Genomic DNA, 55,481 nt, shown 5'->3' on the forward strand with positions numbered 1-55,481 from the left:
GGCTAAGGTAATGATTGGTGATAATATAATTTATCGTAATTCAGACGGATGGTTTCCATTGGAGATGGGACCTAATGTAGGAGGATTTTTGCTTGGTAAAATTGATGAGTCTAATAGTCAACTTCTAGTGGTTGGTGCCGCTTCTACTAAGCTGGATGACTACCAGATAATTGCTTGTGCAAATTCAGAGTTCAAGTTCAATTTTTCAGGCGAGTTCGGTGCTGGTGGGTTATATAACGATACGAATGGAGCCCCCAGAAATATTGACTTGAAGTCGGATAATTCAGGAAACATGGTTGGACATAGTTCTTCGTATTTCAGTGGCGAAATTGGTTGGTCACTAACCTTTCGGAATGGAAAGAATCGTAGTGATGGCGATATGACGCCAGCAAAGTTTCCAATTGTTTTATTATAGGAGGAAAAACATGAACATTAAATTCACAAGCTTCAAAAATATTCGGGGGGGGGCACTCCCCAACTTTCACTAACTAATCAACTAGCACCTCAGAGATGGGGTGTGTAGCAATGACACTAATAGTGAATGGCGAAGAAGCGTATAAAGTTCTGATTGGTGGCGATACATTCATCGACCAAAAGGGAGTATGGCTACCGTGCACAGTTGGGCCGAGTTTTACTGGAATACCAATTTTAATGCACTATGATGCCAGTACAGGGGTCACATCGTTTACCGGTCAGATTTATACGACCTGGTATCAAGATAAAACGCCTTTCACGTCTAAAATAATTACTCTTCCAGAAGGATTCCATTTTACGGAGATTGATAAGAAAATCTTTTGGGGACAGGCCAGTGGTTTGAGTGAGTGGAACGGAAATACAAACTATCCATTAGTATTAAGCGATAGGACGATTTCTACGGCACCTATCAAATGGCCGTTTTCAGCGGCTATTAATTCTGTAATAATGGCTTTGAGTTTTAGTCTTGTAATTCCTGGAAGTGTAGAATCCTCACATAATTGGAGCACAACAACAGTTGCACCAGACTAGAAAGGATGACAAGAATGGATAAATTCACAATCAGAACGAATGTTCGGGGGGGTAAATCCCTTACTTCACTAACTTCTAAGGGGTTTTTACCTGTTGGAGGTGGTCTGCTATGACACTTCTGGTAGGTGGAAAAGAAGTGACCAAAATACTGATTGGTACTGATGAGTTTTCCCAACTGGATTATGAGGGCACATGGTTAGAATGTCCTGATGAGGGAGTTGAGGGGCAAGACTTTAAGGGTCAAACTCTTATGAAGTGGGACGCGGCAACTAATACCGCAACATTCAAAAGTAATGCTACCGTTAATCTGCCGTCGTACTACAACCCTAATTCGCCAGCAAGCAGATTAGCCATCACCTTACCCAAAGGATTCAAATTCTTGGATAACGGCACTACCGCAACATTTTATGGTCACTATTCAATGCTTGGTGTCGCAACACAATCCGCAAAAATATCAGTTCAGGATAATAAGCTGTATTGCCAAGTTACGAACAATTATCAAAATAGCAACCCAATTTTTCTTTATAAGATTACTAGCGACGGTCTCGTTACTTTCGACAGCGAGACAACTTTCAAAGTTGAGAAAATCTAAGGAGTGATTTTTATGGCAAAAACAGTGCCAGTATATGTCAGCGTCAATGCGGATAATAACACGATTACCGAGCAACCAGCCGTTGAAGCGGCGGACGGCCTAATCGAAATGTGGGTGACTCCTGTCATGCAGGAGTACATCATTCGCAATTGGAACAAGTACCTAGTGGTAGATGGAATTTTCAAGCGGACGGTAGATACACTGCCTGACTTAAGCACCGACTACTTGATCCATCAAAACGAGGTGTTACAAGGCCAACTTCAAGCGTCGGCCTCCGACCTAAAACAGGCCAAGCAGGATGCTGCTAATGCATTGGCTGAAAATAAGGAATTGAAGTCAGCTAACGAACTCACCCAGCAAGGGCTGATGGAAGCTGTCGATTACTTATCTTCACAACTAACACCGGCTAGCACCACGACTGGCACTGATTCAACTGCAACAAGTTCAGCGGCTCCAGCCAGTTCAGCAGCAAGTGAATCCTAGGAGGTGATGGCAATGGAATATTCTGCATTGGCGCAGATTTACGCGCAAGCAATTATTGATGGCACACGGACTATTGAAGCCGTACCAGTCCCGTTTCGGTCTGATACACAAGCCGTTTTGACGCAGTTACAATCAAACAAATAAGGAGATAATAAACTATGTTAAACTTTAAATTTTCAGCTTTAGCCGCTATCTATGCCGCCAACGTTTTGGACGGTGGTCGTACTATTGAAGAAGTCCCAGCTTACTTGCAGGACGATGTGAAAAATGTCCTTGGCTCCGCAAAAAACTCTACCAGCACCGATTCATCTTCTACGCCTGTGGCCTAGGATTGATGATTGGTGCTTTTTTGATGGGATTTTTTGTGGGAAAGAGATGATGTAGTATGCCACCAACCCCTTTTGGGTGGTCGCTCGTGATAGGCGCTGCTTCGCGTATGGTTGATAACCCGTTTATCGAAGCGTTCCTATGGGCGGTTATGGCCGACCTGTTGACGGGGATTGTTAAATCCTTTTCACCGCGCGCTAAACACAAGGCAGACAGCTCAATCGGGCTGTATGGCCTCGCTAAACATTTGTTAATCATGCTTTTAGTAATTACTATTTATCCAGTTTTGGACGTTCTCGGATTTGATACCATTTCAAATTCAGTCGTCCTTTTTTATATCGCAGAGTATGCCATTTCAATTCTAGAAAACCTTGAAGTCATGGGTTTCCCGATTCCTGACTTTTTGCGAATTCGATTTAAAAAGATGGCTGAAAATATTGGAAAGGAAAATGATAAAAAATGAATATCACCAAAATTATCCAATTGTTGAGCGATACCGGTATTTTAGGCATCGTTATCTTTTTGTTTGTAGCATGGTTCAATCGAATTAATCCAGCCGTAAAAACTAAGATTGCATCCAATAAATCCGCCAACCAGCGTGAAGTTCTTGGTCTACTGGACAATCTGGCAAGCAATGCGGTTCATCTGCTGTCGGCATCTTATGAAATGCCTGGCGATGAAAAGCGGGAAAAAGCTGTTGCAGATGTCACCAGTCAGCTTAACGGTTTAGGTCATAATGTTGATCCAGCTATTATCTCAGCTGCTATCGAAAAGGCCTATCAATTGATGACCACTCAAAACACTGTGGCACAAGAGAAACAAGTCAAATTTGATGAGGGTCAGGCGGCCACAGAGCAAGCGTTCGCAGATAAAGAGGTACAATTGGCCGAACAGAAAGCTAAGGCTGATGCTGTAGTCGCTCCCTTAAATGTCCCGGCTACTACTCAAGCCCCAACGGATGGAGATGCTAAGTAATGCCCCGATTAGATATGGTCGATACGTCAAATAATAACGGAATCATGACTAAAGCTAATTGGCTATCGATGAAAAAATATGGTGTCCGCGCGATGGTCGCAAAGCTATCGGAGGGCACTTTTTTTACGGACCAAACAGCTAAGACAAGTATCCGAAACGCAGTCAAAGCCCGTTTGCACGTCAACGGCTATCACTTTGCGCGGTTCACTACTGTGGCGGGAGCCAAGGCAGAAGCTCAGATGGCGGCTCGCTGTGCGTTCAACGCGGGACTCGGTAAAGATGCAGTGATTGTGTTGGACTTTGAAGCTACTAACTCCGGTTGGTCACGAAACGCTGCGATCATTAAAGCATGGGTTGCTGAGGTTAAGCGCATGGGTTATCCCAAGACCGATGTCTACACCATGGGGTCTTGGACCAACTCAATGCCACTCAACAATTCGAGTCGTGGTGGGTGGATTGCCAATTACCCGTCAAACCCTGCTGGGCTAAAGCTTTATGGTAGTTATAATGGTTGGCAGTGGACCAGTACCCATAAATTCCCCGGGTGCTATGGTGGCTTCGATGTGTCCCAAATGTACTCAAACTACTACTATGGCACTACCACTCATGTAGCTAAGCCGAAGAAGGCCATCTACTACCGGTATAATCCCAAGATGATCTACGCCAGGACAGCTATCAATCGGTACAAGGATGTTGCTTTCAAGTATAAAGTGGACAACTTCCCGGCCGGCACCGTATTTGCGATCGCCAAAGTAGTGACCTATGGCAAGATTACTCGCTTCCAATTGTCTAACGGTTATTACATCACGTCTAACCAGGACAACGTCAATCGCTTATACTATTCTGTTGATGGCGGCGTCAAACGAGTAAAGTCTGTACGCGGCACTCATCGGTACAAAGATAAGGCCCTCAAACATGTTGTGGACTGGCAGCCAGCCGGCACTGAATTTGATGTCGCTAAGATCGTCAAGTATGGAGATACAACTCGGATTCAGTTGGCTAATGGATTATTTATTAGTGGCAACAAAAAGATTAACAAATTTGTCAAATAAGCGTATAGTACAAGATATACCTGTACGTTACTGATTTAGAAAAGGCGCTCACTCCTAACGGGGGTGGGCGCTTTTTTTGTACAATATCAATATAAATCTTGATATTACGCTGTAACTAATGGCTATGTTGTATTTGAATTTGTGGGATAATGAGCAAAATACTTGCATCATTTTTTTCTAATGTTTAAGCTTACCTTGAGAAAGGGAATTATTAAATATCAGAAAGGAGTTTTTATATGTTTGGATGGCTATGGTCAATTATTGTTGGAGCTATTATTGGGGTTATCGCAGGAGCTATCACAAATAAAGGTGGATCAATGGGGTGGATTGCTAATATTTTAGCCGGTCTTATTGGTTCTTGGTTAGGTCAATCATTACTGGGAACTTGGGGACCATCTTTAGCAGGAATGGCTTTAGTTCCATCAATTTTAGGTGCTATTATCTTGGTTTTGATTGTTTCAACAATCTTTGGTATGCGTGGCAAGACCAAATAAGGTGGTGATTCAATGCGACGAGGGAATAAGGTGCTTTTAACTATTTTGGGCCTAATTCTACTAGCTTTGGCTGTCCTTCAAATCGGTTGGTGGTTACCGATCCCGGGTCTTTCGGCATGGAGTACAGATGTAAGTTATACTCAAATGTTCTGGTTAAAATATGCTTTGGCTGGAGCAGTAATCATTGTTGGAATCGTTGGTCTAGTATTTATGATGATGGGCATCTTCAAACCAATTCGTGAGAAGCAATGGCAATTTACTAATCAAATTGGAATGTTGGAAGTACCTCAAGCTGCGATAGAAAAGGCATTACGCCAACAATTGGCTGAACAAGTTGGCGTAATTGACCCACAAGTAACAATAAAATTATTACGTCACAAACGGGTTCGAATGAAAGCTGTGGCTCAGGTTAGTTCAGCAGATCAAATTGACTCGTTGGCAGAACAGGCTGAACAAGTGATTGAAAACTATTTACAGCGGCAGTTAGATTTGACGGTCACCAAACCAGTCGTTCAGCTATCACCAGTTGATAGAAAACAGCATGTATCAGTTGTGTAAGGTAAAGGAGGTAGTGCCATGAGCAACGGTGCATATGGAGCACTATGGGGCCTAGTTTTAGGACTCGTATGGGTCTTTCAAAGCTTTCCCGCGATGTTGTTAGTTGCAGCAGCTGGCCTAGTGGGTTGGGGGGTTGGAAGGTTTGTTCGCATCGATCTGTCAGCTCTAGGTAAACGGATTGAGCAACTCTTGTCAAGATAATTAAGGAGGGGTCTTATGACCACGGAAAACACAAAATTGACCACAAAATTGACATTTGAAGATGATGTAATTAAGAAGATTGCCGGATTAGCATCACGTAATATTGATGGTGTTTTGGCGTTAGAAGGCGGTATGATTAGTAATCTGACAAATCGCTTTCGTAGTGATTCTGATCCAACTCAAGGGGTCGAAGCACAAGTTGGTGAGAAACAAGTTGCATTGGATATGACAATTACCGTTGAATACGGTAAAGATATGCGCCAAATCTTTAATCAGCTTTGCCAGCGTGTACAACAAGATGTCGAGCGATTCACTGGATTAGAAGTAGTTGATATCAAAGTTCATATCAATGATGTGATGAGTAAACAGGAATGGCAGGAACAAGCATCTGGTAAACCAAATTCAACAGTTGACACTGATACTAAAATTAAATAGGTGAGGAGTCGATAGATATGGATAAACAGTCAGAAACAAAGAAAATAGTTACATTTGATGACACGGTATTGGAAAAAATTGCGGGTAAGACTGCCAGTGAAGTCGATGGCGTATTGAGCTTACAAGGAAATCTAATTGATAATTTATCAGATCGACTAACAGCAGGTGATCGGCCACAATCAGGAGTCGATATTGATTTGGACGATCAGCAAAAGACGGTGGCTATTGAATTAGACGCTATCTTAGAATACGGTAAACATGCCGAAGAAATTCTCACAAAAGTAACGAGCAAAATTAGTAGTGCGGTGACAACGATGACCGGTTATCAAGTTACTGAAGTCAAACTTCAAGTTAAAGATATGCTAACTAAGGATGAATGGCAGCAACGGCAGCAGTCATCGAGTGATAAGAAGAAAAAATAGCGATATGATATAAAGTAGGGTATATGGAGCTATTGTTGCGGTATTAGCGAAGAGATGTAAAAACGGTTAAGAGTTAGTGTGATAGACACTAACTCTTTTCGATTCTTCTGATAGAAGACTATTTTTCAATAAAAATTTTGAACGCTGGCTTTGTTCGCGTATTTTGTTGTCAACATTCCACTTTTATTATCTTTAAATCGTTGCCGAAACATTTTTGTGTAAACTTTTTACAAGGTATATTTATCATGAGAAGTCAATGTGCTATACTTTATCTTGGCTGTTTTTGTATTATTCATTTCACCCGTAGAAAACGCCGTTATATTCTTCATTTGACTCTAGTCACACATGACTAGAGTTTTTCAATTTAAATTTGAGCAATTGGATGCACCACCGTTTTTTATGATAAAAGGCGATCAGTTGTTATTCTTTGCTTATAGTTAATTGAGCTGAACTTATTAACCGCCATATTTTCTCCTATGCGCTTACTTTTGTAGATATGATCGCATACTTGCTAATTACGAATTGTTTTCTATCATTATAATGTCCATAGAGAGCGACATGCGAATTGAGTGTAGCCTGATAAAGAAAATTAAGCCCATGTTGATGAACTAAGCAATTGATTCGATGACCGGAATCGCCTTCAATTTTGACGAAAAGAAGTAGGGGAGACAGTTTTAGAACTTTGGGTTCAGATACGATACGGCCATTAATCGCAAATCGATTCATACATAATCACCTCAGCTCTCATTATACGAACGAACGTTCAGTCACACAAGAGAACAGAAAGTAAATAATTCTGAGCGGGGTTATTTGAGTGCTTTAATTCGATGTATTAATTTAAAAACTATGTATTAAAATTAAAAAATGCTACAGAATTCCTACTATACCTAGAGTGGAATGCCGGTTTATCAGCATTTTAAAAGAGTTTCCAGACCCCACCTCCGGTATAAGAAGATTCATCTCGGGAGTCATCGCAAAGGCGGTGGCTTTTTTGTTATACAAATGTTTAATTAAGCCAAAGATGACAGCGCCGTGCTTGCAGTATTGTCATTGTATTCTTTCGAGGCGGGAAACCGAACATAGTGCCTTAAACCTTTTCTTGTTGGGTTAGCGTGCATAATAAGGCCATTTTAAAGACTTTTGGAGAATAGTCTAGCCCCCAATGGGATAAAACACGAGTCATCAATGAGTGAATTTATGAAGATTTCTCTGTTCGAATGTTTTGGTACTCAAAAATGGTGCAGATAAAACAGATTCATCTGCACCTAAAGTGGTATCGTATTTTTAGTGATCGCTGCCACGGAACCAACCAGGTATCCCCATAGAAATACCTGAGTTCTCACTTATAAGGAAGTTTAAAGGAAGTTTAATCGTTTTCATCAATACAAGCGTGCTGGCAGGCGACAGTCTAGGGGCGCCCCATGTCGCCTCAAAAGGTCTAAGGCGTACGCTGAGGCTGTGGATCATTTGGCTTGATGATTGTCACATTGTGCTGCGACCAGCTGCTTACGTAGCGAGTCACATGGCCAATCCGGGTATAACGGTCAGCATCCTTTCCTTGGGCGCCGATAATTGTTTCAATGACGTTGTTCAAGTTGGATAAACGGACAATGGTTCGTCGTGGGTCACCACAAATGATCGAGTTAATCACTGGGGCCCGTGTTAAGTGATGGGCTTCATTGACCACGTTTTCCAAATTATAAGCTGCTAAAGCTTTTTCTCGGTCAATCTGTGTCTGTAGATCAAACGATTGAAACCGGGAGGTGTACCGTGATGGATCAATTACATAGATAAAATATAGGGTTTTATGGCTAGCTGTTGCCATTTTGGCCGCATAAGTAACCAATGAGGAGGTAATAGCCGAATGGTCGATAGGCACTAAAATAACATTACCAGTTGTAGTCATAAGGATAACCACCTTTCTTCACTAAGGCTATTAGCGCGAGCGATAATGAGGGGCGCACTTTAAAATTGAAAATACTGGCCCATGCTTATCAGCTTTGGTGTTGACGGGCGTACTAATGCCTCAATAAGTTTTTATCAATTCGATTATAGCATAAGATTAGCAGGTGAAATCATCTGCCTGATGAAAAACGCCCCTAACCATTTGGCTAGGGGCGTTTCGGGTATTCGTCAATGTCAGCAATAAATCTAAGGTACTAGTTGTTGTATGCGTTGTCTAAGGCAACTTTGTCTTGGTGGTCAATGGAGGCATAACGATCTGATGCATACATAACGCTGCTCTTACTTGGAGAATGACTTAAACCTAAGGCGTGACCAATTTCATGAGTTGCTACGTTTGTACGTTGACTCTTAGTATAGTTGTACTTGCTCAATAGGCTTCGGTTTAAAGTAGACTTGGCAGATACGATTTGATCACTGCCACTCTTTTTGTAGTAAGAATAGTTAGTGTAGCCAGCCAATTTACCATCTTGTGTGCTTAAGGATGCAGATGAGGTCAAGGTAATATCAGCCTTTTCACCAGTTGTAGCGGCTTTCAATTTAACGACACCAACTTTATTCCAACGCTTAACAGCATCTTGCCAAATGTTTTTGTAATAAGACGAAGCGTTTTCCGTCTTGTATGTAATTGTTGTATCATCCCAACTGCCCCAGCTAGGAGTCTTTGCAGCCGTAGCAGCGGCAAAAATAGTTGAGCCACAAGTTGAAATTGTTAATGCGATGGTGGCGATCATTAAAATAGTCCATTTAGTAATTTTTGCTAACATTGAGAATACCCACTTTCTTAAAATCCGAATAATCACTTTTTTAATTGCTTGCTATCTTATTGACTATGGTTAGTATAAGACGGTTAGCAGGGACGGTTGACGGCCATCCTAATGATTGTGGATAAAAGCTGGGGGACAGTTTTATTAAAGTGGATATAATGTATCCCAAATGGCGAATTGTGTGGTACTAAAGCGTTACAGGTTAGCACTTGTGGCTAACCTGATATCGGCAGTTTCTTTTGATATCTGAAACTGAAGCTAAAGAAAACACCTGGGGCTGTGATTCGAAATAATCACGGCCCCAGGTGTTAAAATAATAGTTGATCGAGTGTAACGAACATTTACAAAGATCGTGTCATCATTTTACAGTAAATTACAGATATTTGACAGCGGTTCCATATGCGGCGACGGATTGCATATCTGTTCCGATTGATCCGGAGTCAAACCGCATCATAACGACAGCGTCTGCTCCCATATCACGTGCATTTTTGCGTAACCGGTCTACGGAAATATTACGGGCTTCATCTAACATTTTCGTATAATCTTTGATTTCACCACCCACCACGTTCTTCAAGGCGGCCCCCATATTACGTAAGACGTTTTTCGATTGAGTCGTTAGGCCAAAGACTTCACCAATAACCTCATATTCTTTTCCCGGTATATGTTCCGTTGTTGTGACTAATAAATCATTATTCATTATTATTTCCTCCTCAACATGAATTAACTTCAATATACCGATATTACGGACGAAAGGCAAGTTGGGACCATTCACCGACATTAAGCCAATAATTATAGATTTAATATATTATTAATGATAATGGGTATTAATTTTATTCTTCGTGTGTTAAAGTATCCTTACGGTTGATTGAAATTAAGAATCACCGTTGAGAGGATGTTTTGTAATGGATAAAAATGATCTCAGTGGCGGTATGTCACCTGAATCGATTGGCCCGAAGGATAGAAAATTAATTGATCAATTTCTTGAATTGCGCCAATCTTATCAAGCAATTACGCAACAGATTGAACATGACCTGCAAACGCCATTGGATCATTATCAACAAAAGCGATTATTTTATCTAGACGTGGGGGACTTAACGCACTTTCGACTGAATTTTTTTGATACGGTTGGTTACTTTTTACGTGAGTCATTAGCGACGACCTATCATCTTGAAATATGGGATCGGCAGACGCATCAAAAACGCTATTATTCGCTAGATGAGCTACAGCACATATCTCGCTGGGAGGTAGAACAGGGGACCGCGATAGAGACTATAACTTATGGCAGGCTGGGTTATCGGATTCGGCGTACATTTGATATTTATAACCGCCGTTTATATGTTAGTAAGACAGAATTTTTTAACGCTAACGAACAGATTCCGCTAATTGATGGCCTGATGTTATTGCAACAAGAATTGAACGATCACACGTTGTGGATTCGGGGAAAGTTATTACGAATCAAAGATTTTACCTAAATAGAGAAACTAAAAGACGCTCAATCTTAATTAAATGATTGGGCGTCTTAATTGGTAACATGGATCAGATGTTTGGCTTGCAGTTGCGTTTGTGCCAGTCCGACTTGACCGCGAAGTAAGTCAGTGTGGTTAACGGCAATCACATTACGATGATCCAGTAGGTGATCCGTAGCCTGAAGAATTCGTTGGTCAATCAGGTAAAGAACGGACGGCTCTACATTGAGATTCCAATGATGGTCCGCTTTTACGGCGATTCGTGGTAAGTGAAGTGCGGTTGCTAAATTCTGACAAAAGTGGTCAATTAGGCTAGCGTCAACCACGCGGTTACCGGTAAGGGTGGGTTGATAGCTACCGCTAAGAATGTCACCAATCACTTTGATGGTGGTCATTAAGGTTCCTCCATTATGATTTGATGTCTCATTCTAGCACGGTTTATTTTAAGAACGATAGTCACAAGCTAGTGGCTTAGCCAAACCTTAAAAACTAACCATATTTTAAAGCAAAATGAATAGGCCGGTTATCAACTGTAAGAGTCCTGATGTAACTAAGCGGTAGCGTTCATTTAATCGGGGTTGTAACCACCAATGGACTGCCACGATGAGAATGACGACAAGAATCCGCCAGGAAAAAGCGACGCCGCTCATGATGATAATAAGAATGAGCGGTGAAATCAGCGTTAAGCGCCAATCACGTTCAGCGGGTAGATAATATGGTTCAAAAAAGACTAAATAACTGGCAACTAGGGGTAATAATAAAGTTAGAAATTGTAGTGCCAAGTAGTGATTTCGTAAAAAAAACAGTACGACTGGTATGCCGCAACCAGCCAAGCAACTAAAAACAACGAGCCCGTAGACAGACTGTAAGCCCAACTGTGGGAGACAAACGAGAACTAGAAACAGACAGATCAGTAGTGCAAAAAACTGGACCAAATGGGCATTGGGTGCTGCTAAGAAGCCCATCGTGGCGGCTGCCACGACTAAGACTGGTCCAATTCGTGATTGAAAGTGATGATTCAAGATCAAGAAGACACCAGCGGCTAATAGACCGCCATACATTAGTAGATAAAACTTAACGAGCGTAGTCAACGGACTGCCTGTATTAACGGTTGATCCGGCTAACCACCAGAGACTATTTTGACATGCAGTGAAGATAACAAGTTGCTGGACTGTTCGATTTTTTAAGAAGGCCATGAGCGTGGTCATGGAATCGCTCCATTCAATTGGTTATAGTGTTGCTTTTTATATTAGTGATTATTTGTGGTGCGGTCAACGGTTCTTTCAGATTTTTCCGGCACTTCCTTTTAAGTCAACTGATTTTGTGGTAAAATTCTTGAGTTATGAGTCAATTCCCGATAGGATTCACATGCTAGTGAAGCTGCCTTGTAACCGAATGGCGACGAGATTATCGGTCAACTTGCCGTCTACTATATCTAGGGGGAATATCCATTGCAAGAAAGACATTTATTTACGTCAGAATCCGTTTCTGAAGGCCATCCTGATAAGATCGCTGATCAAATTAGTGATGCCATTTTAGACGCATTATTGGCGCAAGATCCAGATTCTCGAGTGGCTTGTGAGACATCAGTCACGACAGGCTTGGTTTTAGTTTTCGGTGAAATTTCAACGAAGGCTTACGTTGATATTCAAAAAGTGGTTCGCCAGACGATTAAAGAGATTGGTTATACGGATGGTCAATATGGGTTTGACGGCGACAACTGTGCCGTTCTCGTGGCAATCGACGAACAATCACCCGATATTGCCCAAGGGGTCGATGATTCCTTAGAAACCCGGGAAGGTGATGCTGATCCGTTAGATCAGATTGGCGCTGGTGATCAAGGATTAATGTTTGGGTACGCGGTTAATGAGACACCTGAATTGATGCCGTTACCAATCGAATTGAGCCATGCTTTGATGCGACGGATTGCGATGCTTCGTAAGCAAGCCGTTTTAGATTACCTACGTCCAGACGCCAAGGCTGAAGTAACGGTTGAATATGATGATAATGATCAACCCTTACGCGTGGACACGGTTGTTCTTAGTACGCAGCATGATCCAGACGTTACGTTGGATCGTATTCGCCAAGATGTTATTGAACAAGTTATTAAGCCAACTATTCCGGCTGACTTGTTGGATGATCAAACGAAATACTTCATTAATCCAACTGGTCGATTCGTCATCGGTGGTCCACAAGGGGATGCTGGTTTGACTGGCCGTAAGATTATTGTTGATACGTATGGTGGTGCCGCTCGTCATGGTGGTGGGGCCTTTTCTGGTAAGGACGCAACGAAGGTTGACCGGTCTGCCAGCTACGCTGCTCGCTACATTGCCAAAAACATCGTGGCGGCTGAATTAGCCCAGAAGTGTGAAGTTCAAATTGCTTACGCCATTGGGGTGGCTGAACCCGTTTCCGTATACGTTAATACGTTTGGGACTGGCACAGTTGCTGAAGCGAAATTAGCAGCAGCTGTCCGTGATCTATTTGATTTACGGCCAGCTGGAATTATCCAAATGTTGGATTTAAAGCGACCAATCTATAAGCAAACGGCGGCTTATGGTCACTTTGGCCGAACCGACATTGATTTGCCTTGGGAACATACTGATAAGGTAGATGCTTTGAAGGCTGCTTGCAAGTAAATAAGTTAAAAATTAGACGGTTAGACGCTCGGTTGAGCGGCCTAGCCGTTTTTCGTCGTGCTGACTAAAAAAGATGAGCTTCCCTCTTGATATTTATGAAGCTAGCCGTGATAATTAGGACATTACTGTAAATCAGAAATTGGGAAGTAGCAGCAATTGGCTACTTAGATTCGTTGAGTGGTGGGGCCAACGTTAGGAGGAAATTATGGTTAAGAAACAAACTAACGTTGGTGTTGTAACGGGTGCTGTTTTTGTAGCGACATTTATGTCAGCAATTGAAGGAACAATCGTTTCAACGGCCATGCCCACTATTGTTGGTGATCTGCACGGGGTTGCCTTGATGAACTGGGTATTCTCTATTTTTCTGCTGACTAGTGCACTGGCAACGCCAATCTATGGCAAGTTAGCGGATACGGTTGGTCGAAAGCTCGTCTTTCTAGTCGGTCTATTTGTGTTTATTTTAGGCTCAACCTTGTCCGGAATGTCGCAATCAATGGAGACATTAATTGCTTGGCGTGCACTTCAAGGGATTGGTGCAGGTGCCATTATGCCAGTCTCTTTTACAATCTTAGCGGATATTTATCCCGTTGAACAACGGGCCCGCGTGATGGGTCTGAACGGGTCTGCTTGGGGCATTGCTGCCGTTGTGGCCCCACTATTAGGGGGCTTCATCGTTGATCAACTCAGCTGGCACTGGATCTTTTTCATTAATATTCCAATTGGGATTATCACGATGCTATTGATTTGGTTTTTCCTGAATGAATCAACGCAGCGAAAACCCTTTACGATGGACTGGGCAGGGTGCTTATGGCTATCGGTTGGGCTATTAGCGTTGATGTTAACCTTCCAATTATTGAGTGAGGGTAACTTAGGAATCATCTGGATTATAGTTGGTTTTCTGGTCACAATTGTGGCATTTTGGCTATTTTTACGACGAGAGCAACGCACCGATGACCCGTTGATTCCATTAGCCCTTTTTCGGAATCGAACGTTTGTCATTCAAAACTTAATTGCGGCCTTATTAAGTGGTTTTATCATGGGATTTGAAGTCTATTTACCGACGTGGACGCAAGGCCTATTAGGTCTATTGGCGTCACAGGCGGGGTTTGCTATTACGCCAAGTTCACTGATGTGGATTGTCGGGTCCTTTATCGCTGGTAAGCTTCTTATGCGGCGCTCGCCTAATCAAATTGTTAATATTGCTCTGACACTGGTTCTAATTGGTGCTGTAACAATGGCTTTATTGCCAGCAAATACGCCGTTTTGGTGTTTCTTTGTGATTGCTGCAATCTGTGGTACTGGTTTTGGGATTACCATTACGACCACTACGGTGACGGTACAGAGTCAGGTGCCTGTCGATGAGGTTGGTGTGGCAACGTCATTTAACACCTTATCGCGGACACTAGGGCAAACGGTGATGGTCTCACTATTCGGCATCATCATGAATGTCGAGATGGCCCGTGGGGTAGCGCAACACCCCAAAACAACGATGGCGATGATGAATCAACTGATTAATCCGCAGACGGCCAAAGACTTGCCTCAGGCTCTCTTGCCGACGCTTCACGGTATCTTATACCAAGGACTGCATGTCATCTTTATTGCGGGTGCTGGATTGATTGTGATATCGTTCATGGTAAATTGGCTTGATCGTAAGAATACTCAGCGGGTTACTGAGCATTAAGAGCTAAATTATTCCCGTTTTAAACTAAGTTACGGTATAATAGCTATAAATAACGGTAGATGGAGGCGATAAGATGTTTGAAAGTAATCATGCCCGCTATGCGAGTTACGGCACGGTGGCGGCCTTACCAGGTGAGATGATTGATGCTGTTTGGCAGATTATTGATGACGACCTCCAGGGACTTTTCCCGTTGGCAAATTTGCTAACATTTAAGTTGCATAATAACCAAGGACAAACGACTTTTGAATACGTCCAAACTGATGATGACCAAGAGGTGACATTGCGAGCCGGATTTGACACACAGTTCGGGTACACTCCTGAATTGCCGGCTACAGTTTTGGCGTATGATGATGGTGATAGTCAGATTATTTTATTACCATCTGAAACGGCTGAACACTAAAAAAAGAACTGTGAAATCTATGATGATTTCACAGTTCTTTTTTTATATTTAAACGGCCGTGCTAGTACGAAGATCTTTTAAAGCATCATCGATTTGCCCCAAAACAAGTTCCGTATTACCGGGAACATCAAGGTCGTATTTTTGAAGGTCAATTTTGATCTTAGGACTAACGTCGTAATCTGCGAACCAGCCTTGATAAGCAGTCCACATCTTTTTATAGTAAGATTCTAGTTCAGGATTATTGTCAAATTGTTCGTAATCCCGACCACGTTTCTTGATCCGATGTAAGATTGTATCAAAGTCAGCGTCTGCGTAGACCAACAAATCAGGTGCCTTTTTAGGTAACTCGTTGAGTTCATTCATCATGTTGTCTAACAGATTCAAATAAACTTCTAGTTCTGTATCTGTGATGTTACCTTCGGCGTTATTCTCCCGCGTGAAGAGGGCGTCTTCGTAAATTGAACGGTCTAAGACGTTGTTGTCATCGGCCAGTGCACGTTTGATCATGCTAAAACGCTTATTTAAAAAGTAAATTTGCAGTAAGAAGCCGTATTGTTTGGGATCCCGGTAGTAAAGTGGTAAAACCGGGTTATCGCCAACCGGTTCAAAAAATGCTTGCGTACCTAAATGCGATGCAATCTTTCCAGTAAGTGTTGTTTTACCAACACCAATCATTCCTGCTGTAATTATCACCATGATAGCCCCTCTTTTAAATAGAAATACAAGATATAGTGTACCATAAAATTGCCAACTACTACATTTGCTGAGCAAAAAAATTTCGCCATTTCGTAAACTTTGGTCATTGTTGTATAATGAATCTGTCAAAACCAGTGAACTAGGAGGCTAATTATGTATCAAGCCATCGTCTTTTTTGATCTGGATAGCACGCTATTTGACGATAACAAGCATGTCTTACCGGCAAGTGTCGCAGCCATTCATGAAATGCAACAACATCATATTCTACCAGTTATTGCCACAGGAAGAAACATCTTTGAGATACAATATGTTTTGGACGGTACCGGAATTGATTCCGTGGTCGGCGCTAATGGCAGTTATGTACAGTATCAAGGTCAGCGGTTAGCCGCAGCGGTAATTGCGCCCGAGTTATTGACGGCAGTGACATCATTTGCGCAACGCCAGCATGATCCGATTGCGTACTATACGAGTCAGGGCTTCCGTTTGAGTCAGGCCAATGCTGATACGACAGAAAACTTTCAGTTGTTACGGCTGCATCCGATCGTTGATCCAGCGTGGTATGCAACCCAGCAAATTAATTTTTTAAATGTATTTAATCGTGACCATGACCAGCTTTATCAAGAGAAATTTTCAGGTCAGTTAACTTTTGTGCGAAATAATCCACGATGTTTGGATACGATGGTCAATGGCGTGACGAAGCAGTCGGGGATTCGAACCTTAATTCAACAGGCCGGACTACAGGGGATTAAGACTTATGCCTTTGGGGATGGGTATAATGACCTGCAAATGTTTGACGAAGTTGATGTTCCTATTTCGATGGGGAACGGGGTGGCTGCTGCTAAAGAAAAAGCAGCATATGTGACTACTACAAATACCACGGATGGAATTGTTCGCGGACTTCGCTATTTTGGTTTAATTCAATAGAACACAAAAAAGGGACTGAGCGATTTGCTCAATCCCTTTTTGTATTCTATTGAATTTAGCCTAACTTAGCCGCAATATTAGCTAAGGTCACATCGGCCGTGTCCGCAAAGACCATATCCGCGGCACCTAATTCGGTGGCATCACCAATGCCTAAGGAGACCTCACCAGCTGCATTAATCGCAGCCACACCAGCAGCGGCATCTTCAACGCCGATACATTGTTCGGGTGGCAAGTTTAATAGCTCAGCCCCTTTGGTATAGATCTCAGGATCTGGCTTACCATGAGTTAAACTAGCTGGGTCGACAATCTTGGGGAAGTAGTCGGCCAATTCCAACTTAGCCAATACGCGGGGGGCGTTCTTAGAAGCAGAGGCCAATGAGAGTTGGTAGCCTTTGGCGCGTAGATCATCAAGAAAAGCTTTCATCCCTGGTAAAATATTAGCGGGCGTCATCTTGTCGACTTCAGCGACATAGTTGGTGTTTTTCTGAGTGGCTAACTGTTCCTTTTCAGCTTGGGTATAGTCGTTTTCCTTACCGCCAGCCTTCAGAATCATTTCCAAGGAATCCATGCGACTAATCCCTTTAAGGCCATTGCCCAGTTCATCACTCCAAGTAACACCTAGGGAATCGGCGAGCTGATGCCAGGCCGTACCATGAAGAATGGAAGTATCCGTAATCACACCGTCGAGATCAAAAACAAATCCTTTAATATCAGAAAACTTTGTCATGCTAAGCACTCCTTAATAAGTTATGGTGGTTGAAACGTGTGGTTTTAGTGAAACAGATTGTTGCTGAATTTGAAGGGTGGTTGCCTGGTCGGCCGTCACGGTAATGTGGTGATGGTCAATGCTAAAGGCATAGGTGATGCCACGAATGCATTGCTTAAACGCAATGGCTGTCCAAGCATGGGGCAGGCGAGGGGCAACCGTCAGGTGATCGGCTAGCGCATCGACCCCGGCATAATACCGCATAGTCATTAACGTTACCGCCCCCATGACGCCTAGGTGAATACCTTCGGCTGTTGTCCCGCCTTGAATGTCGTAGTAATCAGACAACAGTGCTTGAGAATAGAATTGCCAAGAACGATCCAAGTGCCCTGCCATCGCCGTTAATGCGGCGTAGACAACCCGCGATAGGGTAGACCCATGGGTTGTTCGATCCAAATAGAATTGTAGATTCTTAGTTAACGCACCTGTGGGAAGCTGGTAACCCAATTGCTGAAGCAGCGTCATGACCTGTGGAACATCTAAGTTGTAGAAAATCATAAGCGCATCGGCTTGCTTAGCCACTTGGTAGGCATCAGGCGTCTTTCCTTCAGCCTTCAAGATGCGATCCATTCGGGAAATATCTCCGTATTTTTGCCGATACTTCTGGAAATCTAACTGGGGAAGCTTGAAGTAACCAGCAAATTGCCCGATAATGCCGTCCTCGTTAATGTCGAGTTTCAAGTGCTGGGCAACGTCCGCAAATTGATCGAGAATTTGCGGAGTCACGCCCGTTTTCTGGTCAATGGCTGCTAATTGGTCGGGTTGGCACTGCTGCCGAAGGACCTTCAGTTCTCGGAATAACCAGGCAACCATTAGATTGGTGTATGCGTTATTGGCTAACCCGCGGCTGTGCGCGTTTGGATAGTTTTCGTGAAATTCATCTGGTCCCATGACTTGATCAATTGTGTATCGTTGATCGGGTGCATTCCGGTGGGCCTTACTGAGCCAAAATTGTGCAATCTCTTGCAGCATTTCTAAACCATATTGTACCAAGAAGGTATGGTCACCAGAAATTCGGTCATACATAATAACATTGTAAGCAACGGCTAATGACACATGGCGTTGCAAAGCTGAATAGTCGGGGTCCCACGTATTGGTTAGGGGATTTAAGTGGACCACCTGGGATTGTTCATCCCCAGTTGCACCGGACTGCCAAGGGAACATGGCACCAGCAAATCCGGCCTCATGGGCGTTCTTTTTGGCAGCGGGTAGCCGACGATAACGATACATCAGCAGTTGCCGCACAAGTTGCGGATCATATAGTGTCAATAGTGGCAGGTCAAACATTTCGTCCCAAAAGACATGTCCCCGATAGGCTTCACCGTCTAACCCACGGGCGTTAATTGAGGCATCAATTTTACCAGAAGCGATGGCCTGCGTTGCTGAGAATAGATGGTACAGATTGACTCGGATTAATTTTTGAGCTGTCATATCACCCGAGAGTTGAATATCTGCAATATCCCAGCGATGTTGCCAGTAAGCTGTGCTACTCTTATGCGTGTCCTCAAAACTGGCCTGGGCCAAATCGGCTTGCGTTGCAGCTAAAAGGTCACCAGTTGTTTCGCGAGCGGTATAGAGCACAATGTTTTTTTCAAATGTATAGGTGTGTTGGGGTTGAACGTCAAGCGACTGCATCTGGCGCACTTGTTGATCGGCGTCTGGTCGATCATGATTTTGCGGGGTGAGAGCCGTTCCTGGACCAGTTAATCGGGACCCTAGAACAAACTTGACGGCTGAGGTAGCTGTTTGCCCCTCTAAGAACATTGAATCGGTTTGCTGACTGGTTCCCGTAATGCGTAAGTGTCGTTGATTAAAGGCATTATAGCGGTCGACATTCGCATTGATTACCCGACCATCAATTGCAGAGTAAATTTGCAGACTTCCCGCAAAATTTAAAGGGGTGATCCGGTATTGGATGGCTAAACGGTGCCAGTCTTTGAAGTTAGCCAGTTTTTTAGTTTCAATTCGTAGGGCATGACCGGTAGGGAGTTGGACAAGCATGGTGGTGGTTAGCGTCCCAGTATGCAGATCAAGACTACGGTAAATATCTTGGATATCAGCAGCCTTAATCCGAAAGGGATTTTGATGATCAACACCAAAGGATAAGGCTTGAGCGTTAGGCAAGTTAACCAAGTCTTCATTTGTTACGTTGCGACCATTGAGATTGGTGGTTAACTGGTCATACAGGCCAGCCGTATACATGCCCGGATAATTGTCGGCATCGGCGTGAGCTTCTGTATAAGCACCACGAAGCCCGATAAAACCGTTGCCGACGGTGAGCATAGCCTCTTGACCATAGTTACGTTTACCTTGGTACTGACCATAATAGTCAAGGTGCCAGGTTAAATAGTCGCGTTTAGCGGTCAGTGCAGCGGTGAGCCCTTGTTGCTGCACGGCTTGGGAACTGACAGCGGGAATATTTAACATGTTGGTAATCGCGAGGCCTAAATCAATCCGTTGGTGATTAATGCCCACCACGGTATCTGAAAATGGGTAACTGAGTGCATTATCAATTACGGCGGCATCGACGTCTAAACCAGCCAATTTCAACCGCAAATTCTCAAGGTTTTCACCAATGGTCTGATCAGAATTGTAGGCGATCGTAAAACGGCGCCGTTCATCGGGATTAGTGGGTTGGTAGCTGACGGCTAAAGCGTCATCCAATACATGCAATGAAATTAAGTTCAATTTGAGATCATCCTTTCTGCTAAATGATAGCGTATTCTTTCAAGACCAATCTTAGGCTACCCAGATTGAATAAGCAATTAATTCTTCCGATTTTGATTAAAATAATTTTGTTGATAAAGGCTGATCTGACAATATTGCAACCGATTGCAGTATTTGTAGTCATCACGCCTTTGATCCATAAAAAAACACTCAAGCTGTGAACTTGAGTGTTACTGACGTTTAAGGGTTAACAATGTATAAGGGGGCCTGTCCCTGATCCACGCGAACCGCGTTCTTGGCAACAATCGTAGCCATAGCATCACGTGCTTCCACGGTCGCGTTACCAACGTGGGGCGTTAAAATGACATTGTCCAATGCTTTGAAGCCGGCGTCAACGTGCGGTTCGGCTTCATAGACATCCAAAGCAGCGCCAGCTAACTGTTCCTGTTGGAGAGCTGTCAACAGGGCGGCTTCATCGATAATGGGACCTCGGGCCGCATTGATTAAATAAGCGGAATCTTTCATGGCCTTAAATTCGGCAGCTCCTAATAAATGATGCGTCTCTGGCGTGAAAGGACAATGAATGGTTAAGATGTCACTTTGCGCAATTAAGTCAGTTAATGGCACCTGTTGGGCATGTAAGGCCTGCGCGGTGGTCGCATCGAGAGGATGGCGTTGCGTGTAGATAATCTTCATATCAAAAGCAGCTAAGCGTTTGGCGACTGCCTGCCCAATTTGGCCCATACCGAGAATGCCCAAAGTCTTGCCCGCTAGTTCATGACCCAAGAAGAATAGGGGTGACCAGCCATCAAACCCTTGGTCGCGCATCAATCGGTCACCCTCAACAAGGCGGTGAGTTAAAGCGATGATGAGACCGGCAGTCACCTCAGCGGTTGAGACAGTCGAGACTTTCGGGGTGTTCGTCACGGGAATTTGTCGTGACCGGGCATAGTCGGCATCAATATTATTGAAACCGGCGCCATAATTTGCAATCAACTTTAGTTGTGGATCGGCATCAATGATGTCACGATCGACCTGAGTGGATAGTGGGGTAATCAGATAGTCCTTACCCACAACACGTTTTAACAATTCAGCCTTGGTGATCAGGCCGTGGCCATTATAGCAATCAACGTCTAAGTCGGCTTGGCGCAAGATGTTTAGCGCCGCCTGAGGAATGGGGGCAGTTACGAGAACACTGGTCATATGAGTCACTCCTTCAGTTAAATTTAAAAGACACCTTCATTGTAATCGTTTCCAGTTAGGAATACAGCTATTAGCCGAATTTACTTCGATAATTTGAAGAAACGTGGTAACATTTGTACATGATTACTTAACGAAGGGGCATTCTGGCTGTGAAAATTTTAACGTCATTGTTGATGGTTTTGCTAACTGGTGGTCTGATTGGCGGTACCTTGTGGGGGATGCTCACGTGGAACGTGGCTTTTGGCTGGGATATCATGATTGGTTTAACGGGATTGATCGTTAGTACGCTCGTTAATCTTGGTCTGTACTGGTTTTTATGGCCCCGATCGCCAATGCTTTTAGAGGATGAGACGGCCGTTAGTGATGAGGAGGCACAAAAAAAGCCATTACGATAAGTCGCAATGGCCAAAGAGTAAGGTTACAACATAATTGGGGGATTATGTTGTAAAAAATTTCATCTACTTTGGGGGAGTAAAATGAAATCTGTCTGTTGAATGAGGACAGAAGCCTCACGCATAAGTTGAAGGTTAGTTCAAACTCATCCGCAACTTTATAGTAACGCATTTATTAAGAAATTGCTATTAAAAAGTAAATATTTTGGTGAAGGTATTTAATGAGACGGTTGATCGTTCAGCCATGAGGCGATTAGAGAACTTTGAACCGGTTAGTTAAGCGAGGAAACAATGCTGAGAGGGTGGACAAGATGACACAACAACGGATTAAAATAGGTGGTTTTGGCAGTTGGCTATGGGTTATCGGGATGGTGATTCTAATATCGGTGGTTCAATTGCCATTGCTACAATTAAATCATGGCTCATTGTTGCATCGTGTTTTATGGAGTGGTATTTATCTGGCTGGGTTTGTGATCACGGCCCTGATTGGTTTTTGGCGCTATCGCCAGATTCATCCAGTTAATTGGCAACGGTTGACTGGGCAAGATTGGGTACAAATGGTCAAAGGCTATGGGTTTATCATCTTGTCAGAGTTTATTTTAAGTGGTTTGACTAGTGTGCTGTACCATCAAACTAGTACGGCGAACAATCAAGCCATTGGGACTTTGATGGGGCGGAGTAGTTTAACGATGATTCTACTGAGTCTGACGGCAGTATTGGGGTCACCAATTATCGAGGAGTTAACCTTTCGGGGGCTACTAATCGATGGCTGTTTTGCCCCCAGATCTTTCTGGTTATCAATTGTTGTGAGCGGGATTGCTTTTTCGATTCCCCATGCCAGTTCTAATCCAATCAGTTGGCTTTTATATGCGGTAATGGGGGGAACCCTGGCCTATGTGTATCGGCGAACGGGTAAATTACAGAGTAGCATCTTACTTCACGGGTTTAATAACCTAGTTGCAGTGGGACTCATGTTATTGACACTTAAATAGTAGAAAAGACAGCACGGACGCTATTGTCCGTGCTGTCTTTTTATAAAAAATATTAATCTTGATCGACTTGTTTAGCAATCATGCGCTCTTGGCTGACGTGGTCTAACTGTGACTTCACGGTGACCAGTTCAGTCATCATTTGATCAATTTCTTTGTCGGACATTCCCAACAACGTTTGGCATTGACCGATACGCATATAAACCTCGTCACGCTTAGCCGCTGCCATGTCGGTCAAGTGAATTAGCACTTGGCGTTCATCAGTTTGGCTTCGGACTCGAGTAACCCAACCTTGTTTTTCTAATCGTTTCAGAAGCGGGGGCAGGGTTCCACTATCAAGTTCCAAACGGTCCCCTAATTGGTGGACGGTTAATGGCGCATCCTCCCAAAGAACCAGCATGGCAATGTATTGCGGATAGGTTAACCCAAAAGGTGCCAAGGCACTCTGGTAGAAATGATTAAACTTTTTGCTAGCAGAATAGATGGAGAAGCAGAGTTGTTCGTCTAGCAAAATCGGTGTCACTTTAGTCATGGCACAGACCTCCTTTTAAATGACTTTCAGAGTATTGTATACAATTGAATTGTTGTTTACAAGTAAAAACCATTAAGGTTATTTTTCCTTAATGTGTTTAGGTAAATTCATTGTGATGAGATGGCCGGACATATCAGCCATATCGAGAACTTGGGGACATTGTAATTTAATGACCAGCTGATATAACAGACAGTAATCATGTTCGATTGTGACGAAGCACAATACCAAAATAATATTACAATTGCCAATAGCTTAGATACTTAATCGTATAACCATAAGTATAGCAGAACTTTAATAAATTTAAAGCCTGTTTAGTGAAGAACTTATAAGAAAGTGGCTAGATACAAGTTTAAACGGCGGCCTAATAATCACAATGTGAAATGTTATCTAATGATAAAACCGCCATTTTTAGTATTGTGTAACCGCTTAGCTTGCTGTGCAAGTAGACTTTTAAAATAGTTCATCTGAGGACAGAAAACAAACTGATATATTGCAAATATGGGATTGTTCCTGATAAACGGAGTCGGTATACTAGAGGACAAGGGGATGAAGTGAGTGAGATGGTTATTTTACATTGTGGTTAGCCTACTTTGGGGTAGCCTAATTGTGCGCGCGCTTTTTAACCGACAGTATCGACGTTGTTGGTGGTGGTTGGGCTGGTGGTTATTAACAACCTTAACGTGGACACCAGTCACGCTGAACTTTGGGAGTGCGGTTGGTGGAATTACGACTCATTGGTGGGCTGGTGGCATTTGGGTAATACGTCCCTTACAACCAGCAAGTGTTGATACATCCTTTTGGCTGAATATTGTTATGACCGTGCCACAAGGCGGACTATTAGCCTGGAACTGGCCGCGGTTGCGTTGGCCCCAATGGGTGTTAGCGGGGATACTCACAGGGCTAACTTTAGAAGCCGGTCAAGCGTTGGGAAATTGGTTACTTGGTCTGGGAAGATGGGTTGATGTAAATGATGTCTTAACCAATGCCACCGGAATAGTGATTGGTGCAATTCTATTTTGGTGTTGGCGTCAATGGCAGCAAAAAATGAAAGGGCGTGGCAGTAAATGTTTATGACGACGGGTGGTTTGAATCGAACGCATGCCATTCAAGGAATTTTAACGGCGACGGCTAGCACAATGTTACGGTCGGAAAAGCCAGATGAATTTTCTCTGTTTGACGGATTATTTGAAGAGGTTAAGCAGCAGTTAATGAAGCAAGCACAAGAGAATCAAGCGGATGGGCTAATCGAAGTGCGGTTTAATACCGAAGTCGTACGTATGAATGTAGCACCTAAATTTTTAGTCGTTCACGGGTATGGCACAGCGGTGAGGTTTCCAGACGTAAAAAAAACTGAATAAAGGGCTTCCCTTTTATGCAGTCTTAGTGTAATATATTATTTGTTGTTGAGTTGCCCCGATGGCGGAACTGGCAGACGCGCAGCGTTCAGGTCGCTGTTTGAGAGATCAAGTACAGGTTCGAATCCTGCTCGGGGCATAATAGTAATAAAAGAAGAACACTGCTAAATCAACGTTTAGCGGTGTTCTTTTTTATAATCAAAAAACGAAAAGCTTAGAAGCATTTGCCTTTTAGTACGGGACTTTCCGTTAGCTTAATAAAGCTATTAAGGATGCTTTTAAATCTGCTTCGGTCAGCAAGTTAAGCAGAGAACTGCGTTTTTGATTCGTGGTATAGTGAAAGGTATCAGTGTAGTTAAGAAAGGGGTTATGAGTAGTGGCAACTCAGTTACCAGCAGAAATTAAAGTGCGTGGAGCACGGGTGAATAATTTAAAAAATATGGACGTCGACGTCCCACTCAATGAGTTCGTGGCGATTACCGGACGCAGCGGCTCTGGAAAATCATCATTGGCGATGGGCGTCTTATATGCGGAAGGAGCGCGCCGCTACCTTAACGCATTATCAACCTTCACCCGGCGGCGGATCAATCAAATGGGGAAGGCAGCTGTGGATTCAGTCGAATATTTACCATCAGCCTTAGCGTTACGGCAACGCCCACAAGTTCCAGGAGTTCGGTCCACAGTCGGCACGATGTCCGAAAGTTTAAATATTCTACGACTCGTTTTTTCTCGGTTGGGATCGCCAGTTTGTCCTAACGGGCATCAAGTGCCACCAACCCTAGATGTCGCTGAGAATGATGGCTACGTAGTCTGTCCAACTTGTGGCGTTCGTTTCCGTGCACCAGGAGCAGAGGATTTTGCTTTTAATTCAGATGGGGCTTGTCCAACCTGTGGTGGTTTGGGAGAAGTTCGCCAGTTAGATGCCAGTTTGTTAATCGCTGATGACACGCTAACCTTACGGCAGGGGGCTGTGGCATCTTGGCATTTACCTGGCCGGAATTTCATGCCAACGGTGGCGGATGCGATTGGGATTCCAATCGATGTGCCATATCGGGAATTGAGTGTGGCGGACAAACAGCGCGTTTTACATGGTGCCAAGCAAACCGTTGCCGTGAATATTCCCAGTAGCAAAGGCAAAATTTTTCACATGGATAATGCTGTTTATGAAAATGCCTTTGCAGCGGTTGAAGATAGTCTAGCGACAACTAAAAATGAACGAACAATAGCGAAGCTTAACAAATTTTATACGTTTGACACTTGTCCGACCTGTCAAGGCACACGTCTCAATCCGGAACGATTAAAACAGCAGCTCAATGGGCGTAATCTGGCAGAAGTGTGTGACTTGCCAATTAACCAGTTACGTACTTTTGCCAACACGGTGGTGGCGTGGTTACCTCCTACCATGCAATCGATGGGGACGGAGTTGATTGACGAGTTGCTAGCTAGTCTACAGCCCCTCGTTGATTTGGGATTAGATTACTTGACGTTAAGTCGACCAGGAGCCACGTTGTCAACGGGTGAACTTCAGCGTATTCAACTGGGCAGAACGTTGCGAAGCGCAACGACAGGAGTTCTGTACGTACTAGATGAACCGTCTGTCGGATTGCATCCGGCTAACGTAACAGGGCTCATTAAGGCCTTCCATGAGTTGGTTGCTCAGGGAAACTCAGTGGTGGTCGTGGATCATGACACTCGGATCATTAGTGCGGCAGATCATGTCATTGAAATTGGTCCCCAAGCAGGTAAGTTGGGCGGTACAGTTGTGGATCAAGGAACGGTTGCTGAGATCAAAAACAGTGCACAATCGTTAATTGCACCATTTTTAACGGGTCGAGCACAGTTACGGGAACGCCCTACGCTGAGTTCAACTGACTTATGGGCCAAGGGGCGGCTGGCTATTGAGGTAGCGGACCGATTTAATATCAACGATGTGTCAGTGGCCTTTCCTAAGAACCGGTTAACCACGGTGACGGGGATGAGTGGTGCTGGAAAAACAACGTTAGTCCTAGACAGTTTGATTCCAGCAATTGAGGCTGAGGTTGCGCATCACCCGTTGCCAACCCATGTTCGCCAGCTTGAACGGGGGAAGATTCGTCATATCGTGACGGTTGACTCAGTTCCCGTGGGTAAGAATGTGCGCTCAACGGTAGCAACCTATACGGATATACTAGATCATTTACGCAAATTATTTGCGGCAACGCCGGCGGCCCAAGCACATGGATATACGAATAGCCGGTTTTCATACAATGTTAAAGCAGGGGCCTGTCCACTGTGTAATGGAACCGGTCAAATCTCATTAGATGTGCAGTACTTACCGGATATTACCGAAGTTTGTCCGCAATGCCAAGGGCAGCGGTACAATCGTGAGACCCTAGCGGTGAAGTGGCAAGGATATAGTATTGCCGATATTTTAGCCTTGTCCGTGGATGAAGCCTTGCCAATTTTTGTGGCAGAAAAGGCGATCAGCCAGACCTTGCAGGCGCTCCACGATATGGGGCTGGGCTATCTATTATTAGGGGAAAGCACCCCCGCTTTATCGGGAGGCGAAGCTCAGCGATTAAAACTGGTGTCGCGAATTGGTAAACGACAAAACGGCACTTTGTTTATTTTTGATGAGCCGACGGTGGGTCTACATCCTTTAGATATCCAACAACTGGTAAAAGTCTTCGATCAACTCATTTCACAGGGAGCCACCGTGATTGCCATTGAACACGATCTTGACTTGATTGCCAATGCTGATTATGTGATTGATATGGGGCCCGGTGGCGGAATTAATGGCGGCCAGGTAGTGGCTGTTGGAACGCCTAGCCAAATTAGTGCGAATCCAGCTAGTGTTACGGGACGCTATTTAAAAGAAGAATTACATCTGTTTGCGCAGCATGTATAGGAGATTTAGGTAACTAATAGTATAAATGAGAGGGAATGCTTGGTGTAAACCATTGAGAACATTCCCTTTTTGATTGCAGGTAAAGGTAATGCTGATAAACCGGAGATTATTGAGGAAGGTGTTCTCAGACTTGAAGTTCGCTGCAAATGAGATAGTATATAATGCAAGTGGGGGGATGCGTGTGAGTTATAGTAGACCATTTTATCGTGTGGTCGCGTTTGTTCTTGGTCTGATGTTGTTAGTGATCCCTTTGACAGCACAATATTCTAATTTCGCAATCCCCGCTATTATCTTGGGGCTAGTATATGTATATTATATGTGGGTGGTTTCGTTGTTGCATAAGCGAGCCAGGGTATTTATTAGACTCTTTATCCATTTGATCTATACCACAATTGCGGTTAGAACGATGTACGTTGCTTGTGATCATATTTTTATGATGCATAATCTCATTAGCTGGATTGACATGCTATTTGCATTGGTTGCTTTTGGTATTTTTGGGATTAAGACGGTTATAATTTTTGTCAATAATTATGATGACATTATTAGTCTGCTGCATTAGACTAGCTGTAAAAAAATGAATTGCTTCTTAAGGATGAACGAAATTGATTGGAGTCAGTTTCGCTCATTTTTTTACATAAAAATTTGCTTGAGTCTGCTTAATTGTCGAAATACCGAAAATGTTCGTTATTTTAACGATTTTTAGTTGTATAATGGTGTTAATTATAGGGGGGTGCTGATATGGGTAAAGAAGCAAATGAACTAGCAAAATCGGTTGTAAGTGCGGTCTTGAGTGAGCTACGTCGGTACAAAAAGAAAGATCCCAATAAGGCATTTATGTTATTAGACTTAGCGGGAAACATGGTTACAGAGATTAGAAGTTGTGGGCCGTTAATTGCGTGTGAGTTGTTAAAAAACGATGGAGTAGAGTATGTGAAATTATATAGTCCTAGTACCGTTACTTTTGAGATTCGAGAAGTAAAGAACAATTAGTCTGACTTATATTGAGATGTAATACCAATACGATCTACCAGACTAATGCTAATTTTAGATGGGTGTTTTATTAGCTCCGCTTACTTTAAGCGGGGCTTTTTGGCGTCTTTCTCACATTTAAATAAGTTAGTGGAGATTCATGGCTAGATATTGATTTTAAAATAAAAAAATTCTAGTGACTATAGATAGCATCTGGTTAAAATTTAGCGAGAAATGCGGTTAACAACAAACATAAGCAAAATAGTTCAAAATCCAGTCACGGTAATATTTGACGGCTGGGTTAAGTGAATTTTGCGACAACCTAATTTAAATGAACTAAGTAATTTTTATTGTAATTTAAAGAGGTAATCGCTATAATGACGTGGTAATAATAAACACTGTATATATATTGCACTAGAATGCAGTGAATGCTTATACAATTATCATTATTACACAAGTTTAAAGGGGGAAAACGAAATGAAAATAAAGGCGGGAAGAATGGTTGCGGCTATTCTATTTTCGACAGTGGTTTTATTTCCAGCCAAAGGTAATGCCAGTGACAAAACAAATCAGGGAGCCAGTACCAATAGCTCAGTCAAGTATACAGCCAAAGCAACCGGGACAACGTCTGATGAGGTTGACGATTGGATGCCTGACGAACACTTACAGCAAGCTGTGGCAAGCTCGCTTAACATTTCCGTTGAGGATTTAACACCATATAAAATGGCTGATTTAACCAATCTAAATATTGACCACGGAACAATTACTGATTTTAAGGGAATTAGTCAGGCGACTAATTTAGTTAGCCTGGACATTAGTAATACAGACTTATCGCAAACACAGAACCTGACGGAACTGGGAAAATTAACTAAGCTAACGTCTGCTAGCTTAGTTAATGATAATATCAGTGATGTTTCGTTTGCAAAGGATAATCAACTGGATTCTTTAACGACTTTAAATATGTCGGGCAATGAATTTACAACACTAGACAGTTTGGCAGATGTCCAGTTACCGGCATTAAAAACGGCTGATTTTTCAAATAATAAGATAAGCGATGTGCAGGGTTTAATGAAGGCAGATTTTCCTAACTTAGAGGAGATCGATGCATCTCACAATGAATTAACCAATTTAAATAGTCTTAAAGGAATTCACTTTGACAATCTAACGACGCTAAATGTTTCTAATAACCATATTAATGATATATCGATCATCAGAGATGTTGATGTTCCTAAGCTAAGCACCTTAGTTGCGGCAAACAACGACATATCAGATATTTCTCCCATTGCTGAATCAAAGCTTACGGAGCTATCTTATCTAGATGCTAGCTATAATAAGATTAGTAATGTCGATGCTTTTGCGAAGTCTTCCTTTACAAAGTTAGAAACTTTGAAAGTTGATCACAATCAAATTAGCAATATAAATGTTATGAAGGGACTCAAGGATCGTTATCCCAATTTACATGTATACAATGTGGCTAATAATAATATTAATGATATTTCATTTATGGCGGGTTATGAGCTTTCATCTAATACAGATGCTACTGGTCAGAAATATACTAGTACAATTACGTTAGAGAAACCCACTCAGATTGGAAGTCGCACGTATAAGATTTTAGTCCCAATAACTTCATTGAATTATGAATATCAGAATGGTTATTATGTGGGATCGCCTGATCCACAAGCAGACTCTCTTGCAGTTAAGGCAACGGCACCAACTAATGGGACCCTAGCTTATGAAAAATTCTCTGGGGAAAGTCTACCATTGGATGGAAATTCAAATGATGGCATCAAATATTTCACGTTAAACGTAACGTCAGCTACCAGCCTACCCGATGAACTTGACTATCAATGGAATGGTGCGCAAGGTCAGTTTAGCGGTTCAGGGGTCATCAAAATTAATTGGACAACACCCGGACAGCAAGGGGGAGGAACTAGTAACCCAGATGTCACTGAGCTAACACGTTATGGCTCTGTGGAAAAGGGATCGATCATTCAGGCAACTAAGCATATCTATACGTATCAAAAAATGATGTTTAACCCTAAACAAAGAGTGACGTCTTACGCGAATAAGGCACGTGTTAATCGACCGATGTTTAAAGTCCTAAAAATCGAAAAGAATTCAAATGGCCGAGTTCGCTTCTTTGTTAAAGACATTACGCACACCAAGACTGATGGACAAACCGGTTATGTTACAGCTAACACACAATACGTTTTACCAGCTTACTACCAAAGCGTTCCTCAACAAATAACGGTTTTGGCACCAGCAGGTGTTAATGCTTATCAAGCAAAGAATTTGTCGGGAAAGGTCAAGCATTATCGTCAAGGTGAAGTGTTACAGGTTAAGGGGATTGTGGACTATCAGAAAACAACAAGATTTGAGCTGAGTGATGGTTCATATGTAACTGCAAATCGTAATTTGGTGAAGTTTGGTAAGCAACCCTTTGCTGAAACAATCAGATTGAAACAAAAAGTAAAGGTTTATCGTGATGCGAACCTAACTAAGCTAACTAGCAAAAAGGCCGTAATTAAAAAGGGAACGAAGCTGACGATTCAACGGTTAGTTTATTCCAACGCGGATGATGTCAGCAAAAAAGGAACTAAGCGTTATTTAGTTAATGGCGGCTATATAACGGGTAATCGTTACTTCCGCCAGGTGTTAACCATGAAATAAGTCGTATATTAAGGCCAGTCCACACAGATCGACAGACGCTGTGGACTGGCCTTTTAAGGCAACAAATTATGCGAAATGTGTAACTCTCAATAACTATATTAGTCAGTCTCAAATAGCCTTTGGAAAACCAATGAAAGTTAAAATACCGTCCAAAATCGTTTAAGCTGCTACAGTATTGTGTTAAAATGTTTTTATAGTATTAAGTATTATAAGTGCTAATGTAAATAGCATATATATATCAATGCTGTTATAAAACAGACCAACTGGTAGACTATTAAAGCCATTAATAAATGATTGAAGTTAGGTTCAATCATTTTTAAGAAGACACAATAATTTTTAGGAGGGAGACCAATTTGAAGCTATCGACATCGCGACTGGTAATTTTATTACTAAGTTGCCTGATTTTCGGTTTTGGCATTATGAAGGGGCAGACGGCAGAAGCTAGTATTACGGCATCTGGTAGTACGTACACGGTAACTTCGGGAGATGATTTGTTTAACTTGTTGACGAATAACAAGAATTACTGGTCATCCCAAAATATTCCACCGACGGATCTGACAATCAAGGTGGCTAATACCATTACGTTACCGGGGTATGATGTGAGTTTATATAGTGGGCTGACCAATGTTAAGGTTGATTTTCAACAACACCAGTTCTATGCAGGAAGTTACGTGGCATCGCGGGTCCTAATTCCAAGAACGAGTTCGGCTCAATTAACCGTGGCCAACGTCAACAACACGAGTAATGCCACTACTAACCAGGTTACTGGAGCGCCAAACTCAGCTGGAACGGGGACAACGACAGCTTATCTCAGTACCTACTATGGTATGTTGTTTTCGTCAGATTTTGGGCTGTCGGCTGGCACTACCTCCTGTGCGGCACAAGTCACGTACGATAATGTTGTATATAATATGCCCAATAATTTGGTCTACAATCAACCATTGTGCACCTACTTTGTACCGATTAATTTCACTGGAAAAAATAAAATTGTCACTGCCGTCTCAGGGCAACAAGTTGGTGAAATCGCAAATTTAAAGGTCAGTTCGGGAACCACTGAAATCATTGGTGGCGATGGAAGCAGTGGCTTAGCTGGTGGGATGTTTTATCCCTACTATAATAACTTGAATCAAGCTGACTTCCCGATTGATGTGGCGAAGGGAGCAACCTTGACGTTAACCAATAAGGATGCCAGGGCCCCCATGTTTGCATTTATTGGTATAGCCAATTCAGTAACAATTAATAATCAAGGAACCTTGAATCTAAACGCGACGAGTGCACAGACAACGTTATTTGGTTCGGGAACGAAAGGGGTAACCTTAAATGCTTCCGCACAGGCCAATACTAATATTAGTACAGCCGGCGCAGCATTTAGTAATGACATGGGGACAACTAAGTTCATTGGTAATTTTGCCGACCAATCGCGTACAGTGCTTTCGTCCGCGACCTCTGTTTTTAAAAATTCGAGTGCTTGGAAAAACAATAGTTCCTTGAATGTTACGGCTGGTGCTAAGATTGCGGCTTACAGCGGTGGTACCCAAACAGGTGGGTTAACCGACTCCAGTAGCCATTATATTCCAGTGACGTTTAATGGGGGGAGCATGGCTCAAGGCTTTTTAAAGCCAAGTGCTCCCAGTACGACGGATGATTATACCGGACTAGAACCGGCCGACTCGAAGTTTAATGCGGCTGGTAGTACCGTAAACTCTAATGACTTAACCAATGCCAATAATAAGGGGTTGCTTATTTCAGCGGAACTATTGGGGACTGACCTTGGTGCAGTCGATCAGTACAAGTGGGATTACAATATTGCGGACCTAAGTGAGCAGCCTACGTTACTACCGCGAACGACCGGAAATGATCTTTATTTTAGAGTGATTGATACACGGTCCACGACGCCGTCTTTTTCGGTGATGGCAAGTTATACGCCAGCCGAAACGCAGCCGTTTACCATGTGGTTTAAAAATGATCAGTCGGCAGTTCAGCTATCGCCAACCGATCAAACTGTGCTTAGTGCTGACCAGATGACGGCAGATAACGGGGTTTATACAAAAACTTTTGATGAGAACGCCGGCTTGCTGATTAAGGCTAGCATCGCTGCGCGGGCCGGATCGTATACGGGAAAAGTAGTTTGGACCCTGGTAGATGGTGTTCACTAGGGAATGTGTTGAGTAGGCGTTGGTGATAATTGACCAACGCCTTTTTTGCGGGTTTAAAAATTAATTCATGAGGGCAACGACAAAAAAGACCCGCGATCTTTTTACCAAGTCGCGGGTCTTTGAAGTAGCTAAGATTCAAATGTTACAATTACAGTTTTTTAGAAACGGTATACCGTTTCGTTGTTGATGGTTCAGTAGAATTTGTGAGCTGTTGCTCCGCTAAAAAGATATCAAAGGACGGTTCGCCATGCTCGTTTTTAACAACTAAAACATGGCCGGAATTATCGTGCCGTTCTTGATAGATTTGCGCCGTTTGCACGGCTTCGTGATAATCATGGAAATTACCAATTGAGTCACCAGGATTGAAAAGTACTACTTCATCCATTGTCATCATTCCTTTCGGGGCTAGCTGCTGATTTCATTATAGCGCATTCACTTGAAAAACAACACCAATTTACAAATCAGCATCCATGGTAAAAGATAGTTTAGAGAGGTCACCGTTGGCCTGAATCAGCTTACCAATTTGAACTTGAATCTGGGCAAATGCAGCTGTGGCAGTTTCTTGATTGAAATGACCTAACTCAGCGGCGGTGGGGGTAGTTTGCGTGTCACCTGTGCTTAACCGTTGAAAACCGGCAATTTGGGTTTCCTTTAGAAAATTGTCTAGTAGCTTACGGTTTTGATGATAGTGTGCCTCGCTTAAAACGTCGAGTAATTTACCTGCCCAATAAGGATTTTGATTGTCATAGGCAGCGTTGTTTGCGGCATAACTAGGGGCTAATTGATCACCAGCGGCATAGAATGGGACATACGGACTGAATGCCGGATTGCCCAAGCATTGCCAAATCACACCAGCTAAGGTTGGTGCGACGTTACGTCGCAGTTGCAGAATGTGTGAGTTCTGGGTTCGTGATAGACCAATTGCCCGAAATTGGTGACGTTCAGTTTCACTACCAGTTCCCAGCGGATCATAAGGGGTTTCTTGATAGTGTGATCCAAGGAAGGCTTCAACTTCGGGTATGCTAATTTTTTGTTCCGCCTGCCGAATAAAGGGGAGTTCCATACTGGTTGGCTCTTCAAAGGCACTGGGAGTGAAGCAACGATGACCGTACCACACCCGGGGCGTATTATAGTGTGCATCATCGGCTGTTTTGGTTCCGAAAATATGCCGGGAGTTAAAGCGACCGCCATCGGGATTTAACCGATGACGTTGAACAAATTGGCGAATGTCAGCGGAAGTTAGGAAATCTTGTGGTCGATCAAAGTCAATATCCTCAATTGCTAATTGATTGGCGACAACAGCGTATGCATCGTCTGGAATTCGCTGGGCCACCCAGTGATGACCGCTAACGATTTCCATGTACCAGACTTCTTCGGTGTCACTGAAGAGCACACCGTTTGTTTCCGCAGCTCCCTGCTCACTAACTAGCTGACCTAGTCGCTTAATGCCAGCTTGAGCGGAGTCAATGTAAGGCAGCACAACAGTTAGCATGGCATCTTCAGCAATACCATTGCTGACTAAGGGGTCTACGCCAAGAACACGACTGTTCGTGTAGGCGCTCTCGGTGGCACTCATAGCAACATTTTTTTCATTAATGCCGCTTTCTTCATAGTAACCTTCACTGGGATCGGTGTCGGGAACAGCGGTGTACTGATAAGTGGTTTGAGGAAGCCGGGTGGTGAACTGATTCCCTCGTGATACAAAAGGTTGTTCAGGAGACTTACCAGCGGGATGAACAATTGCACGCTTAGGCCAGATAGCAACGAAGTTATCTTCATTACGGGCAATGATGGTGCTGCCATCTAAGGTTGCCATTTTCCCTGCCAAAAACGAGGTACAAGCTTGGTGTGTATGTCGAGACATTCGAGGTTCCTCCCTTTCAGAGATGAGACTGTGATTTATTACGAATACTATAGCACATTTCGCTAGTTTAAGGCGTCTCTCACCGCTTCTTCATCAGAATTTGCTAAGATGGATGTATCAGAAAAAGGAGATGTCGTTATGGCACACACCCAACATCAGCATTCATTGACGCGAGAACTGGCGTGCATTAATCAAGTACCGATTTTTCAGCACTTATCAGATGAGCAGAAGGTGTCGGTTGCTCAGGTGACTCGGCCCGTTCATGCGGCCAAGGGTGAGACAGTGTTTGCGATGGGGGAGGTTTCCCAGACGCTGTACATTGTTAACACGGGCCAGGTACGGTTATATCACTTAGCTGCCGATGGGCATGAACAGGTTCTGCGAGTGTTGAATCCAGGGGACTTTGTGGGCGAAACGGCGTTGTTCACGGATGAAATTCACGCAAGCTTTGCTGCGGCAACGCAGACGGGTGAACTATGTACGATCTCACGGGCGGCACTGACTGCACTCGTGAAGACGTTGCCCCCCGTGGCATTAGCGTTGTTGCAGGCGTTGGCTGACCGGTTAAAAACAGCGGAACGTCAAGCAACCTTGTTAGCCATCCCAGATGCGTTACCCCGGTTAGCTGGCTACTTACAAGCCATCAGTGGGCGACAAGCAATCACGCTAACGTTACCGATGAGTAAACAAGATTTGGCTGCTTATTTGGGAATGACACCGGAGTCGTTAAGTCGGAAATTACGGCAATTGGCTAAGGCTGGTATTATCGAAACCGTCGGCCGACGTCAGATTGGGATTATTGCGCCTGAAAAGTTGGCGGAATTGGCGCCAGAATAGCGTTGAGCTTGTGGTTCTTTTAAGAATCCTTAATAATATGGTATTCCCGAAATAAATTTGCTAAAATGATGGGTGTTGTGTTTCATTGAAATAAATGAACGACTAATTAGGCTTAAGACTAAAATGAAAAAGGGGATACGCACATGTGTGGATTCGTTGGCTATGTGAATCAAAAGGATGTTCCGTCTACCACGATTAATGCGATGGCAGATCGGATCAAGCATCGGGGGCCCGATGATGAAGCTTTCTTTGAAGATGATCAGGCGGTTATGGGGTTCCGACGCTTATCAATCATTGATTTAGCTCATGGTAAGCAACCCATGTACAACCGAGATCAGACGAAAGTTTTGACCTTTAATGGCGAAATTTATAACTATCAAGAAATTCGAGAAGAATTAAAACAACTCGGTTACGAATTCCAAACGGACGTGGACTCAGAAGTCTTGATTCACGGTTACGATGCTTGGGGTCCTAAGCTGTTAGATCGTTTACGTGGGATGTATGCCTTTGTGATTTACGATAAGACGACCAATGAAGTATTTGGCGCACGTGATCATTTTGGAATCAAACCTTTATATTATTATGATGATGGGGACACTTTCCTGTGGGCCTCTGAAATCAAAGCTTTCTTGGAACATCCAAACTTCAAGAAGGAATTTAATGAAGCCTTACTCCCAATTCACCTGAGTTTTGAATTCATTCCTTCTCGGGATACGATGTTTAAAAATGTCTATAAAGTGCTACCGGGCCAATACTTTATTCACCATGCAAATGGCGAAACCGAGACGCACCGGTATTACAAATTCAATTACGATCACATTGACAATACCCAGACGGTTGAAGAAGATGCTAAGAAGATTCGAGGCATCGTTGACGAGTCCGTTAAAGCCCATATGATTGCGGACGTGGAAGTCGGTAGTTTCTTATCCAGTGGGATTGATTCTTCATACGTGTTGAACGAGGCATCTAAGTTAAAGCCAATCCAGTCATTCTCTTTAGGATTTAAGGATTCTAAGTACAGTGAATTGAGCTGGTCAACAGCATTTGCCAAGGAAATCAAACAAAAGAATACGCCGCTCTACATGACGGGTGATGATTACTTCGATATCTTACCAACGATCATGTATTACATGGATGAACCCTTATCTAATCCATCGGCAATGCAGCTGTATTACTTGTCTAAGGGAACACGTGAATCCGTGAAGGTAGCCTTATCTGGTGAAGGAGCCGATGAATTCTTCGGTGGTTATAACACTTATCTGGAAGCTATTCCATTTGAACGCTATCAAAAATGGGTTCCAGGTGGCATTCGCAAGATGCTAGGGAGTATTGCTGAGAAGTTCCCTCGTTTCCACGGTCGGCGTTTCTTGGTTCGTGGGGCGCAGCCATTGAGTGAGCGGTACTACCGGGTTAACTATGTCTTCGACTTCCATGATCGTAATAAGATCTTGAAGAACCCGAGCTTGAATCAGGACGCTGGTGCTTATACCAAGCATTTGTTTGATGATGTGAAGGGGTTAGACGAAATGACCCAAATGCAATACTTCGACATCAACACGTGGTTACCTTACGACATTTTGCATAAGGCTGATCGCATGAGTATGGCGAACTCTCTAGAAGTTCGGACGCCATTAGTTGATAAAGAAGTGGCGAAGTTTGCGGCAACCATGCCGGTTAAGACGCGAATTCACGCGGACGAAACCAAGGTCTCTTTGCGGACGGCGGCCGAAGCAGAATTGCCAGAGCGGGTAGCTAAGAAGGAAAAGATGGGATTTCCATCTCCGATTGCGACTTGGATCAAGACAGAACCTTATAAGTCACGGATCATTGAGGCCTTCAACTCTGACGTGGCTAACAAGTTCTTCAATACGGATGCCTTAATGGATATCTTGCATGAGCACATTAATGGGAAGTCCAGTATGCAAAAGATCTTTACCATTTACACGTTTATCTTGTGGTACCAAGTTTACTTCCCAGAAGAGACGACGGCTAAAACGGTGGATCTAGTGCACCGGACGCAAGTTTAATAATTTAACGGCGCGCCAATGAATTTGGTCGGCCGATAACGATCAAGGTTGCTATTGGACTCGTCCGCTAACAACCTTGATTGTGTTTACTTAGCTTTTAATCAAAATTTAGTGTGAAGGGACGTTTATGTGTGATGGAAACCAATGGCGTCAAGTTTACGCCCGTATTACTCGGGAGTGATTTTAACGTTTACGGGATGGCTCGCTCCTTTTATGAGCTATACCATGAACCCGTTCAAGCTTTTGCCAGTGTGCAATTAGCACCAACGCGCTATACAAAAGTTGTTAATTTAGAGTTGATTCCTGGATTTGATGAAGATCCAGTTTGGATTCAAACAATGCGTAAACTTAAGGAGCGATACGCCGATCATCCCGAACCTGTGATTTTAATTGGGTGTGGGGATGGTTATGCCGAATTGATTAGTAAACATAAGGCCGAACTCGCTGATGTGTTTATTTGCCCCTATATCGACTACGATAAATTACGGCATTTGAACAATAAAGAGAATTTCTACAAAGTCTGTGACCAGTACGGATTACCCTATCCGGCTACCCGTATTATCACCAAGGACATGGCGACAGCCGCTGAACCGGTGGAACAACCCTTTGATTATCCGGTAGCCCTGAAACCAGCTAACAGTGTGGAATGGCTGGATGTCCACTTCGAGGGGCGTAAGAAGGCCTTTCGGATTCAGTCTGAAGCAGAGTTCCGCGACATTGTGCAGAAGATTTATGCCAACGGCTACCAGTCCGATCTGATCTTACAAGATTTTGTTCCTGGTGATGATAGTAACATGCGGGTACTAAATGCTTACGTCGATCAATATCACCATGTGAAGATGATGTGCCTCGGCCATCCTTTGTTGGAAGACCCAGCACCATCTGCGATTGGTAACTATGTTGCGATCATTCCTGAATATAACGAGACGATTTATCAGAATATTCAAAAATTCTTGGAAGCCATTGAATTTACTGGGTACGCGAACTTTGATATGAAGTACGATGTGCGTGATCAAACGTTTAAGCTATTTGAAATTAACTTACGTCAGGGACGGAGTAGTTTCTTTGTGACCTTAAATGGCTATAATCTGGCTGATTGGGTTGTTAAGGACTACGTTAAACAGGAATTGGTTAATGCTCCCACCGTTTACGGTAATCAAGATGAGTCACAACATGCGCTATGGTTAGGTGTGCCGGTGAAAGTCTTTAAGCAATATACGCGTGAGAATGCGGACAAGCAACGGGCGTTGAAGTTGATTGCCGCTGGCAAGTATGGAACAACGTATCACTACGATCAGGATATGAACTTAAAACGGTGGGCATTGCTAACCTGGATGCAACACAACTATACGGTGAACTTTAAGAAGTATTTCGCTGAAAATAAGGGGTAAGCCATTATGGAAAAATTCTTTACGATTATTGGCGGCATGGGAACCATGGCCACCGAAAGTTACTTACATCAATTGAACTTACGGACGCCGGCGCACGCCGATCAGGAGTACTTGAATTACATTTTGGTCAATCACGCAACGGTGCCGGATCGGACAGCTTATATTTTGGATCACAGCCAGCCCAGTCCGTTACCCACATTACTGGATGACATCCGGCAACAAAGCCAGTTAAACCCAGCGTTCTTTACGCTACCTTGTAATACGGCTCATTATTTTTATGATGACTTGCAGGCCGCTACGACTATCCCGTTGTTGCACATGCCACGCGAAACGGTCAAGGAAATCCAACGCCGTTTTCCGGAAGCTAAGCGCATTGGGATTACTGGTACGCAGGGAACCATTACGGATAAGGTTTATGAAGATGAGGTGTTGGCGGCCGGGTTGACACCAGTGTTGCCTACCGCAGAGATTGAAGCGGAAACGATGGAGTTGATTTACGACAATATCAAGGAGCAAGACCGTGTAGATGCACCGTTATATCACCGGATTTTACGCCAAATGCATGATGAGCAAGGTGCCGACTTGGTCATCTTGGGGTGTACCGAATTATCCCTAGCCCAGGAACGCGAACCGGAAACTCAGATTCCTTTGGTTGATAGTCAATCAGTATTGGTTGATCGAACACTGGAAATGGCTTTAGCCTTACGTGATAAAAAATAAGTAATAGATAAATGATGGTCTTGAGTGGCTTCTCTTTTTTAGAGGAGCCACTTTTTTTATTGCCTAAAAAGTGAAATAGTGCACTTTTTGCACGCCCAGCGTGTGCACGTCTTGCACTTGGAACCGCTTTCTAACTCATTTAAAGTAGGAACCGTTATTAGAAAAGGAGGGTGATTAGCATGTTAGAAACGCTACTAACACCAGCGACGATTCAGATGCAGCCTGCTGGTGAACTTGATTGGAAGGAGGCGATTCAGCTAGCGGCTACACCATTAATAAATGCTGGAAATATTGAGCAAAGTTATGTGACAGCCATGATTAACGTTGTTCAGAAGAACGGCCCTTTTATTAATATTGGACCGCACATTGCTTTAGCCCATGCTCGTCCCGAAGATGGTGTTCGAAAAATGGGGATGGCGTTATTGAAAGTGGCACCGGCAATTAATTTGGTCAGTGCGGATCATCCAATCACGTTATTTTTCGTGCTGGCAGCGAGTGACAACGAAACTCATTTGGCGGCGCTACAAGAATTAGCCACTAAGTTACAAGATCGTGATAGTCTGGCCCGACTAGAACAAGCGACCAACCAAACTCAGTTAATTGATGAATTTAAAGGAGTGCAAGCGTAATGAAAATTGCAGCAGTATGTCAATCTGGATTGGGATCAAGCTTCATGATTCAAATGAATATTGACAGTGTTCTTAAGGAAGAACAGGTTGATACAGATAATATTGAGGTCACCCATTTTGATACAGGTGGATTGAACGTTAACGCTGCCGATTACTTTTTCTTGGGCAGTGATTTGGCAGAACAAGCAGCGGATTTACCGCAGGATCGCGTGTTTATTTTGAAAAGCATCATCGATAAGAATGAATTGCAAGAAAAGATCAATGCCTTGTTAGATAAGGAAGGCCTGAAGCACGCATAACGGTAGCTAACTTGATTGGAGGAGTGACACATATGCAAGCCATTATTAATTTTATTGTTTCTATTGTTAGTACGCCCGCAATTTTAGTTGGTCTAATTGCCATGCTGGGCTTGGCTTTACAAAAGAAACCGTTCACCAAGACGCTGGAGGGAACCATCAAAACATTTGTGGGTTTCTTAGTCTTGGTTGGTGGTTCAACAATTTTACAAGGGGCATTGGCGCCGTTTGCCTCGATGTTTAAATTTGCACTCCATGTGCAAGGCGTTGTGCCTTCAAATGAAGCGGTGGTGGCTATTGCCTTACAACAATATGGAACAACCACGGCGCTCATTATGTTTGTGGGAATGATCGTGAATATTCTGCTGGCCCGACTGACGAAGTTCAAGTATATTTTTCTAACTGGTCAAGCCATGCTGTACGTTTCGTGTTTGACGGCCGTGATTTTAATTTCTACGGGGATGAAGGCTGGTGCCACCACGATTATTCTTGGCGGTTTGTTTGAAGGGACTTTATTAACAGTGACGCCGGCTCTCTGCCAGCCGTTTATGCGTAAGATCACGGGCGGAGACGCCGTGGCTATGGGGCATACCGGAAACATTGGATATGCAACTGCTGGCTTGATGGGAAAATGGTTTGGAAATGTTAAAAAGTCAACCGAAGATATTAAATTTCCTAAGGGCCTGAGTTTTCTTCGCGATTCGACAGTGTCAATTACGTTGGTCATGGCCATTGTCTATATCGCATTAGCACTTATTTCTGGGCCATCCTTTATTGAAACTAAGCTGAGTTCTGGAACCAACTATCTGGTTTATGCACTGACGCAAGCGGGGACCTTTGCTGCCGGCTTTTACGTGGTCTTGGCTGGTGTTCGGATGATCTTAGGTGAAATTGTACCGGCCTTTCAAGGAATTGCGACCAAATTGGTGCCCAATGCCAAACCGGCCTTAGATGTACCGATTATCTTTCCTTATGGACAAAATGCCTTGTTAATTGGTTTCTTTGTCAGCTTCATTGTCGGGACCTTCAGTATGTTTGCCATGATTGCGATGGGAACAACCGTGATTATCCCTGGCGTAGTTGGTCACTTCTTCTGTGGGGGTGCCGCGGGAATCTATGGCAATGCAACCGGTGGTCGACGTGGCGCAGTCATTGGCTCTGCCGTTAACAGTTTGCTAATTAGTTGGTTGCCACTCCTGATTCTTCCCGTTTTAGGCGGCTTGAAGTTAGCAGCATCTACATTTGCGGATACAGACTACTTAATTCCCGGGATTTTGTTGGGTAAATTGGGTGGCTTTGGTCAGGTGGCCGTAACGACAGGCATTATTGCGTTTGTAGTGATTGTGGTCATTTGGTCTTTCTTCTTAAAGGGTGATCAGTCAAAGGAAACGAAAAAGGTCTAATTTAGTTGCAAATTAGAGTGACAGATAAGGAGTAAGCGTTAATGACAAAGACAGACACAACGGCTGTAACGGCGACTTTTAGAAAAAAAGATGTGTTAGCAGTCAATACCTTAAGAATGCTGAGCATCGACATGATTGAAAAAGCACAATCGGGTCATCCAGGTTTATGCCTAGATGCGGCCCCAATGGCCTATGTATTGTGGAATTACCATATGAAAGTAGATCCCAAGCGACCGAATTGGATCAATCGCGACCGGTTTGTGTTATCCGCGGGTCATGGTTCGGCGCTGCTATATAGCTTATTGCATATGAGTGGCTATGCAGTTAAAATGGACGATTTGAAACAATTTCGGCAGACGGATTCGTTAACGCCTGGGCATCCAGAAGTGGGGCATACTCCGGGGGTTGATGCGACCACGGGTCCTTTGGGTCAAGGCATTGGTATGGCCGTCGGGATGGCATTGGCTGAAAAACATTTAGCCGCCACATATAATACTGAAGATTATGACTTAATTGATCACCAAACCTATGCGTTAGTGGGGGATGGTGACTTGATGGAGGGGGTTAGTCAAGAGGCAATTAATTTAGCGGGCAAGGAAAAGCTAGATAAGTTAGTGGTCCTTTTCGATTCTAATGACGTCACCCTAGATGGACCTTTAGCAAATGGTTCTGTAGAGACCCAGAGCTACCGGTTCAAAGGTGCCGGCTGGAATTATCTGCTAGTTGCGGATGGCGAAGATCTGGGAGCGATTAATGATGCGCTGAATCAAGCCCAAAAGGCCACTCAACCGACGTTGATTGAGGTCAAAACTCAGATTGGTCACGGATCACCGCAGGCGGGAACCAATCAGGTTCATGGTTCAGCGCTTGGCGCTGAAAATCTGGCCCAAACGAAGGACTTTTATCATTGGAGCCAAACCCCATTTTCCGTTTCAGAAGATGCTTACGCCCAGTTCAAACAAAAAATTGAGGCGCGTGGTGAGGCTGCCCATCATGAGTGGCTCAAACTGTACACCAGTTATCAACGAAATGAGCCTAAGCTAGCTGCCCAGTTCACGCCAGAAATGGGACCTAAGCTGGATGTCAGTCACGTTAAGCTTAGTGATGAAACCATTGGCAAAAAGGTTGCGACGCGGGTGACAAATTCTGAAATTTTACAACAGATTGCTCAAGCGAATCCTAACTTCTGGGGCGGCGCGGCCGATTTGTCCTCTAGTAATAAGACGCAATTGGCTGCCGCTGGTCGGTTTAATCCGACCGCACCTGCTAACCGGAATGTTTGGTTTGGGGTTCGGGAATTTGGTGAGGCCGCAGCATTAAATGGCATGACCTTACACGGGGGTTCACGTGTTTTTGGGAGTACGTTCTTTACTTTTTCCGATTATATGAAAGCGGCTATTCGATTAGCCGCGCTGCAACAACTACCCGTGACCTTTATCTTTACTCACGACTCAATCGCTGTGGGCGAAGATGGACCGACCCATGAGCCGATTGAGCAATTAGCCGGATTACGAGCGATCCCTAACGTTGATGTCATTCGGCCAGCAGATGCCCATGAAACATTAGGGGCCTGGCAGACGATTGCCCAAACGACGAAGCGACCGACTGTCCTGGTTCTCTCACGTCAGGGCTTACCACTACTGGCACAGACATCTGCGACTAAGGTTGCTCATGGTGGCTACGTTGTGTCACCGGCTAAGCATACTGCGTCTGATGGCATTTTGATTGCTACTGGTTCTGAAGTACAGCTGGCTTTGGCGGCTCAAGTCCAATTGCGAGCCAAGCAATATGACGTTTCAGTCGTTTCAATGCCTAGTTTTGAGTTATTTGATCAACAAAGTCAGACCTATCGAGATCAGGTTTTACCGCCAGAAGTAGATAAACGGTTGTCAATTGAGATGGGAAGTACCTTTGGCTGGGGGAAATATACCGGTTTAGCCGGTGACAGCCTCGGCATTAATACCTTTGGCTTGAGTGGTCAGGGTCCAACGGTGGTTGATCGGTTCGGCTTTAACGTGGCAACAGTGGTTGCAAGGTACGAGGCACTATGGAAAAAGGCAGAATAAAGTAATTGGGGTGAGAAACAATATGACAAAAACGCTTAAAGGGATTGCGGCAAGTGATGGTATCGGCATTGCCAAGGCTTATTGCTTAGTTGCGCCAGATTTAAGCTTCCAGACAAAAACGATTGCGGATAGTGCGAGTGAAGTTAAACGTCTTGAACAGGCTTTACAGGCGGCCACGAGTGATCTGACACAGATCCGAGATAAGGCGTTGGCCAACTTAGGTCAGGATGAAGCCGCTGTTTTTGAAGCGCACATGGCGATTTTAGCCGATCCAGACATGGTGGGACAGATTAAAGAGCTCATTACCACAAAAATGATAAATGCAGAAGCGGCACTACAAACAGTGACGGACCAATTCATTACTATCTTTGATGGGATGACGGACAACCCGTATATGCAAGAACGGTCAGCCGATGTTAAGGATGTTACCAAACGGGTATTGAGTCATCTACTAAATCGACCATTACCAGACCCGGCCTTAATCGATGAACCCGTCATTATTGTTGCCCATGATTTGACGCCATCGGAAACGGCACAGATGAATCGACAATTTGTCAAAGGCTTCTTAACGGATTTAGGGGGGCGAACCAGTCACTCGGCAATCATGTCACGTACATTAGAAATTCCTGCTGTTGTGGGGACAGAAAATGCGACACAGGAGATTACAACCGGGATGTCACTGATTGTGGATGGACTCGATGGGTTAACTTTGGTCACCCCAACGGCTACTGAGTTGGTTCAGTTTAAACACCAGGCGCAGGAATTTGCACAAAAACGTGCCACATGGCAGAAGCTTAGACGGGTACCAACGGTGTCTCAAGATGGGAAACACGTTGTACTGGCGGCTAACGTTGGGACACCTGACGATAGTAACGGTGCTGTTGCGGCCGGTGCAGAAGCGATTGGGTTATTTCGCACAGAGTTCCTGTATATGAATAGCGATCAACTTCCATCAGAAGACGCGCAATTCGCGGCTTACAAGGAGGTTGTTATGGCCATGCATGGTAAACCAGTGGTTATTCGGACTATGGACATTGGTGGTGATAAGCCACTGACGTATCTGCCATTGCCCAAGGAAATGAATCCGTTCTTGGGTTATCGGGCCATTCGAATCTCGCTGGATCGGCAAGAAATTTTTCGAACGCAGTTACGGGCGCTGATTCGTGCAGCGAATTACGGTGAAATTCGGATTATGTTTCCAATGATTGCTACACTGGATGAATTTCGTGCGGCAAAGCAGATTTTTAATGAGGAACAGCAACGATTGGTGGCGAGTGGTGTTTCCGTTGCTAAAACGATTCAGCTAGGCATGATGGTAGAGATCCCAGCCTCAGCAATTTCTGCTGACCAATTCGCCAAAGAGGTTGATTTCTTTAGCATTGGAACGAATGATCTGATTCAGTACACATTTGCTGCAGATCGGGGAAATGAACACGTTTCCTATTTGTATCAGCCGTACAATCCGACGTTATTACGCTTAATTCAGCATGTGATTACAGCGGCCCACAAAGAAGGTAAGTCAGTTGCTATGTGTGGTGAAATGGCTGGGGATCGTCTAGCCGCGCCGTTATTATTGGGCATGGGCTTAGATGAATTTTCGATGAGTGCAACGTCGATTCTGCGGGTACGGAGCCAAATGAAACAGTTGAAGACGACTGATTGGGCAAAGATCGCCAATCAAGCGATTCAGCATTGCCAAACGAATCAAGAAGTCAAACAGCTAGTGGAACGGCACCTTCAGGCCTAACGCTGGTTCAGGAAGCAAACAAAATAAGTTACCTAAACTGCATGGTTGCCAACAAGTTGGCATCATGCGTTTAGTATTTTAATGGCTATTTTTAAAGGTTTTCAGTGGGGGGACTCGTGCAGTGATTCGAAAGTGTGGTGAAATGAAATAGATGTTTAATATCAGTAAAAAAAGGCAGATTAACCGACTCGTTTCGCTCTTAGCAACGGGTAAGAAGTATAAAACCGTTGCTGATTTGGAAATGGGGATGAGTCTGTCACGGCGGAGTGTATTCTATTGGCTCAAGCAACTCAATATCACCTTACAACACCTAAAACTGGATAATGTACAGCGTCTTACGTCTGGCGGTTACTTCCTAACACAGGCGACTTTAGATGAACTCAGTCGCTATGAGCAGGCTGCTGCTGAGCCAGTGGTGAATGCAATGGCTCGACGACAGTTAATTATTTGGTATTTAGTTCAGGACGAACCACACCTATCACTAGTCCATTTAGCGGAGCGATTGAAGGTCTCTAAGAATACCATCATTAAGGATTTTAAGCGACTACCGCCAATGTTACCGACGAATACGGTCATCATTAATACGAGTCATGGTAAAGCGTTACGTGGTCTTGAAAAAGGGAAACGTCGGTGGGTGTATCAACAATTAGTGCAACGTAATCAAGCCATTATTCACCAAGTACAGCAATTGCCACACTTAGAAGATATTCGTCGCCAACTTCATGATTTGCAAACGACAACGGGTAATGTTTATAGTGAGGACGCTGTACAGACATTAATCTGGTATATCGGGTGGTTAGTCCAACGATTAGCAGCAGGGAAAAGAGTGGTCGCGGAAACGAAGTTAACATTGATCGATCCGTTAGACCAGTGGTGTGATGCTGTGCTAACGACCTATGCCGTTAGCACGCTTGCAGAGGTTAAGGGGTTACGTGAGTTGCTGTTGGCCGGTCAATTACAACACGTCAATGAGCAGACGTCGTTCGATCAACATCTATTGGTAATCACGCGAAAAGTTGTTCGCCGCTTCTGCTCGGTGTCAGGCATTGACGTCCTGACCGATTCATTTTTAAAAGCGTTGGTGACACATCTGCACGCTGCCTATTTTCGGATAAAATATCACGTGCCTTATCATTACATCGATTTAACCCAGACTAAGGTGACTTATCAGCACTTGATGAGCTTAACCCAATTTTCTTTACGACCCTTTGAGCAATTTTTAAAAATGGCGATACCCAGTGACGAGTTAGCATTAATTACCGTTTATTTTGGTGGTGAAATTAGACGGTTGTCGCCAGACTGGCTGGCATCAGCAAAGCATCCGGACGTATGGTTAGTGTGTACGAGTGGGATTGGAACCAGTCAATTACTTTATCAGCAGTTAGCGACACGATATCCCAGTATTGTTTTTTCACAACCAATGAGCTTGGAAGACTTCTACCGACATGATTTGATCGATGAACGCCCCAAACTGATACTATCGACGGCAAAGCTGCCAGAGACCATCGCAGTTCCGACACTGTGGGTCCAAGCAATTCCGTCCAGCAACGATTTTCAGCGCTTGAATCAAGCGTTTTATCGAGTAGGATTATTGGATGATTCCGGGGGTGCACAACTAGTTCAGGCGGTCCTGGATATCATTACGGATTACGCGCGAGTCGATGATTTTACGGGATTAACCGGTAGTTTACGCGATTATTTCCAGCAAACACCGGTGACTCAGCGAGTGGGTGAACGGCGGTCATTGGCAGCGCTAATCTCAGAAGACCATATCCAGGTATTAGCTGGCGTCTCCGACTGGACAGTAGCGGTTCATCAAGCATTGCGGCCATTAGAAATAGCCGGGATTGTTGACCCGGATTATGCTAATCACATCATTGAAGCGACGCAGACCAATGGTCCATACATGGTCTTAAAAGAGGGGATCATGCTTGCCCACTCCAAGCCGACAGATGGGGTCAATGAGTTGGGGATGAGCGTATTGGTCTTGAAAACGCCAGTTGTACTGTCGGCTCATGGTCAGCAACGATCATTACGGGTGATTTTTGGATTAGCACCCACCGATCGCCAGACCCATGTCCAGGCTTTAAGCCAGTTATTAGCATTACTCCAAAATGAAGAGCTTTATCAACGCTTAATCCTGGCTGATAATCATGATGAGGTGCATCACGTTTTAGTCGAGGCAACTGCCCTGATTTCTTGACCTGCTTGTACAAAATATCCCTTCTCAACATTAATGATGGCTGTTGAGAAGGGATATTAATAATTATTTAAAAGCTAACGTTAGTCCCAATCCAATCGTCAGTAAAGCGACGATACCTAGTAGCCAGTAAATGAGATGGTGTGTTGTTCGCTCCATTTTTCGACCAAAGCTAATCTCAATTAGCGCAATGGTCCCAATTCCCAAAAGAAACTTGAGGCTGATGAGGAGGGGAGCGTGGTTAAACGTTCGGATACTTAACACAACCCCACTGATAATCATGACGATATAAGCAATTCGCGCCAGAATAAGGCATTGGGTAGCTCGTTTTTCAGAATGTCGAGTCAGCCCAACAACGACTAAAATTGCTAAAATAATCCAAGTCCAAAAGTGAAGCCCTAACCACATAGTAACCGCTCCTTTGATATGATGCCTAGTAACCCTAGCCTACCATAATCTACCGGATACCGGGTACTAATTTTCCTCTTTTTCATAGACCAATTCTGCCAGTGGTCCAAGGGGGTGGACGGACTGAAGGTGGAAATGGTGGCGACGATTTAGGTCACCAAAGAGACGTTTACCTTGCCCCAAGGTAACGGGGGCGATTTGTAAGTAGAGTTCGTCAATGAGGTCGTCGGCGATTAAGGGGGTTAGAATGGCTTGTCCACCAATAATCCAGACATTGCCAGATTGCTGCTTCAAACGGCGAGCAAGGCCAAGCAGGTCTTCACTGGTGAAAGTGATAGTTGCTGTATCTTGATAGGGACGCTGGGTTAAGACATAGCTGTGCATGGTAGGATTATAAGGATTGAGAGTTAATGTTGAGGCCGATTCAGCAATCGTATCATAAGTGACCCGGCCCATAATGGCAGTCGTCATCTTACCTAATACATCATGGCCGGCGTCCACCGGGATTCCCGCTAAGCCGGTTAACCAATCGAGACGATCATCGGTTGTTGCTAAGTAGCCATCTAAGGAGATAGCACCGTAAAATTGAATTTTTCCCATTATTGTAATGATCCTTTCAAAAAAACGCTGCTCCAATTCGGAGCAGCGTTAAAGTGGGCATTAGGCATTGGTATTTAAACCAGCTGCTTTAATCCAGTAAGCTTTATTATTTAAGACAATGCGATACCAAGTTGAGCCATCGCTGGCTTTGTTACCTTGTTTGTTGACCGTTACCTTGGTTCCGGTACCAAAGTCTTGCGTATGTGCCGTTGTCTTGGATAGATAAGTTGAATTGAGTACATGGTTGTACATCGCGTAATTTTGAGAATTGTTAAGTGTCATGGTTCCACTGGCGTCACTGTAAGTGACCTTGGGAAAGTTCAAAACCTTGCTATATACCCAGTACTTCGTAGTGGCATTCTTACTGAAGCGGATGCGATACCAAGTGCCGCTCCAACCACCTTTTTTGACACCACGACTATCGACATAGACCTTGGCACCTTTGTGATCAGCACTCAAGCGACCCCAGCCGATTTTGTAAGCACCACTGGTTCCCTTAACATGATTGTAGACGGTCCAATTGGTGTAATTATTGGCTAAAGTTGCGGTTTCGTTATTACTCCCGTGATTGTAAGTGACCGTCTTTTTAGTAGTCGGTGTCGTGTGATCCGTTGACGTATCTGTATTGTTATCCGCCGGATCATCTGTTGATGTGGATGACCCTGATAACTTGGCGTACTGCGTATTTACGAGACTAACAAAGTCTGTCATAGTGTAAGTCGTCCCAAAGTAGGTACTGGCGTTACTCTTCCAATAACCATCCGGATCGGTATGATTGGTTCCGCCAAGGCGATTGGAGACATCATGATGGGAAAGAACCGTGGTGTAACGCTTAGGCGTGAGCCCATTTTGCTTTAAAATATAGGCCGTGTAGTAGGCGGCGTTGTTCAATTCAGAGGCGAAGGCCGCTTTAGAATGAACCTCAACTTGTTCAAACTGCACATACCGTGCATTGGCTACGGGACCAGCACCCCAAGATAAGTATTTGGTGTTGGCAATATTAATAATGTGACTGGCGTCGACAAACGTGTGTACGAAAGCTGCCGAATAATTATTTTTCATATAGGCAATTTCATTATAGATTGTGGAATTGGGGTTGGCTGTTTCATGGACCACAACCCCTTCCGGTTTATTATAGCGATAACTGTTCTTAGGAAAGGTTGACCAAATTGAGCTAGTAATTTTAGGTGTCGCATAATTTTGATTAGCGATGTACGTATTAATTGAATTGGCGCTAGCCGAAGTGTTGGACCAAAAGAGCCCAAAACAACCGGCGGTAATGGCGATTCCCCGAACCGCCCAACGTTGCCATTTTTTCATATTTATTTGCTCCTCCTGTTGATAACTATTTTTAAAATAGACTTAACGCAACGCCTAAAGTATAACTTATTTAAGGAACTTTGAATATTCAAAGGATTTTGGAAGAAAAAACATAATCGTTCGTTAATTACGCTGCATTATTTGAAATTCCCTTGAAAACAAGCATTAAATTTAGTTTTTAACCGAAAAATGAAAATAATGGGCATTAAAGTTCGCGTTTACTCGTTTGTTTCAAACTTTTTACATTTGTGTTGCGAGGAAAGGAGACTTTACTTGCTTCATCTAAGTGATTTGGCTATAATTAAACTTTGCAAATGAAAGGAGCGACGAACAATGGCTGAAATTAAAATTGGCGATTACGTTGCGGCAGAAAAGTTTGGTCCTCTCGAACATGATTTTACGGGAGAAGTTACCAAAGTGTATGATAATTCAGTTTTAGTTGAAATCCGAGAGTATGATCCTGCAGATAAAACGGCGGTCGGCGATATGAATAACCGGGCGGTTGTGCGAAAGACCGCTGCAAAAGTGACCGGTCACGTCGCAGACGAAAACTAGTTTTTTAAAAACTTTTTGAATTTATTTTCAAAAAATGATGACAACCCACAGATGGTATGCTATACTTTTCTGTGTTGTGCGGGTGTAGTTTAGTGGTAAAATTCAAGCTTCCCAAGCTTGCGTCGCGGGTCCGATTCCCGTCACCCGCTTTCGAATGTAGGCGGCCAACATGGTCGTCTTTCTTATTATTCGAAAGCTTTCACCATCACTGGATTAGTAATTTAAGTGGTTTCTCCTCAGCAAGTCCGGGTAGCTGTAAGCCGGAAGGGAACCTTTAAATGAACGGGCCAGTGGCGACTAATTTAATTCAATCATTTAAGTGGACTTTAAAGTCAATTAGAGTGGTACCGCGGGTAATCTCGTCTCTTACAAGTATTTTTGTAAGGGGCGTTTTTTTGTTCCCGGAGTCGTTTGGTGTAAACTAAAATTGATTTACTAACTAATTAACAACCTTTCAAAGGAGGAGTATCTATGGACTACAAACAAATCGTAACGGCAGCCTTGAGTGACGCTTTAGCAGGTCAATTAACGCGTGACGAAATTGCTAGCAAATTGGAACGGCCAAAGACATCTGATAAAGGGGACATGGCGTTCCCGACATTTACATTAGCTAAGCTCTTGCACCAAGCTCCCCAACAAATTGCACAAGACTTAGCGGAAAAGCTAGATAAAACTAGTTTTGAAAAGGTGGAAGTTGTGGGGCCTTACTTGAACTTCTTCTTTGATAAAGGGGCGTACAGTGCCGAAACTTTGCAGACCGTGTTGACTGCTGGTGCTGACTATGGGCAAAACGACGATGGTCAAGGCGGTAATGTGCCAATTGATATGTCGTCACCCAACATCGCGAAGCCAATGTCGATGGGTCACTTACGGTCAACGGTAATTGGAAATTCAATTGCTGAAATCTTAACTAAAAATGGGTACCATCCCATCAAGGATAATCATTTAGGTGACTGGGGAACCCAATTTGGGAAGCTCATCACGGCCTACAAGTTGTGGGGGAACGAAGCCGATGTTAAGGCAGATCCCATCAATAAGTTGGTGGAATATTACGTTCGGTTCCATAAAGAAGATGTTGATAAACCGGAACTTGATGATACGGCACGGGAATGGTTCCGGAAGCTTGAAAATGGGGACGAAGAAGCCCATGAACTGTGGCAATGGTTCCGGGATGCTTCTTTACAGGAATTTAACGATGTCTACGAAAAATTAGGCGTGACGTTTGATACCTTTAATGGTGAAGCCTTCTACAATGATAAGTTGGAGGAAGTTGTCCAGATTCTTAAGGACAAAAACTTATTGGTTGAATCTCAAGGAGCACAAGTGGTTGATTTGAGTAAATACAACTTGAATCCTGCTTTGATCTTGAAGAGCGACGGTGCTTCACTCTACATCACCCGGGATATTGCAACGGCCCTTTATCGAGACCGGACGTATCATCCAGCTAAGAATTTATACGTCGTGGGCTCAGAACAGACGTACTACTTTAAGCAATTAAAAGCAGTGTTGCAAGAAATGGGCGTGCCATCAGCTGATGACCTGGAGCACATTCCATTCGGCTTAATCACGGTTGATGGTAAGAAACTGTCAACGCGTTCTGGCCGTATCATTTTGTTGGCTAAGGTTTTGGATGAATCCGTTAAATTGGCGGCTGAAGAAATCAATGAAAAGAACCCAGATTTGGCGAATAAGGATGAAGTTGCCCAACAAGTTGGTGTTGGTGCCATTGTCTTTGGCGATTTGAAGAATGAACGAACCAATAACATTGATTTCGTATTGGCCGATCAATTGAAATTCGAAGGCGAAACGGGACCTTACGTCCAATATTCACATGCCCGAGCTGAAAGTATTTTACGTAAGGCTGGTAAGGTGACTATTACGACTGATGGCAACCAAATATCGGATCCAGAAGCTTGGGACACCATTAAGACGCTAGCTGATTTTCCAGCTATGGTTAAGATGGCCTGCGATGAGTTTGAACCATCTGTGATTGCGAAGTATGCGATTCGGTTGGCGAAGACATTTAACAAATATTATGCACACTCAAAGATTCTGACGGAAGACGCCGAGTTGCCTGCACGGTTGGCTCTAGTTAAGGCAGTTTCCACTGTGTTAAAAGAATCCCTACGGCTATTAGGTGTTCAAGCACCTGACGAAATGTAGGAAGAAACACGCAACTAGCTGTCGTTAGGCAATGAATGACTCAAGACAAACGTCTTGGGTCTTTTTTGGTGGGCACACGTCAAGATGGCGGTTATTAAATGTGCATGTAAATTTAGGAAAATGTGAATTTATGCGGAAAATAGCGAATGTAAGGGGCCTCTTTTGCGTTTATAATGAATATTTGCTAAAATAATGGTCGTAGTTATGCAAGAATATACGAGGGGGGTTGTTTTAGTGAAAAAGAGTATTCGGCAAGAACGTATCGAACGTCTGATTAACCAATATCCAATCGGAACCCAGGAGGAATTAATGGAGCACCTTGAGGATGTGGGTATTCAGGCCACTCAGGCAACCATCTCTCGAGATATTCGCGAAATGCAGATTGTAAAAGCGCAAGATGGACATGGGCATTTGCGCTACACGATTTTTAAAGTGGGCAACCGCAGTGAAGAAGAGCATCTGCGTGAAACCATTAATGAAGTAGTCATTGGCTTAACTCAAGTGGATTTTGTTAATGTGTTGAAAACACTACCTAGTAATGGGAACCTGTTGGCCGCAATTTTTGATGATTTAAACTTACCAGAGATTGTGGGAACGCTGGCAGGTCACGATACAATCCTGATTATTAGTGCTAATGCAGATGTTGCCAAGCAGCTTCATGATAAAATTGCTGCTGAAATGAATCCGGAAATTATCCACTAATTGTTGATAGAATATGTCATGGCGCCTAGCTGGACATGTTCTTTTTTTATCGTAATGACGGTTAAGCTATTTTAAAGGTTCATAAAGTTTCGCCTAAATGCGGGTGCGAACACAGGTTTATGCTAGAATTGTTTTATTACAATTGAAATAAGAAGAGGCTATTTTATGAATAACCAACAACCTAATCAGACCTTTTGGTCAGGTTTCAAAATACGTTTTAGACGCTTCTGGCGACGGTTTCAGCTTACTCGTTGGTTAATCGTTATTTTTCTCACGATTGTGTTTGTCATGAGTGCTTATTTAACCTTTATGGCAAAGACTGCCAATGTGGGGGATTTGAAAGCGGCCCTGGAAAATCCAACGCAAATTTATGATCGTCGAAATAAAAAGGCGGGAACCCTGTATTCTCAAAAGGGGACATATGTGCCGCTGACGAACATCTCAACTAACGTCCAGCAAGCTGTCATCTCGACAGAAGATCGGAACTTTTATCATGAACATGGCTTTTCCGTCAAAGGGATTGGCCGCGCGTTTTTCCTGTACGCTAAAAATAAAGTTTTACGGCAGAATTATATTAGTGGCGGGGGAAGTACGCTGACCCAGCAACTGGTAAAAAATGCTTATTTGACCCAGGAACAAACATTTACGCGGAAATTTAAAGAGTTATTCCTGTCAGTTGAGGTCGAAAATGTATATAGCAAAAAGGACATTTTATCAATGTACCTCAATAATGCTTACTTTGGTAACGGTGTTTGGGGGGTACAGGATGCTGCTAAACGGTATTTTGGTAAATCGGCAGCTAACTTAACCGTCCCAGAAGCTGCTGTTTTGGCGGGGATGCTAACCTCACCGAGTGCCTATAATCCAGTTGATCACCCTCAAGCGTCA

57 protein-coding genes, 2 tRNA genes and 1 riboswitch are annotated in these 55,481 nt (G+C 43.7%); of the genes, 44 read left to right on the forward strand and 15 right to left on the reverse strand.

All coding sequences use genetic code 11. The annotated features are described in order from the left end of the window. From FC61_RS00395 to FC61_RS00450, 14 genes are all read left to right on the forward strand, one after another. Positions 1-415, forward strand: a 415-nt coding sequence (locus FC61_RS00395) for a hypothetical protein (protein WP_235803827.1), incomplete at its 5' end; no start/stop codon positions are given. A gap of 110 nt (positions 416-525) precedes the next feature. Next, on the forward strand, positions 526-1,005 hold the full coding sequence (locus FC61_RS00400) for a hypothetical protein (protein WP_035464836.1): 480 nt from the start codon (positions 526-528) through the stop codon (positions 1,003-1,005). A 109-nt stretch (positions 1,006-1,114) separates the two neighbouring features. Beyond that, positions 1,115-1,597 (forward strand): hypothetical protein, encoded by a 483-nt coding sequence (locus FC61_RS00405; RefSeq protein WP_021742238.1) that lies wholly within the window; start codon positions 1,115-1,117, stop codon positions 1,595-1,597. Between the two features lie 12 nt (positions 1,598-1,609). Further along, positions 1,610-2,080, forward strand: coding sequence for a hypothetical protein (locus tag FC61_RS00410; RefSeq protein WP_021742237.1), 471 nt, complete (start codon positions 1,610-1,612; stop codon positions 2,078-2,080). Between the two features lie 12 nt (positions 2,081-2,092). Then, positions 2,093-2,224 (forward strand): CD1375 family protein, encoded by a 132-nt coding sequence (locus FC61_RS12560; protein ID WP_021742236.1) that lies wholly within the window; start codon positions 2,093-2,095, stop codon positions 2,222-2,224. A gap of 14 nt (positions 2,225-2,238) precedes the next feature. Continuing rightward, positions 2,239-2,409 (forward strand): CD1375 family protein, encoded by a 171-nt coding sequence (locus FC61_RS12460; RefSeq protein ID WP_011667838.1) that lies wholly within the window; start codon positions 2,239-2,241, stop codon positions 2,407-2,409. A gap of 56 nt (positions 2,410-2,465) precedes the next feature. Beyond that, positions 2,466-2,870: a phage holin family protein gene (locus tag FC61_RS00415; RefSeq protein WP_021742235.1), complete on the forward strand. Its 405-nt coding sequence runs from the start codon at positions 2,466-2,468 to the stop codon at positions 2,868-2,870. Next, entirely contained in the window at positions 2,867-3,382 is a 516-nt protein-coding gene (locus FC61_RS00420; RefSeq protein ID WP_021742234.1) for a phage holin, LLH family, read from the forward strand. The genes FC61_RS00415 and FC61_RS00420 overlap by 4 nt, the downstream gene beginning before the upstream one ends. Continuing rightward, a complete protein-coding gene (locus FC61_RS00425; RefSeq protein WP_021742233.1) occupies positions 3,382-4,434 on the forward strand; it encodes a GH25 family lysozyme in 1,053 nt (350 codons plus the stop codon). The genes FC61_RS00420 and FC61_RS00425 overlap by 1 nt, the downstream gene beginning before the upstream one ends. A 236-nt stretch (positions 4,435-4,670) precedes the next feature. Then, positions 4,671-4,928, forward strand: a complete 258-nt coding sequence (locus FC61_RS00430) for a GlsB/YeaQ/YmgE family stress response membrane protein (protein WP_021742232.1) — start codon at positions 4,671-4,673, stop codon at positions 4,926-4,928. Positions 4,929-4,940: 12 nt separating this feature from the next. Next, positions 4,941-5,486 carry an alkaline shock response membrane anchor protein AmaP gene (gene amaP / locus FC61_RS00435; protein WP_021742231.1) on the forward strand — a complete coding sequence of 182 codons (546 nt, stop codon included), beginning with the start codon at positions 4,941-4,943 and terminating at the stop codon, positions 5,484-5,486. An 18-nt stretch (positions 5,487-5,504) separates the two neighbouring features. Next, a complete protein-coding gene (locus FC61_RS00440; RefSeq protein ID WP_021742230.1) occupies positions 5,505-5,687 on the forward strand; it encodes a hypothetical protein in 183 nt (60 codons plus the stop codon). Positions 5,688-5,702: 15 nt separating this feature from the next. Then, the gene (locus FC61_RS00445; RefSeq protein ID WP_021742229.1) at positions 5,703-6,122 is read left to right on the forward strand and encodes an Asp23/Gls24 family envelope stress response protein; all 420 of its coding nucleotides are present in this window, start codon (positions 5,703-5,705) and stop codon (positions 6,120-6,122) included. A gap of 17 nt (positions 6,123-6,139) precedes the next feature. Further along, positions 6,140-6,544 (forward strand): Asp23/Gls24 family envelope stress response protein, encoded by a 405-nt coding sequence (locus FC61_RS00450; protein WP_021742228.1) that lies wholly within the window; start codon positions 6,140-6,142, stop codon positions 6,542-6,544. A 1,438-nt stretch (positions 6,545-7,982) separates the two neighbouring features. Here the strand turns inward: FC61_RS00450 and FC61_RS00460 are convergent. The 3 genes from FC61_RS00460 to FC61_RS00470 form a co-directional block, all read right to left on the reverse strand. After that, positions 7,983-8,450: a universal stress protein gene (locus FC61_RS00460; protein ID WP_021742226.1), complete on the reverse strand. Its 468-nt coding sequence runs from the start codon at positions 8,448-8,450 to the stop codon at positions 7,983-7,985. Positions 8,451-8,703: 253 nt separating this feature from the next. Beyond that, entirely contained in the window at positions 8,704-9,273 is a 570-nt protein-coding gene (locus tag FC61_RS00465; protein WP_021742225.1) for a matrixin family metalloprotease, read from the reverse strand. 373 nt (positions 9,274-9,646) lie between these two features. Next, the gene (locus tag FC61_RS00470) at positions 9,647-9,970 is read right to left on the reverse strand and encodes a heavy metal-binding domain-containing protein (RefSeq protein WP_024526645.1); all 324 of its coding nucleotides are present in this window, start codon (positions 9,968-9,970) and stop codon (positions 9,647-9,649) included. Between the two features lie 205 nt (positions 9,971-10,175). Here FC61_RS00470 and FC61_RS00475 point away from each other — a divergent pair, with 205 nt between their 5' ends. Further along, the gene (locus tag FC61_RS00475; RefSeq protein ID WP_021742223.1) at positions 10,176-10,745 is read left to right on the forward strand and encodes a hypothetical protein; all 570 of its coding nucleotides are present in this window, start codon (positions 10,176-10,178) and stop codon (positions 10,743-10,745) included. 47 nt (positions 10,746-10,792) lie between these two features. On the opposite strand, the gene FC61_RS00480 is transcribed toward FC61_RS00475, so the two are convergent. Beyond that, positions 10,793-11,134: a hypothetical protein gene (locus FC61_RS00480; protein ID WP_021742222.1), complete on the reverse strand. Its 342-nt coding sequence runs from the start codon at positions 11,132-11,134 to the stop codon at positions 10,793-10,795. Between the two features lie 105 nt (positions 11,135-11,239). Further along, complete coding sequence (locus tag FC61_RS00485; RefSeq protein WP_021742221.1) at positions 11,240-11,947, reverse strand: hypothetical protein; 708 nt, start codon at positions 11,945-11,947, stop codon at positions 11,240-11,242. A 127-nt stretch (positions 11,948-12,074) separates the two neighbouring features. Then, positions 12,075-12,193: riboswitch (SMK box riboswitch) on the forward strand. Between FC61_RS00485 and metK the strand changes: the two genes are divergently transcribed. From metK to FC61_RS00500, 3 genes are all read left to right on the forward strand, one after another. Then, positions 12,191-13,378 carry a methionine adenosyltransferase gene (metK, locus tag FC61_RS00490; RefSeq protein WP_015473935.1) on the forward strand — a complete coding sequence of 396 codons (1,188 nt, stop codon included), beginning with the start codon at positions 12,191-12,193 and terminating at the stop codon, positions 13,376-13,378. It overlaps the preceding riboswitch by 3 nt. Positions 13,379-13,583: 205 nt before the next feature. Next, on the forward strand, positions 13,584-15,059 hold the full coding sequence (locus FC61_RS00495) for an MDR family MFS transporter (RefSeq protein ID WP_021742220.1): 1,476 nt from the start codon (positions 13,584-13,586) through the stop codon (positions 15,057-15,059). A gap of 73 nt (positions 15,060-15,132) precedes the next feature. Continuing rightward, positions 15,133-15,459, forward strand: a complete 327-nt coding sequence (locus tag FC61_RS00500; RefSeq protein WP_011668242.1) for a DUF960 domain-containing protein — start codon at positions 15,133-15,135, stop codon at positions 15,457-15,459. Between the two features lie 48 nt (positions 15,460-15,507). On the opposite strand, the gene FC61_RS00505 is transcribed toward FC61_RS00500, so the two are convergent. Then, complete coding sequence (locus tag FC61_RS00505) at positions 15,508-16,155, reverse strand: deoxynucleoside kinase (protein ID WP_021742219.1); 648 nt, start codon at positions 16,153-16,155, stop codon at positions 15,508-15,510. 153 nt (positions 16,156-16,308) lie between these two features. Between FC61_RS00505 and FC61_RS00510 the strand changes: the two genes are divergently transcribed. Beyond that, positions 16,309-17,079, forward strand: coding sequence for a Cof-type HAD-IIB family hydrolase (locus tag FC61_RS00510; RefSeq protein WP_021742218.1), 771 nt, complete (start codon positions 16,309-16,311; stop codon positions 17,077-17,079). A gap of 55 nt (positions 17,080-17,134) precedes the next feature. Here the strand turns inward: FC61_RS00510 and pgmB are convergent, their stop codons facing one another. From pgmB to FC61_RS00525, 3 genes are all read right to left on the reverse strand, one after another. Then, a complete protein-coding gene (pgmB, locus tag FC61_RS00515) occupies positions 17,135-17,806 on the reverse strand; it encodes a beta-phosphoglucomutase (RefSeq protein ID WP_021742217.1) in 672 nt (223 codons plus the stop codon). A gap of 12 nt (positions 17,807-17,818) precedes the next feature. Then, positions 17,819-20,533 carry a glycoside hydrolase family 65 protein gene (locus tag FC61_RS00520; protein ID WP_035464833.1) on the reverse strand — a complete coding sequence of 905 codons (2,715 nt, stop codon included), beginning with the start codon at positions 20,531-20,533 and terminating at the stop codon, positions 17,819-17,821. Between the two features lie 219 nt (positions 20,534-20,752). Next, complete coding sequence (locus FC61_RS00525) at positions 20,753-21,715, reverse strand: 2-hydroxyacid dehydrogenase family protein (protein WP_021742214.1); 963 nt, start codon at positions 21,713-21,715, stop codon at positions 20,753-20,755. 149 nt (positions 21,716-21,864) lie between these two features. Here FC61_RS00525 and FC61_RS00530 point away from each other — a divergent pair, with 149 nt between their 5' ends. Together FC61_RS00530 and FC61_RS00535 are read left to right on the forward strand one after the other, a co-directional pair. Then, on the forward strand, positions 21,865-22,110 hold the full coding sequence (locus FC61_RS00530; protein ID WP_035464831.1) for a hypothetical protein: 246 nt from the start codon (positions 21,865-21,867) through the stop codon (positions 22,108-22,110). Positions 22,111-22,418: 308 nt separating this feature from the next. After that, entirely contained in the window at positions 22,419-23,099 is a 681-nt protein-coding gene (locus FC61_RS00535; protein ID WP_011668235.1) for a CPBP family intramembrane glutamic endopeptidase, read from the forward strand. 52 nt (positions 23,100-23,151) lie between these two features. Here FC61_RS00535 and FC61_RS00540 read toward each other — a convergent pair whose 3' ends face one another. After that, a complete protein-coding gene (locus FC61_RS00540) occupies positions 23,152-23,628 on the reverse strand; it encodes a MarR family winged helix-turn-helix transcriptional regulator (protein WP_021742212.1) in 477 nt (158 codons plus the stop codon). Between the two features lie 555 nt (positions 23,629-24,183). Between FC61_RS00540 and FC61_RS00545 the strand changes: the two genes are divergently transcribed. The 8 genes from FC61_RS00545 (at position 24,184) to FC61_RS00580 (ending at position 33,665) form a co-directional block, all read left to right on the forward strand. Then, the gene (locus FC61_RS00545; RefSeq protein ID WP_015473929.1) at positions 24,184-24,702 is read left to right on the forward strand and encodes a VanZ family protein; all 519 of its coding nucleotides are present in this window, start codon (positions 24,184-24,186) and stop codon (positions 24,700-24,702) included. Then, positions 24,693-24,986: a heavy metal-binding domain-containing protein gene (locus tag FC61_RS00550; protein ID WP_011668232.1), complete on the forward strand. Its 294-nt coding sequence runs from the start codon at positions 24,693-24,695 to the stop codon at positions 24,984-24,986. The genes FC61_RS00545 and FC61_RS00550 overlap by 10 nt, the downstream gene beginning before the upstream one ends. Before the next feature lie 52 nt (positions 24,987-25,038). Continuing rightward, positions 25,039-25,122, forward strand: a tRNA-Leu gene (locus FC61_RS00555). Between the two features lie 300 nt (positions 25,123-25,422). Then, positions 25,423-27,870, forward strand: a complete 2,448-nt coding sequence (locus FC61_RS00560; RefSeq protein ID WP_233995626.1) for an ATP-binding cassette domain-containing protein — start codon at positions 25,423-25,425, stop codon at positions 27,868-27,870. Positions 27,871-28,051: 181 nt separating this feature from the next. Beyond that, positions 28,052-28,429, forward strand: a complete 378-nt coding sequence (locus FC61_RS00565; protein ID WP_042750495.1) for a hypothetical protein — start codon at positions 28,052-28,054, stop codon at positions 28,427-28,429. 179 nt (positions 28,430-28,608) lie between these two features. Beyond that, positions 28,609-28,860, forward strand: a complete 252-nt coding sequence (locus FC61_RS00570; RefSeq protein ID WP_021742209.1) for a hypothetical protein — start codon at positions 28,609-28,611, stop codon at positions 28,858-28,860. A gap of 627 nt (positions 28,861-29,487) precedes the next feature. After that, positions 29,488-31,509 carry a DUF5776 domain-containing protein gene (locus FC61_RS00575; protein ID WP_162251064.1) on the forward strand — a complete coding sequence of 674 codons (2,022 nt, stop codon included), beginning with the start codon at positions 29,488-29,490 and terminating at the stop codon, positions 31,507-31,509. A gap of 353 nt (positions 31,510-31,862) precedes the next feature. After that, positions 31,863-33,665, forward strand: a complete 1,803-nt coding sequence (locus FC61_RS00580) for a hypothetical protein (RefSeq protein WP_024526709.1) — start codon at positions 31,863-31,865, stop codon at positions 33,663-33,665. A 148-nt stretch (positions 33,666-33,813) separates the two neighbouring features. Here FC61_RS00580 and FC61_RS00585 read toward each other — a convergent pair whose 3' ends face one another. Both FC61_RS00585 and FC61_RS00590 read right to left on the reverse strand, forming a co-directional pair. Then, positions 33,814-34,050: a hypothetical protein gene (locus tag FC61_RS00585; protein WP_011668226.1), complete on the reverse strand. Its 237-nt coding sequence runs from the start codon at positions 34,048-34,050 to the stop codon at positions 33,814-33,816. Positions 34,051-34,119: 69 nt separating this feature from the next. Next, positions 34,120-35,529: a C69 family dipeptidase gene (locus FC61_RS00590; protein ID WP_035464829.1), complete on the reverse strand. Its 1,410-nt coding sequence runs from the start codon at positions 35,527-35,529 to the stop codon at positions 34,120-34,122. A 138-nt stretch (positions 35,530-35,667) separates the two neighbouring features. Between FC61_RS00590 and FC61_RS00595 the strand changes: the two genes are divergently transcribed. The 10 genes from FC61_RS00595 (at position 35,668) to FC61_RS00640 (ending at position 48,848) form a co-directional block, all read left to right on the forward strand. Beyond that, the gene (locus FC61_RS00595; RefSeq protein ID WP_011668224.1) at positions 35,668-36,366 is read left to right on the forward strand and encodes a Crp/Fnr family transcriptional regulator; all 699 of its coding nucleotides are present in this window, start codon (positions 35,668-35,670) and stop codon (positions 36,364-36,366) included. 143 nt (positions 36,367-36,509) lie between these two features. After that, entirely contained in the window at positions 36,510-38,393 is a 1,884-nt protein-coding gene (gene asnB / locus FC61_RS00600; RefSeq protein ID WP_021742204.1) for an asparagine synthase (glutamine-hydrolyzing), read from the forward strand. A 134-nt stretch (positions 38,394-38,527) separates the two neighbouring features. Further along, positions 38,528-39,784, forward strand: coding sequence for a carboxylate--amine ligase (locus FC61_RS00605; protein ID WP_021742203.1), 1,257 nt, complete (start codon positions 38,528-38,530; stop codon positions 39,782-39,784). 6 nt (positions 39,785-39,790) lie between these two features. Continuing rightward, positions 39,791-40,504 carry an aspartate/glutamate racemase family protein gene (locus FC61_RS00610; protein WP_021742202.1) on the forward strand — a complete coding sequence of 238 codons (714 nt, stop codon included), beginning with the start codon at positions 39,791-39,793 and terminating at the stop codon, positions 40,502-40,504. Between the two features lie 179 nt (positions 40,505-40,683). Beyond that, entirely contained in the window at positions 40,684-41,133 is a 450-nt protein-coding gene (locus FC61_RS00615; protein WP_021742201.1) for a PTS sugar transporter subunit IIA, read from the forward strand. After that, entirely contained in the window at positions 41,133-41,432 is a 300-nt protein-coding gene (locus FC61_RS00620) for a PTS sugar transporter subunit IIB (RefSeq protein ID WP_021742200.1), read from the forward strand. Before FC61_RS00615 ends, FC61_RS00620 begins: the two co-directional genes overlap by 1 nt. A gap of 32 nt (positions 41,433-41,464) precedes the next feature. After that, the gene (locus FC61_RS00625; protein WP_021742199.1) at positions 41,465-42,832 is read left to right on the forward strand and encodes a PTS ascorbate transporter subunit IIC; all 1,368 of its coding nucleotides are present in this window, start codon (positions 41,465-41,467) and stop codon (positions 42,830-42,832) included. 41 nt (positions 42,833-42,873) lie between these two features. Next, a complete protein-coding gene (gene tkt / locus FC61_RS00630) occupies positions 42,874-44,898 on the forward strand; it encodes a transketolase (RefSeq protein ID WP_021742198.1) in 2,025 nt (674 codons plus the stop codon). A 22-nt stretch (positions 44,899-44,920) separates the two neighbouring features. Continuing rightward, entirely contained in the window at positions 44,921-46,645 is a 1,725-nt protein-coding gene (gene ptsP / locus FC61_RS00635; protein WP_021742197.1) for a phosphoenolpyruvate--protein phosphotransferase, read from the forward strand. 151 nt (positions 46,646-46,796) lie between these two features. Next, entirely contained in the window at positions 46,797-48,848 is a 2,052-nt protein-coding gene (locus FC61_RS00640) for a PTS sugar transporter subunit IIA (protein ID WP_021742196.1), read from the forward strand. 63 nt (positions 48,849-48,911) lie between these two features. On the opposite strand, the gene FC61_RS00645 is transcribed toward FC61_RS00640, so the two are convergent. The 3 genes from FC61_RS00645 to FC61_RS00655 form a co-directional block, all read right to left on the reverse strand. Then, positions 48,912-49,253 (reverse strand): DUF1516 family protein, encoded by a 342-nt coding sequence (locus FC61_RS00645; protein ID WP_021742195.1) that lies wholly within the window; start codon positions 49,251-49,253, stop codon positions 48,912-48,914. A 66-nt stretch (positions 49,254-49,319) separates the two neighbouring features. Further along, positions 49,320-49,853 carry a dihydrofolate reductase family protein gene (locus tag FC61_RS00650; RefSeq protein WP_021742194.1) on the reverse strand — a complete coding sequence of 178 codons (534 nt, stop codon included), beginning with the start codon at positions 49,851-49,853 and terminating at the stop codon, positions 49,320-49,322. A 60-nt stretch (positions 49,854-49,913) separates the two neighbouring features. Continuing rightward, the gene (locus FC61_RS00655; protein WP_021742193.1) at positions 49,914-51,173 is read right to left on the reverse strand and encodes a peptidoglycan recognition protein family protein; all 1,260 of its coding nucleotides are present in this window, start codon (positions 51,171-51,173) and stop codon (positions 49,914-49,916) included. A gap of 333 nt (positions 51,174-51,506) precedes the next feature. Between FC61_RS00655 and FC61_RS00660 the strand changes: the two genes are divergently transcribed. The 5 genes from FC61_RS00660 to FC61_RS12240 all read left to right on the forward strand — a co-directional run. Further along, complete coding sequence (locus FC61_RS00660; protein WP_011668217.1) at positions 51,507-51,728, forward strand: DUF2187 domain-containing protein; 222 nt, start codon at positions 51,507-51,509, stop codon at positions 51,726-51,728. 78 nt (positions 51,729-51,806) lie between these two features. Beyond that, positions 51,807-51,877, forward strand: a tRNA-Gly gene (locus tag FC61_RS00665). A gap of 322 nt (positions 51,878-52,199) precedes the next feature. Beyond that, positions 52,200-53,891, forward strand: coding sequence for an arginine--tRNA ligase (gene argS, locus FC61_RS00670; protein ID WP_021742192.1), 1,692 nt, complete (start codon positions 52,200-52,202; stop codon positions 53,889-53,891). A 234-nt stretch (positions 53,892-54,125) separates the two neighbouring features. Beyond that, positions 54,126-54,593, forward strand: a complete 468-nt coding sequence (gene argR / locus FC61_RS00675) for an arginine repressor (RefSeq protein WP_011668215.1) — start codon at positions 54,126-54,128, stop codon at positions 54,591-54,593. A 165-nt stretch (positions 54,594-54,758) separates the two neighbouring features. Continuing rightward, positions 54,759-55,481, forward strand: a 723-nt coding sequence (locus tag FC61_RS12240) for a transglycosylase domain-containing protein (protein ID WP_162251065.1), incomplete at its 3' end; no start/stop codon positions are given.

Origin of the sequence: Levilactobacillus brevis ATCC 14869 = DSM 20054, from assembly GCF_001433855.1 — a bacterium.
Classification (GTDB): Bacteria; Bacillota; Bacilli; order Lactobacillales; family Lactobacillaceae; genus Levilactobacillus; species Levilactobacillus brevis.

What these genes read in the sequence shown, in the direction of transcription:
- FC61_RS00400 (WP_035464836.1), top strand. Translation starts at nt 526, where the DNA reads ATGACACTAATAGTGAATGGCGAAGAAGCGTATAAAGTTCTGATTGGT.
- FC61_RS00405 (WP_021742238.1), top strand. Translation starts at nt 1,115, where the DNA reads ATGACACTTCTGGTAGGTGGAAAAGAAGTGACCAAAATACTGATTGGT.
- FC61_RS00410 (WP_021742237.1), top strand. Translation starts at nt 1,610, where the DNA reads ATGGCAAAAACAGTGCCAGTATATGTCAGCGTCAATGCGGATAATAAC.
- FC61_RS12560 (WP_021742236.1), top strand. Translation starts at nt 2,093, where the DNA reads ATGGAATATTCTGCATTGGCGCAGATTTACGCGCAAGCAATTATTGAT.
- FC61_RS12460 (WP_011667838.1), top strand. Translation starts at nt 2,239, where the DNA reads ATGTTAAACTTTAAATTTTCAGCTTTAGCCGCTATCTATGCCGCCAAC.
- FC61_RS00415 (WP_021742235.1), top strand. Translation starts at nt 2,466, where the DNA reads ATGCCACCAACCCCTTTTGGGTGGTCGCTCGTGATAGGCGCTGCTTCG.
- FC61_RS00420 (WP_021742234.1), top strand. Translation starts at nt 2,867, where the DNA reads ATGAATATCACCAAAATTATCCAATTGTTGAGCGATACCGGTATTTTA.
- FC61_RS00425 (WP_021742233.1), top strand. Translation starts at nt 3,382, where the DNA reads ATGCCCCGATTAGATATGGTCGATACGTCAAATAATAACGGAATCATG.
- FC61_RS00430 (WP_021742232.1), top strand. Translation starts at nt 4,671, where the DNA reads ATGTTTGGATGGCTATGGTCAATTATTGTTGGAGCTATTATTGGGGTT.
- amaP (WP_021742231.1), top strand. Translation starts at nt 4,941, where the DNA reads ATGCGACGAGGGAATAAGGTGCTTTTAACTATTTTGGGCCTAATTCTA.
- FC61_RS00440 (WP_021742230.1), top strand. Translation starts at nt 5,505, where the DNA reads ATGAGCAACGGTGCATATGGAGCACTATGGGGCCTAGTTTTAGGACTC.
- FC61_RS00445 (WP_021742229.1), top strand. Translation starts at nt 5,703, where the DNA reads ATGACCACGGAAAACACAAAATTGACCACAAAATTGACATTTGAAGAT.
- FC61_RS00450 (WP_021742228.1), top strand. Translation starts at nt 6,140, where the DNA reads ATGGATAAACAGTCAGAAACAAAGAAAATAGTTACATTTGATGACACG.
- FC61_RS00460 (WP_021742226.1), bottom strand. Translation starts at nt 8,450, where the DNA reads ATGACTACAACTGGTAATGTTATTTTAGTGCCTATCGACCATTCGGCT.
- FC61_RS00465 (WP_021742225.1), bottom strand. Translation starts at nt 9,273, where the DNA reads ATGTTAGCAAAAATTACTAAATGGACTATTTTAATGATCGCCACCATC.
- FC61_RS00470 (WP_024526645.1), bottom strand. Translation starts at nt 9,970, where the DNA reads ATGAATAATGATTTATTAGTCACAACAACGGAACATATACCGGGAAAA.
- FC61_RS00475 (WP_021742223.1), top strand. Translation starts at nt 10,176, where the DNA reads ATGGATAAAAATGATCTCAGTGGCGGTATGTCACCTGAATCGATTGGC.
- FC61_RS00480 (WP_021742222.1), bottom strand. Translation starts at nt 11,134, where the DNA reads ATGACCACCATCAAAGTGATTGGTGACATTCTTAGCGGTAGCTATCAA.
- FC61_RS00485 (WP_021742221.1), bottom strand. Translation starts at nt 11,947, where the DNA reads ATGACCACGCTCATGGCCTTCTTAAAAAATCGAACAGTCCAGCAACTT.
- FC61_RS00495 (WP_021742220.1), top strand. Translation starts at nt 13,584, where the DNA reads ATGGTTAAGAAACAAACTAACGTTGGTGTTGTAACGGGTGCTGTTTTT.
- FC61_RS00500 (WP_011668242.1), top strand. Translation starts at nt 15,133, where the DNA reads ATGTTTGAAAGTAATCATGCCCGCTATGCGAGTTACGGCACGGTGGCG.
- FC61_RS00505 (WP_021742219.1), bottom strand. Translation starts at nt 16,155, where the DNA reads ATGGTGATAATTACAGCAGGAATGATTGGTGTTGGTAAAACAACACTT.
- FC61_RS00510 (WP_021742218.1), top strand. Translation starts at nt 16,309, where the DNA reads ATGTATCAAGCCATCGTCTTTTTTGATCTGGATAGCACGCTATTTGAC.
- pgmB (WP_021742217.1), bottom strand. Translation starts at nt 17,806, where the DNA reads ATGACAAAGTTTTCTGATATTAAAGGATTTGTTTTTGATCTCGACGGT.
- FC61_RS00525 (WP_021742214.1), bottom strand. Translation starts at nt 21,715, where the DNA reads ATGACCAGTGTTCTCGTAACTGCCCCCATTCCTCAGGCGGCGCTAAAC.
- FC61_RS00535 (WP_011668235.1), top strand. Translation starts at nt 22,419, where the DNA reads ATGACACAACAACGGATTAAAATAGGTGGTTTTGGCAGTTGGCTATGG.
- FC61_RS00540 (WP_021742212.1), bottom strand. Translation starts at nt 23,628, where the DNA reads ATGACTAAAGTGACACCGATTTTGCTAGACGAACAACTCTGCTTCTCC.
- FC61_RS00550 (WP_011668232.1), top strand. Translation starts at nt 24,693, where the DNA reads ATGTTTATGACGACGGGTGGTTTGAATCGAACGCATGCCATTCAAGGA.
- FC61_RS00560 (WP_233995626.1), top strand. Translation starts at nt 25,423, where the DNA reads ATGGACGTCGACGTCCCACTCAATGAGTTCGTGGCGATTACCGGACGC.
- FC61_RS00570 (WP_021742209.1), top strand. Translation starts at nt 28,609, where the DNA reads ATGGGTAAAGAAGCAAATGAACTAGCAAAATCGGTTGTAAGTGCGGTC.
- FC61_RS00575 (WP_162251064.1), top strand. Translation starts at nt 29,488, where the DNA reads ATGCCTGACGAACACTTACAGCAAGCTGTGGCAAGCTCGCTTAACATT.
- FC61_RS00585 (WP_011668226.1), bottom strand. Translation starts at nt 34,050, where the DNA reads ATGGATGAAGTAGTACTTTTCAATCCTGGTGACTCAATTGGTAATTTC.
- FC61_RS00590 (WP_035464829.1), bottom strand. Translation starts at nt 35,529, where the DNA reads ATGTCTCGACATACACACCAAGCTTGTACCTCGTTTTTGGCAGGGAAA.
- FC61_RS00595 (WP_011668224.1), top strand. Translation starts at nt 35,668, where the DNA reads ATGGCACACACCCAACATCAGCATTCATTGACGCGAGAACTGGCGTGC.
- asnB (WP_021742204.1), top strand. Translation starts at nt 36,510, where the DNA reads ATGTGTGGATTCGTTGGCTATGTGAATCAAAAGGATGTTCCGTCTACC.
- FC61_RS00605 (WP_021742203.1), top strand. Translation starts at nt 38,528, where the DNA reads ATGGAAACCAATGGCGTCAAGTTTACGCCCGTATTACTCGGGAGTGAT.
- FC61_RS00610 (WP_021742202.1), top strand. Translation starts at nt 39,791, where the DNA reads ATGGAAAAATTCTTTACGATTATTGGCGGCATGGGAACCATGGCCACC.
- FC61_RS00615 (WP_021742201.1), top strand. Translation starts at nt 40,684, where the DNA reads ATGTTAGAAACGCTACTAACACCAGCGACGATTCAGATGCAGCCTGCT.
- FC61_RS00620 (WP_021742200.1), top strand. Translation starts at nt 41,133, where the DNA reads ATGAAAATTGCAGCAGTATGTCAATCTGGATTGGGATCAAGCTTCATG.
- FC61_RS00625 (WP_021742199.1), top strand. Translation starts at nt 41,465, where the DNA reads ATGCAAGCCATTATTAATTTTATTGTTTCTATTGTTAGTACGCCCGCA.
- tkt (WP_021742198.1), top strand. Translation starts at nt 42,874, where the DNA reads ATGACAAAGACAGACACAACGGCTGTAACGGCGACTTTTAGAAAAAAA.
- ptsP (WP_021742197.1), top strand. Translation starts at nt 44,921, where the DNA reads ATGACAAAAACGCTTAAAGGGATTGCGGCAAGTGATGGTATCGGCATT.
- FC61_RS00640 (WP_021742196.1), top strand. Translation starts at nt 46,797, where the DNA reads ATGTTTAATATCAGTAAAAAAAGGCAGATTAACCGACTCGTTTCGCTC.
- FC61_RS00645 (WP_021742195.1), bottom strand. Translation starts at nt 49,253, where the DNA reads ATGTGGTTAGGGCTTCACTTTTGGACTTGGATTATTTTAGCAATTTTA.
- FC61_RS00650 (WP_021742194.1), bottom strand. Translation starts at nt 49,853, where the DNA reads ATGGGAAAAATTCAATTTTACGGTGCTATCTCCTTAGATGGCTACTTA.
- FC61_RS00655 (WP_021742193.1), bottom strand. Translation starts at nt 51,173, where the DNA reads ATGAAAAAATGGCAACGTTGGGCGGTTCGGGGAATCGCCATTACCGCC.
- FC61_RS00660 (WP_011668217.1), top strand. Translation starts at nt 51,507, where the DNA reads ATGGCTGAAATTAAAATTGGCGATTACGTTGCGGCAGAAAAGTTTGGT.
- argS (WP_021742192.1), top strand. Translation starts at nt 52,200, where the DNA reads ATGGACTACAAACAAATCGTAACGGCAGCCTTGAGTGACGCTTTAGCA.